Source organism: Ammoniphilus soli (genome assembly GCF_040813775.1).
On sequence record NZ_JBEGDL010000015.1, the window covers coordinates 1 to 57671 of the forward strand.

At 44.1% G+C, this 57671-nt stretch carries 54 protein-coding genes, 1 pseudogene and 5 riboswitches (1 of these 60 running past the window's edge); of the genes and pseudogenes, 47 read left to right on the top strand and 8 right to left on the bottom strand.

Annotation, left to right across the window (positions count from 1 at the left end):
* The first annotated feature begins 153 nt into the window (after nucleotides 1-153).
* Nucleotides 154-1353 carry an MFS transporter gene (locus tag ABLT31_RS23825; protein ID WP_367756452.1) on the top strand — a complete coding sequence of 400 codons (1200 nt, stop codon included), beginning with the start codon at nucleotides 154-156 and terminating at the stop codon, nucleotides 1351-1353.
* A gap of 39 nt (nucleotides 1354-1392) precedes the next feature.
* Here ABLT31_RS23825 and ABLT31_RS23830 read toward each other — a convergent pair whose 3' ends face one another.
* Together ABLT31_RS23830 and ABLT31_RS23835 are read right to left on the bottom strand one after the other, a co-directional pair.
* Nucleotides 1393-2394, bottom strand: coding sequence for a LacI family DNA-binding transcriptional regulator (locus tag ABLT31_RS23830; RefSeq protein ID WP_367756454.1), 1002 nt, complete (start codon nucleotides 2392-2394; stop codon nucleotides 1393-1395).
* A 204-nt stretch (nucleotides 2395-2598) separates the two neighbouring features.
* Nucleotides 2599-3744, bottom strand: coding sequence for a GerAB/ArcD/ProY family transporter (locus tag ABLT31_RS23835; protein ID WP_367756456.1), 1146 nt, complete (start codon nucleotides 3742-3744; stop codon nucleotides 2599-2601).
* Nucleotides 3745-3927: 183 nt separating this feature from the next.
* On the opposite strand from ABLT31_RS23835, the gene ABLT31_RS23840 reads away from it, so the two are divergent.
* From ABLT31_RS23840 to ABLT31_RS23865, 6 genes are all read left to right on the top strand, one after another.
* Complete coding sequence (locus ABLT31_RS23840) at nucleotides 3928-4170, top strand: hypothetical protein (protein WP_367756458.1); 243 nt, start codon at nucleotides 3928-3930, stop codon at nucleotides 4168-4170.
* 91 nt (nucleotides 4171-4261) lie between these two features.
* On the top strand, nucleotides 4262-5878 hold the full coding sequence (locus ABLT31_RS23845; RefSeq protein ID WP_367756460.1) for a spore germination protein: 1617 nt from the start codon (nucleotides 4262-4264) through the stop codon (nucleotides 5876-5878).
* 26 nt (nucleotides 5879-5904) lie between these two features.
* Nucleotides 5905-7140, top strand: a complete 1236-nt coding sequence (locus ABLT31_RS23850; protein ID WP_367756462.1) for a Ger(x)C family spore germination protein — start codon at nucleotides 5905-5907, stop codon at nucleotides 7138-7140.
* Nucleotides 7137-7325, top strand: coding sequence for a hypothetical protein (locus ABLT31_RS23855; RefSeq protein ID WP_367756464.1), 189 nt, complete (start codon nucleotides 7137-7139; stop codon nucleotides 7323-7325). Before ABLT31_RS23850 ends, ABLT31_RS23855 begins: the two co-directional genes overlap by 4 nt.
* Nucleotides 7326-7347: 22 nt before the next feature.
* Nucleotides 7348-8784 (top strand): glycoside hydrolase family 1 protein, encoded by a 1437-nt coding sequence (locus ABLT31_RS23860; protein WP_367756466.1) that lies wholly within the window; start codon nucleotides 7348-7350, stop codon nucleotides 8782-8784.
* 172 nt (nucleotides 8785-8956) lie between these two features.
* Entirely contained in the window at nucleotides 8957-9337 is a 381-nt protein-coding gene (locus ABLT31_RS23865; protein WP_367756468.1) for a VOC family protein, read from the top strand.
* A gap of 59 nt (nucleotides 9338-9396) precedes the next feature.
* On the opposite strand, the gene ABLT31_RS23870 is transcribed toward ABLT31_RS23865, so the two are convergent.
* On the bottom strand, nucleotides 9397-10353 hold the full coding sequence (locus ABLT31_RS23870; RefSeq protein WP_367756470.1) for a 3-hydroxyacyl-CoA dehydrogenase family protein: 957 nt from the start codon (nucleotides 10351-10353) through the stop codon (nucleotides 9397-9399).
* Between the two features lie 115 nt (nucleotides 10354-10468).
* On the opposite strand from ABLT31_RS23870, the gene ABLT31_RS23875 reads away from it, so the two are divergent.
* From ABLT31_RS23875 to ABLT31_RS23925, 11 genes and pseudogenes are all read left to right on the top strand, one after another.
* Nucleotides 10469-11137, top strand: coding sequence for a Crp/Fnr family transcriptional regulator (locus ABLT31_RS23875; RefSeq protein WP_367756472.1), 669 nt, complete (start codon nucleotides 10469-10471; stop codon nucleotides 11135-11137).
* Nucleotides 11138-11199: 62 nt separating this feature from the next.
* Nucleotides 11200-12612, top strand: a pseudogene (locus tag ABLT31_RS23880) (cytochrome P450); the annotation flags it as partial.
* A gap of 258 nt (nucleotides 12613-12870) precedes the next feature.
* Nucleotides 12871-13434 (top strand): helix-turn-helix domain-containing protein, encoded by a 564-nt coding sequence (locus ABLT31_RS23885; RefSeq protein ID WP_367756474.1) that lies wholly within the window; start codon nucleotides 12871-12873, stop codon nucleotides 13432-13434.
* A 174-nt stretch (nucleotides 13435-13608) separates the two neighbouring features.
* The gene (locus tag ABLT31_RS23890; protein ID WP_367756476.1) at nucleotides 13609-14964 is read left to right on the top strand and encodes a hydroxymethylglutaryl-CoA reductase, degradative; all 1356 of its coding nucleotides are present in this window, start codon (nucleotides 13609-13611) and stop codon (nucleotides 14962-14964) included.
* Complete coding sequence (locus ABLT31_RS23895) at nucleotides 14954-15424, top strand: hypothetical protein (protein ID WP_367756478.1); 471 nt, start codon at nucleotides 14954-14956, stop codon at nucleotides 15422-15424. The genes ABLT31_RS23890 and ABLT31_RS23895 overlap by 11 nt, the downstream gene beginning before the upstream one ends.
* A gap of 3 nt (nucleotides 15425-15427) precedes the next feature.
* A complete protein-coding gene (locus ABLT31_RS23900; RefSeq protein WP_367756480.1) occupies nucleotides 15428-16783 on the top strand; it encodes a tripartite tricarboxylate transporter permease in 1356 nt (451 codons plus the stop codon).
* 48 nt (nucleotides 16784-16831) lie between these two features.
* Complete coding sequence (locus tag ABLT31_RS23905) at nucleotides 16832-17734, top strand: hydroxymethylglutaryl-CoA lyase (protein ID WP_462976530.1); 903 nt, start codon at nucleotides 16832-16834, stop codon at nucleotides 17732-17734.
* A gap of 178 nt (nucleotides 17735-17912) precedes the next feature.
* Entirely contained in the window at nucleotides 17913-18623 is a 711-nt protein-coding gene (gene treR / locus ABLT31_RS23910) for a trehalose operon repressor (protein ID WP_367756482.1), read from the top strand.
* A gap of 128 nt (nucleotides 18624-18751) precedes the next feature.
* Nucleotides 18752-20197, top strand: coding sequence for a PTS system trehalose-specific EIIBC component (gene treP / locus ABLT31_RS23915; RefSeq protein ID WP_367756484.1), 1446 nt, complete (start codon nucleotides 18752-18754; stop codon nucleotides 20195-20197).
* 3 nt (nucleotides 20198-20200) lie between these two features.
* Nucleotides 20201-21880 carry an alpha,alpha-phosphotrehalase gene (gene treC / locus ABLT31_RS23920; RefSeq protein WP_367756486.1) on the top strand — a complete coding sequence of 560 codons (1680 nt, stop codon included), beginning with the start codon at nucleotides 20201-20203 and terminating at the stop codon, nucleotides 21878-21880.
* 22 nt (nucleotides 21881-21902) lie between these two features.
* On the top strand, nucleotides 21903-22403 hold the full coding sequence (locus ABLT31_RS23925; protein ID WP_367756488.1) for a PTS sugar transporter subunit IIA: 501 nt from the start codon (nucleotides 21903-21905) through the stop codon (nucleotides 22401-22403).
* Between the two features lie 307 nt (nucleotides 22404-22710).
* Here ABLT31_RS23925 and ABLT31_RS23930 read toward each other — a convergent pair whose 3' ends face one another.
* The gene (locus tag ABLT31_RS23930) at nucleotides 22711-24819 is read right to left on the bottom strand and encodes a helix-turn-helix domain-containing protein (protein WP_367756490.1); all 2109 of its coding nucleotides are present in this window, start codon (nucleotides 24817-24819) and stop codon (nucleotides 22711-22713) included.
* Between the two features lie 122 nt (nucleotides 24820-24941).
* On the opposite strand from ABLT31_RS23930, the gene ABLT31_RS23935 reads away from it, so the two are divergent.
* From ABLT31_RS23935 to ABLT31_RS24075, 29 genes are all read left to right on the top strand, one after another.
* Nucleotides 24942-25649 (top strand): DUF5058 family protein, encoded by a 708-nt coding sequence (locus ABLT31_RS23935; RefSeq protein WP_367756492.1) that lies wholly within the window; start codon nucleotides 24942-24944, stop codon nucleotides 25647-25649.
* Nucleotides 25650-25671: 22 nt separating this feature from the next.
* On the top strand, nucleotides 25672-26388 hold the full coding sequence (locus ABLT31_RS23940) for a small-conductance mechanosensitive channel (protein ID WP_367756494.1): 717 nt from the start codon (nucleotides 25672-25674) through the stop codon (nucleotides 26386-26388).
* A 22-nt stretch (nucleotides 26389-26410) separates the two neighbouring features.
* Nucleotides 26411-27823 (top strand): M20 family metallopeptidase, encoded by a 1413-nt coding sequence (locus tag ABLT31_RS23945; protein WP_367756496.1) that lies wholly within the window; start codon nucleotides 26411-26413, stop codon nucleotides 27821-27823.
* 124 nt (nucleotides 27824-27947) lie between these two features.
* Nucleotides 27948-29246, top strand: a complete 1299-nt coding sequence (locus tag ABLT31_RS23950) for a helix-turn-helix domain-containing protein (RefSeq protein ID WP_367756498.1) — start codon at nucleotides 27948-27950, stop codon at nucleotides 29244-29246.
* 147 nt (nucleotides 29247-29393) lie between these two features.
* The gene (locus ABLT31_RS23955; protein ID WP_367756500.1) at nucleotides 29394-30575 is read left to right on the top strand and encodes a M20 family metallopeptidase; all 1182 of its coding nucleotides are present in this window, start codon (nucleotides 29394-29396) and stop codon (nucleotides 30573-30575) included.
* Between the two features lie 21 nt (nucleotides 30576-30596).
* Complete coding sequence (locus ABLT31_RS23960; protein WP_367756502.1) at nucleotides 30597-30791, top strand: DUF3311 domain-containing protein; 195 nt, start codon at nucleotides 30597-30599, stop codon at nucleotides 30789-30791.
* A gap of 2 nt (nucleotides 30792-30793) precedes the next feature.
* The gene (locus ABLT31_RS23965; protein ID WP_367756504.1) at nucleotides 30794-32272 is read left to right on the top strand and encodes a sodium:solute symporter family protein; all 1479 of its coding nucleotides are present in this window, start codon (nucleotides 30794-30796) and stop codon (nucleotides 32270-32272) included.
* 152 nt (nucleotides 32273-32424) lie between these two features.
* A riboswitch (glycine riboswitch) is annotated at nucleotides 32425-32535 on the top strand.
* A 164-nt stretch (nucleotides 32536-32699) separates the two neighbouring features.
* Nucleotides 32700-33020, top strand: coding sequence for an iron-sulfur cluster biosynthesis family protein (locus ABLT31_RS23970; protein WP_367756506.1), 321 nt, complete (start codon nucleotides 32700-32702; stop codon nucleotides 33018-33020).
* A 27-nt stretch (nucleotides 33021-33047) separates the two neighbouring features.
* Nucleotides 33048-34463 (top strand): dihydrolipoyl dehydrogenase, encoded by a 1416-nt coding sequence (gene lpdA / locus ABLT31_RS23975; protein ID WP_367756508.1) that lies wholly within the window; start codon nucleotides 33048-33050, stop codon nucleotides 34461-34463.
* A 96-nt stretch (nucleotides 34464-34559) separates the two neighbouring features.
* The gene (pdxS, locus tag ABLT31_RS23980; RefSeq protein ID WP_367756510.1) at nucleotides 34560-35444 is read left to right on the top strand and encodes a pyridoxal 5'-phosphate synthase lyase subunit PdxS; all 885 of its coding nucleotides are present in this window, start codon (nucleotides 34560-34562) and stop codon (nucleotides 35442-35444) included.
* Nucleotides 35445-35539: 95 nt separating this feature from the next.
* Nucleotides 35540-35785 (top strand): hypothetical protein, encoded by a 246-nt coding sequence (locus tag ABLT31_RS23985; protein WP_367756512.1) that lies wholly within the window; start codon nucleotides 35540-35542, stop codon nucleotides 35783-35785.
* A 76-nt stretch (nucleotides 35786-35861) separates the two neighbouring features.
* Nucleotides 35862-35965: riboswitch (glycine riboswitch) on the top strand.
* A 2-nt stretch (nucleotides 35966-35967) separates the two neighbouring features.
* Nucleotides 35968-36047, top strand: a riboswitch (glycine riboswitch).
* A 96-nt stretch (nucleotides 36048-36143) separates the two neighbouring features.
* Nucleotides 36144-36248, top strand: a riboswitch (glycine riboswitch).
* 2 nt (nucleotides 36249-36250) lie between these two features.
* Nucleotides 36251-36356, top strand: a riboswitch (glycine riboswitch).
* 100 nt (nucleotides 36357-36456) lie between these two features.
* Entirely contained in the window at nucleotides 36457-37707 is a 1251-nt protein-coding gene (gene glyA, locus ABLT31_RS23990) for a serine hydroxymethyltransferase (RefSeq protein WP_367756513.1), read from the top strand.
* Nucleotides 37708-37746: 39 nt separating this feature from the next.
* Nucleotides 37747-38244, top strand: a complete 498-nt coding sequence (locus ABLT31_RS23995; RefSeq protein WP_367756514.1) for a serine dehydratase beta chain — start codon at nucleotides 37747-37749, stop codon at nucleotides 38242-38244.
* 19 nt (nucleotides 38245-38263) lie between these two features.
* Entirely contained in the window at nucleotides 38264-39148 is an 885-nt protein-coding gene (gene sdaAA, locus ABLT31_RS24000) for an L-serine ammonia-lyase, iron-sulfur-dependent, subunit alpha (RefSeq protein ID WP_367756515.1), read from the top strand.
* Nucleotides 39149-39161: 13 nt separating this feature from the next.
* Nucleotides 39162-40268, top strand: a complete 1107-nt coding sequence (gene gcvT / locus ABLT31_RS24005; protein WP_367756516.1) for a glycine cleavage system aminomethyltransferase GcvT — start codon at nucleotides 39162-39164, stop codon at nucleotides 40266-40268.
* Nucleotides 40269-40304: 36 nt separating this feature from the next.
* A complete protein-coding gene (gcvH, locus tag ABLT31_RS24010; RefSeq protein WP_367756517.1) occupies nucleotides 40305-40694 on the top strand; it encodes a glycine cleavage system protein GcvH in 390 nt (129 codons plus the stop codon).
* Nucleotides 40695-40697: 3 nt separating this feature from the next.
* Complete coding sequence (gcvPA, locus tag ABLT31_RS24015; protein WP_367756518.1) at nucleotides 40698-42050, top strand: aminomethyl-transferring glycine dehydrogenase subunit GcvPA; 1353 nt, start codon at nucleotides 40698-40700, stop codon at nucleotides 42048-42050.
* Entirely contained in the window at nucleotides 42043-43563 is a 1521-nt protein-coding gene (gene gcvPB / locus ABLT31_RS24020) for an aminomethyl-transferring glycine dehydrogenase subunit GcvPB (RefSeq protein ID WP_367756519.1), read from the top strand. Before gcvPA ends, gcvPB begins: the two co-directional genes overlap by 8 nt.
* Nucleotides 43544-44422: a lipoyl synthase gene (gene lipA / locus ABLT31_RS24025; protein ID WP_367756520.1), complete on the top strand. Its 879-nt coding sequence runs from the start codon at nucleotides 43544-43546 to the stop codon at nucleotides 44420-44422. Before gcvPB ends, lipA begins: the two co-directional genes overlap by 20 nt.
* 248 nt (nucleotides 44423-44670) lie before the next feature.
* Nucleotides 44671-45540 (top strand): formyltetrahydrofolate deformylase, encoded by an 870-nt coding sequence (gene purU, locus ABLT31_RS24030; protein ID WP_367756522.1) that lies wholly within the window; start codon nucleotides 44671-44673, stop codon nucleotides 45538-45540.
* Nucleotides 45541-45791: 251 nt separating this feature from the next.
* A complete protein-coding gene (locus ABLT31_RS24035; protein WP_367756524.1) occupies nucleotides 45792-47270 on the top strand; it encodes an alanine/glycine:cation symporter family protein in 1479 nt (492 codons plus the stop codon).
* Nucleotides 47271-47381: 111 nt separating this feature from the next.
* Nucleotides 47382-47441 carry a hypothetical protein gene (locus ABLT31_RS24040; protein WP_367756669.1) on the top strand — a complete coding sequence of 20 codons (60 nt, stop codon included), beginning with the start codon at nucleotides 47382-47384 and terminating at the stop codon, nucleotides 47439-47441.
* A gap of 489 nt (nucleotides 47442-47930) precedes the next feature.
* The gene (rpiB, locus tag ABLT31_RS24045) at nucleotides 47931-48377 is read left to right on the top strand and encodes a ribose 5-phosphate isomerase B (RefSeq protein WP_367756526.1); all 447 of its coding nucleotides are present in this window, start codon (nucleotides 47931-47933) and stop codon (nucleotides 48375-48377) included.
* Nucleotides 48378-48409: 32 nt separating this feature from the next.
* Nucleotides 48410-49087 carry a ribulose-phosphate 3-epimerase gene (rpe, locus tag ABLT31_RS24050; protein ID WP_367756528.1) on the top strand — a complete coding sequence of 226 codons (678 nt, stop codon included), beginning with the start codon at nucleotides 48410-48412 and terminating at the stop codon, nucleotides 49085-49087.
* Between the two features lie 62 nt (nucleotides 49088-49149).
* Nucleotides 49150-50193, top strand: coding sequence for a TRAP transporter substrate-binding protein (locus ABLT31_RS24055; protein ID WP_367756530.1), 1044 nt, complete (start codon nucleotides 49150-49152; stop codon nucleotides 50191-50193).
* A 102-nt stretch (nucleotides 50194-50295) separates the two neighbouring features.
* Nucleotides 50296-50856: a TRAP transporter small permease gene (locus ABLT31_RS24060; RefSeq protein ID WP_367756532.1), complete on the top strand. Its 561-nt coding sequence runs from the start codon at nucleotides 50296-50298 to the stop codon at nucleotides 50854-50856.
* Complete coding sequence (locus ABLT31_RS24065) at nucleotides 50856-52133, top strand: TRAP transporter large permease subunit (RefSeq protein ID WP_367756534.1); 1278 nt, start codon at nucleotides 50856-50858, stop codon at nucleotides 52131-52133. The genes ABLT31_RS24060 and ABLT31_RS24065 overlap by 1 nt, the downstream gene beginning before the upstream one ends.
* Nucleotides 52134-52370: 237 nt before the next feature.
* On the top strand, nucleotides 52371-53330 hold the full coding sequence (pfkA, locus tag ABLT31_RS24070) for a 6-phosphofructokinase (RefSeq protein ID WP_367756536.1): 960 nt from the start codon (nucleotides 52371-52373) through the stop codon (nucleotides 53328-53330).
* Between the two features lie 108 nt (nucleotides 53331-53438).
* Nucleotides 53439-54296: a class II fructose-bisphosphate aldolase gene (locus ABLT31_RS24075; protein WP_367756538.1), complete on the top strand. Its 858-nt coding sequence runs from the start codon at nucleotides 53439-53441 to the stop codon at nucleotides 54294-54296.
* A gap of 136 nt (nucleotides 54297-54432) precedes the next feature.
* On the opposite strand, the gene ABLT31_RS24080 is transcribed toward ABLT31_RS24075, so the two are convergent.
* The 4 genes in view from ABLT31_RS24080 to ABLT31_RS24095 are tightly spaced (at most 24 nt apart) and all read right to left on the bottom strand, a layout consistent with a single transcriptional unit that may run on beyond the window.
* Nucleotides 54433-55539 (bottom strand): GerAB/ArcD/ProY family transporter, encoded by a 1107-nt coding sequence (locus ABLT31_RS24080; RefSeq protein WP_367756540.1) that lies wholly within the window; start codon nucleotides 55537-55539, stop codon nucleotides 54433-54435.
* Nucleotides 55540-55563: 24 nt separating this feature from the next.
* Nucleotides 55564-55797, bottom strand: coding sequence for a hypothetical protein (locus ABLT31_RS24085; protein WP_367756542.1), 234 nt, complete (start codon nucleotides 55795-55797; stop codon nucleotides 55564-55566).
* 5 nt (nucleotides 55798-55802) lie between these two features.
* The gene (locus ABLT31_RS24090; protein ID WP_367756671.1) at nucleotides 55803-57041 is read right to left on the bottom strand and encodes a Ger(x)C family spore germination protein; all 1239 of its coding nucleotides are present in this window, start codon (nucleotides 57039-57041) and stop codon (nucleotides 55803-55805) included.
* On the bottom strand, nucleotides 57042-57671 hold the 3' end of the coding sequence (locus ABLT31_RS24095) for a spore germination protein (RefSeq protein WP_367756544.1). Its footprint extends 963 nt past the window's final position; 630 of the gene's 1593 nt are visible here — the last part of the coding sequence; the start codon falls outside the window, past its right edge — the gene reads right to left on this strand; the stop codon is at nucleotides 57042-57044.

A 57671-nucleotide genomic window follows, 5' to 3' on the forward strand; every position in this document is an offset into this window, starting at 1 on the left:
AGGAAGAAAGAGCTGATGAATCCTGCCGTTACAACCTCGATCGAATTAAAAGCGAGTTACTTCGATAGCGGATGGAATAAAGAGTTTATCAGGAAGGGTACCAGGTTGCGGCTTGGTACTCTTTTCTCATACGTAAAATGGAGCTGATTTCAATTGGGTACTTCCGCTAGAAATAGATCTATCTTTTTAGTCGTTTCCTTCATCCTTTGGTTTTCGCATTTTCTCTACGTTCCCATTTTATCCCCCTATGCTGAATCCAAGGGAGGGAGCTATACCTTTATCGGTGTGGTCTTGGGCAGCTATGGTCTTATGCAATTTTTATTTCGCCTTCCTCTCGGCATCTTCTCGGATCTTGTAAAATGTAGAAGACCGTTCATCATCTTCGGAATGCTAACGAGTGTGTCCAGCTGCTTGACCTTTGCCTTGACAGACAGTCTGGGCTGGGTGCTTGTCTCTCGCGCTCTTGCGGGTATTGCTGCAGCTACCTGGGTTGCTTTTACTGTATTATATGCCAGTTACTTTTCAGAACGGGACGTTCATCGCGCCATGGGAGATATTTCATTTATCGTCGTGTTGGCGCAATTGCTAGGCATGAGTTTAAGCGGATATCTTGTGGATGAATGGGGATGGAAAACCCCATTTTGGATGGGCGGGATGATCGCCCTAATGGGTATGGTACTTGCCTTCTTTATTTTTGAGCCTAAAGAGGGAATTATGAGGTCCCCAATACAATGGAAAGATCTCGCACCTGTTTTAAAGGATCCGTTGTTATTGAAGGTTTCATTATTATCGATTTTGGCTCATAGTATCATCTTTACAACGATGTTTGGATTCATCCCTACCTATGCCTTAGGTATTGGGCTTCAGGCCAGTGATCTGACCTTGATCGTGTTTTCATTCATGATTCCCCATGCCATTGCTACGCTTTTTATGGGCTGGGTGCTTGTTCCGATATTCGGCAAATGGAACTCTCTGGTGATAGCGTTTATACTCAGTGCATTATTTACATTAGCTACTCCGTTTGCCGATACAAGAGTCTGGCTATGTATCTTTCAAGGCTTCAATGGATTTTCCCTAGGACTGCTTTTTCCGCTGCTACTAGGGATTGCCATTGAATCGATTCCCCATGAAAAAAGAGCGACAGCGATGGGGGTTTATCAGGCGCTATATGCGGTCGGAATGTTTGTTGGACCTTTTCTTGCCGGACTGTTGAATTCAGTGCTGGGAATAGCGGCAGGATTTTATTTTGTAGGGTTGATGGGATTGCTGGCTGCCGTTTTGATTGTTTTGTGGAATAAACAAGAGCTGCCAACCATGTGGGGAATAGGGCTAAAAAAAGTCGGTAAGAATTAGTACCGACTTTTTTAAGTGGGGGACTTCTCGGCAATTAAGTTAAATACGCGTTGCAGATTGCCTAACCACCAACTGGGGCCGGAACGTTACTCGTTGCTTGATCTCTTCTTTTTTATTGATTTCATCCACAAGCAAGTCTACGGCTTTCATCCCTATTTGATCGATGGGCTGGGACACGGTCGTCAAGGCAGGATCCGTGTAGGCAGCAAACATGATATTGTCAAAACCGACTACGGATAAATCTGCAGGAACACGTAAACCCAGCTCTTTCACCGCCTGAATAACCCCAATCGCTAAAAGATCATTGCAGGCAAAAATGGCACTTGGACGGATGGATGAGTTTAGCAGAAGCTCTGTTGCCTTGGCCTTCCCATCCTCTACCGTAAAATCGCAGGTTTTCAATAACTGGTCACAAAAAAGTATGCCTGCTTCCTCTAACGCAAACTTATATCCCCTAAGTCTTTCGCTGGTGTTTACGACTTTAAAATTTTCGGTTATAATCGCAATTTTTTCATGTCCTAGCTCTACCAGATGTTTCGTTGCTAAATACCCTCCGACAAAATCATCAACTAGAACGGAGGTCACGGAAAGGGAGGGGATGTCTCTGCCGACCAGAGCGATGGGAATGTCTAATTTATTTAACTGATCCATTATGCTGTCGCTTTCCCCTGTTCCGATCATGATTCCATCTACTTTCTTTTGCTGGAGAAGAGAAATGTATTTTTGGATTCGATCATTCTCATGATACGTACTGCACAGGATAACGCTGTACCCTAATTCAATCGCTTTACTTTCAATGGCTTTTGCGAGTTGACCGTAATAAGGATTAGAGATATCAGGCAAAACCAACCCTAGTGTATACGTTTGTTTTCCCATCAAAGCAGAAGCTAAAAAATTAGGTTGATAGTTCAGCCGTTCCATGACTTCCAAAACATGCTTTTTGGTTTTCTCACCTACATGGCCCTTGTTGTTTATTAAATTGGATACCGTGGCTATGGAAACCCCTGCTTCCCTCGCTACATCATAAATGGTGACCTTCATTTTTTCCTCCGTACCCGTTAAGGCTGGAAATATACAAGCTATTATTTAAGCGCTTAACAATTTAGTAATTATAGTTTAACTTATAAAACTCATTTTTTAAACTTCTATGTGTACCTAAAAAAGGGGGATGAGAAGGGAAGGGGGACTGGCACAGTCAAATCTTTTAATCGGCACCCTTTCAAAAGCAATCGGAGTAGCGGGCGGTTACGAAGCACGTCTCTTTTCATGAAAATAGGCAATTATCAGCAATAAAGCGGGTATTACAAATTGCAAGGGAAGATGTCCATAGGTCATGAGAAATTCCAATCCTATGACATTGTGTTCCACAACATTTCTAGCCATGATCAGTCCAAGGGTGACAATAATGGTACCAAGCGGAACCAGAACAGAACGATAGCTTTGCAGTTGAAATAAGTGGGCTGTTCCAACCGCAGCGGCATATAGATATACACCTACTTTAAAAAATCCCCCCGCTACCATGAGCAGGATAACCACGGCATCGATCCGTTCAAGAAAATCCGCTACAGAAGCCATCCGAACGGTTGCCAGGAGGGGGTAATTGAGCCTGCTGTATAAAGGAGACCCAAGAACAGATATCATTCCTGCAATATTAAGGGATAATAAAATTCCACCTGAAAGAACAACAGCTCTCCCTACCGTTTTAAGCTTCCTGTTATCCTTGATCCCCGTCCAAACCATAGTAAACGCAATCAATTCCCCAAATGGAAGGGAGGTGAGAATAGGAAATGCATCCTGCCATATGCTTGATAATTCTCCTCCAAGTACAGGCGAAAGCTGTGTCGGATCGACAACTCCTGAAGCGCAAACGATGATCCAGGTGGCTAGGAATACGACCATAACAACCGGAAACACCATCTCTGCCATCCTTCCGAAAACTTCAATCCCCCCGCGGAGAGTATAAATAATGACGGCTACAAAGCTGGATATGATAACCAGAGCAGGAGTTCCTACTAAAATGGTGGAAATAATCAGTTCCGTGAAGTCCCGGCTAATCCTCGCCGCTTGGGATGTAAAATAAAGGATATATGTGATACTCAATGGAAATCCAATCAGCCTGCCAAAAATATTTTGAATGATTTCAATGAATGAATGGCCTGGATAATACCCGGATAATTTGGTGAAGACGGAAACCAAAACCAAGCCAAACCCCATGCCGACTAAGACGGCAAACCAAGCGTTCTGTTTGGCTTCTGCCCCTAAAGAGAAGATGATCGCGCTTCCAACTTCGAAAGCCAACATAACAAGAAAGAGCTGTCTTAACCCTATTTTTTCCAAATTCCTTCCCCTCTCATCTATGCTTAAAAGGGAGCAAGCGGAAACCTTAATCATTCCTCGCTCTCCAAGCATCCAACTTGTGTTTATACCTACCATTATTATCGAGGCTTTTCTTTTCTAAACGAAAGCAAATGAAGGATGTAATGGAGCTCAATGAATCTATTTCTGAGCATGAATAACATTGAATTGGAAAATGATAACAATATATAGATTCATTTCAACGCTGGAGGAGAGAGGATGAAGACTTTTCGTGGTGTAGGGTTTGCCATTGTGCTCATCTCTTTCATCGGATGGTGTTTTTACTATTATTTATCAGATTTTTCTTCAAAACTCGCGGTGAATATCCATTCTTATACCTTCACCCCCTTAGAATTGGTAATAGCAGTAATGGGAGCGGTCTACATGATCGTAACGCTCATTGTATTGGCAGGTTCCCTTATCAATACGCTATTTTTTCCTTCCTTCAGAAAAAGGAGATAAGCCTTTTATTGATGTTAACGAAACTTTTTGGGCTTGGCCATGAGAAGGCAGCGAGAAGAAACGCAAAGGCTTATGGAAAGGGGCACGCGGCATGAAAAAAGGAATACTAGGCCGGTTGAAAAGTTTAGTGACCTCTAGACGAGAGCGCAAAAATGGATTGGATCACCCCCCCAATACCAAGATAGAACGTTTGGAAAGTGAAAGGCTGAGCACGAATCTTTTGCGGAATGCAGAACAATTGAAAACGATCTTTGATCGCTCTTCCGATATTGTGTATAGGGATTTTCAATTAGGTGACCGGCAGAAAGGGATGATTGTTTTTTTGGATGGTCTCGTCAATATGAAATTGATTGACGACGATGTCATCAAGCCTTTGCTCGAATATGGGAAAAATCCCGTGTCCCCAACCCTGCTTCGCTTTGAGGAATTGGAGCATTTTCTGCGGAACCGCGTGATTTCCGCTGCCCAGGTAAGCAGCGGGGGGGATTTTCAAGAGGTGACGGATCGGGTGTTATCCGGGGACACGGCTTTGATCCTGGACGGCATAGGCCAAGCCTTATTCATTAGTGCAAAAGAATGGGAGTCCCGCTCGGTGGAAGAACCGGCAACGGAAGCTGTGATCCGCGGTCCCAGGGAGGGATTTACGGAAAGCTTGCGGACCAATACAAGTCTCATCCGCAGGAGGCTGAAGACACCTACTCTCAAAATGGAATCCATGAAGGTCGGGCGGTTATCGAAAACCGACCTCGCTATTACGTACTTGGATGGGATTGCGGATGAATCCGTGGTAGCGGAAGTCCGCGAAAGAATCGGCCGGATTGACATCGATGCCATACTCGAAAGCGGATATATCGAAGAGCTTATTGAAGACAATCCCTATTCCGTTTTTCCCCAAGTTCAGTATACGGAACGGCCGGATAAAGTGGTCGGCAATTTATTGGAAGGGAAAGTAGGGATTATCATCGATAACACCCCTTTTGCCCTGATTGTTCCGGTTACCTTTTATGAAATGCTGCAGGCGAGTGAAGATTATTATGGACGTTTTATGATGACGACGGCAATCCGTTGGATCCGCTTTTTATTTGTGGTGATTGCATTGCTGTTCCCATCTCTCTACATTGCCTTATTGACGTTTCATCAGGAAATGGTTCCGACTACCCTGTTATTCAGCATCGCAGCCTCGCGGGAAACGGTTCCCTTTCCCGCGATTGTCGAAGCCTTACTGATGGAAATTTCCTTTGAAGGATTGCGGGAAGCGGGGGTGCGCCTGCCAAGGCCGGTCGGACAGGCGGTAAGTATTGTCGGAGCTTTGGTGATCGGTCAGGCCGCCGTGGAGGCCGGCATTGTTTCCGCCCCGATGGTGATTGTTGTGTCGATCACCGGAATCGCTTCTTTTATCATGCCGAGCTTCAATCAGGCGATCACCATTCGAATGCTTCGTTTTCCCATGATGATTCTCGCTGCGATACTGGGATTATACGGAATATTATTAGGTCTCTTGTTTATTTTAAGCCATATGTGCCGCCTTCGGTCGTTCGGCAGGCCTTATCTGTCCCCTATGGCCCCTATGCATTTCGGTGACCTGAAGGATGTGCTGGTTCGGATGCCATGGTGGAATATGGTCAATCGCCCGGAAGAGGCGGCCAAAAGAAATCCGCAGCGAATGTCTCCATCATTGCGCCCCCGGTTGCCCAATCGCAGGGAGTAGGATTTTTCAGGGAAGGGTATTGGAAGATGAAAATGCGACATGTTTTTGTTCTGATCCTGCTGGTGATGCCGTTTCTTTCCGGCTGTTGGAGCCGGACGGAGATCAATGACTTGGCGGTTGTGACCGCAGTAGGAATCGATAAGGTGGAGAATGATAAAATTCGGGTAGCGCTGCAATTGGCGATTCCTCGATTGCTGGGTCCGGCTGGCCAAGGGGGCGGAGGAGGAGGCGGAGGCCAAGGCATCGGAAGCCAGGCGGTATGGATCGTTTCGGAAAAGGGAGAGACGATTATGGATGCTTATCGGAACCTCCAACAGAAACTGCCGAGAAAAATTTTCTTTTCGCACAGCAATATCATTGTCATTGGGGAACCGTTGGCTCGCAGCGGAATTTCGCCGGTATTGGATTTCTTCACCCGGTATCGTGAGGTCCGAATGCGCAATTACATTATATTGACAAGAGGGGAAGCTTTGAAGATTGTAAAATTTAGCCCCAAATTTGAAAAAATCCCCGCCGAAATCATAAGAGAAGAAGTCGAACTGCAAATTGGGCCTATGTCAAATGTCAGGGATTTTGTTGATATGCTTATGGCAGAGGGGGTGGAGCCGATGGCTTCGGAAATCGCATTGATGCCCTCGAACGTAACCGTCGGGGAAGAATCCGCCAAACGGGAATCTCCGGGTAAAGAGGAAACCAACCTTACTATCAACGGGGCAGGGATATTCAAGAAGGATCAACTCATCGGATGGATGAACGTCCACGAATCAAGAGGTGTACTTTGGCTCCGCAATGAGATCAATGCGGGTGTGATCACGGTACCGATGCCAGAGGATAAAGGAAATGGAAAGGTAAGTGTACAATTCTTTCGGACAAATACAAAAATCAAGCCGATCCTAAAGGATGACCAGTTGAAAATCCAAGTTAAAGTAAGGGCTGATGCCGATCTGTATGAGAACAGTTCGAAACTGGATTTATCGAATCCGAAAGCCATTCAAATTGTGGAGCAAACATTGGAAGAGGATATTCAAAATCGAATCCAGTCTGCACTAGATAAAGCCCAAAGAAAATTTAAATCGGACATTTTTGGATTTGGAAGGGAAGTGGAGCGAGCCTATCCGAAAGAGTGGGAAAACAAGTTTAAAGAACGGTGGGATCAGGAATTTCCAAGGCTGAAAGTGACGATCACCACTGATGTAACCGTCCTCCGTACAGGCTTGACGAACAAATCGCCGCTCTGGGAAGAAAAGGAGTTCAAAAAATGATAATGAAGGTCATTCTGATTCTAATCCTGTTCCTCCTGCTTGCTTCCTGGGATATTCCTCGGCTGATACGAAACAAAAAAAAACGTAAGGATCTCCTTGTTTACAGCTTTTTAATGATCATAGGGTTAACCTTGAGTATCCTGTTTGCCTTTCAAATTTATCTTCCCATGTGGGTGCAGGAATAAGTCAAAAATAGGAGTGAAGAGTGTGATACATAAAGAGTTAAAGTCGTTTCCGGCAAATTTCCTATGGGGATCCGCATCAGCAGCCTATCAGATAGAAGGGGCTTGGGATGAGGATGGCAAGGGACCTTCCGTCTGGGATGTGTTTACTAAAATACCCGGTAAAACATTTAAGGGATCAAATGGCGATGTAGCGGTAGATCATTACCACCGTTATAAAGAAGATATTGCTTTAATGGCGGAAATGGGTTTAAAGGCCTATCGATTTTCCGTTAGTTGGCCCAGAATCTACCCAAAAGGAAAGGGCGAAGTGAATGAGGCGGGGTTACAGTTTTATGATCATCTTATCAATGAGTTATTAGCCCATCATATTGAGCCCGTGTTAACGCTATACCATTGGGATGTTCCCTACTCTTTAATGGAGGAATACGGGGCATGGGAATCCAGGCAAATTATTGAGGACTTCAATAACTATTGCATCACGCTATATCAGCGGTTCGGGGACCGCGTGAAATACTGGGTATCCTTAAATGAACAAAACTATAACACCAATCATGGTTTTATCACAGCGATGCACCCGCCGGGGGTAAAAGACCGAAAAAGATTTTATGAAGCGAATCATATTGCTTTCTTAGCCAATGCAAAAGCGATTGAATCGTTTAGGAAGTATGTACCGAATGGGAAAATTGGACCCAGCTTTGCTTACTCCCCAGCGTATCCTCTAACCTGTGATCCAAAGGATATATTGGCTTTTGAAAATGCCGAGGAATTTACGAACAACTGGTGGCTTGATGTTTACTGTTGGGGAAAATATCCGGAAATTCCATACCAGTATCTATTGGAACAAGGACTCGCACCTACCCTACAGGAAGGTGACCTTGAATTGCTTCAAAGAGGAAGGCCAGATTTTGTAGGTGTCAATTATTATCAAACCATCACCTACGAATTTAATCCAGTTGATGGGGTGGAAGAGGGGAGATTCAATCGGACTGGAAAAAAAGGCAGCGGGGAAGAAACAGGAATACCGGGATTATATAAGACCAAGCGTAATCCAAACCTAGAAACTTCAAATTGGGATTGGGCTATTGATCCCATAGGTTTACGGGTAGGACTGCGACGCATTACCAGCAGATATCAACTCCCCGTTTTCATCACGGAAAATGGTCTTGGCGAGTTTGATGTTCTAGAGTCTAATGATGCGGTTAACGACGATTATAGGATTGAATATCTCCAATCCCATCTTGAGCAATGTAAACAAGCTATAAATGACGGTGTTGATTTGATGGGTTACTGCAGTTGGTCATTTACGGATTTACTTAGTTGGTTAAATGGTTACCAAAAACGGTATGGATTTGTCTATATCAATCGTGACGAAACTGACGAGCGAGATTTAAGACGCATCAAGAAGAAAAGTTTTTATTGGTATCAAGACGTAATTAAAACAAACGGGGATACAATTTAACTCTAGGAAGCAGTGTGCCACCGCTGCTTCTTTTTTTAACTAAAAGGCAGGATTGCTCATCCAAGACGGTGGCTAGTAAAATTCCATGACGATAATTATTTACAAAATTATGCAACAAAATAGATTGAAGAGTGGTATAATTTTGACTATATTCTAAAAAGGAGTGATTATAATGATTAATAAATTGGGTCAAGTCATGGTGTATGTAAAGAACCAAGATGAGGCAGTGGGATTTTGGACTGAAAAAGTAGGGTTTAGTGTGCTTGCTGAAGAAGATAACGGTGAAGGAATGAGATGGATTGAAATTGCTCCGACAAAGGAAGCTGAAACAAGTATTATACTCCACAATAAAGAATTTATTGCTAAAGTGGAGCCTGAATTAAATCTCGGTACACCGTCTTTACTGTTTTTCACAGATAATCTTGATACATTACATAACAACTTATCAAATAAAAATGTCACAGTCGGAGAAATTGTAACTATGCCTTCTGGTCGAGTATTCAATTTTGCGGATACTGAAGAAAACTACTTCGCAGTTATGGAAAAAAAGTGAGTGAATAATATACCAACAGTTAAAAAAGCTATGATCGATCATAGCTTTTTTAACATTTCTTATTGGGCTGGTGACAGGGTTTTCTTTTCTCTGTTCTGCAATTTTAGCAGTTCGAGAAAATCGTCATCGCGTTTACGTATTTTTTCTGCTGCTTGATTATCTTCATAAGTGTAGAATCCTTTTCCCGTTCGAATGCCGAGCTGATTATCCTCCACCATTTTTGCCAAAAAGGCAGGAGGCTCTTTTGCATCTGAAAGTTCAGGCAATAAGTTCTCCACCATATATTTCGTTGTTTGCAGGCCTGCTAAATCTTGACTTTCCATCGGTCCGCAGAAAGCCCATTTAAAGCCCATGCTTCCTTTCATAACGGTATCGATATCTTCTGCAGTAGCCACTCCCATTTCCATTAAATGAAACGCTTCACGAAGCATAGCTACTTGAATTCGGTTCACGATAAAGCCTGGAACTTCTTTTTGCAGTACGACGGGTGATCTCCCGATTTCTTTCATTAAGTCATGAGTTACTTGGATGACGTTTTCATCCGTGTGATCGACTTTAACGATTTCCACTAGCGGGACAAGCTGTGGCGGGTTAAAAAAGTGAGTAATGATAAATCTTTCCGGATTCTTTGCTCTTTGAGTTAATTCTTTTAACGGAAAGGTAGAGGTATTAGACGAAATAATCGTTTTGTCAGAGACAACGCTTTCAATGATCTCATACGTTTCCAATTTTAGCTCAAGAACTTCCGGAATCGATTCAAGAACGAAATCAGCATTTTCTAGTGCTTCATATAAATTTGTTGTATATGTGATACGAGCTAATGCCTGCTCCATATCTCTTTCAGTCAGCATTTCTTTTTCAACCATAATCTTCAGGCTGTTTGTAATGAGTTCTCTTGCTTTATCCAGTGATTCCTCGGTTCTAGCTTGAATGCGCACATTTTTTCCTGCTTGGGCAAATAATTGAGCGACACCATGCCCCATAATCCCTGCTCCAAGTACGGTCATATTCCTCATTTCAATACCCCACCATCCTCTTCGAATAGGTTCAATAGAACTTTTCTTAATAGTAGCATTTTACATCCCAAAAGATTGTAATCTACGTTACAATCTAAATAAGGAGATGGGGAATTTGAATCAAATAATTAGACTAAAAGCTGTACCAAAAGAATCCAATTTATATAGTGCCATGGAAAAAATCGGAAACCAACAACACTACCGAAAAAACGAAATCATCTATATACAAGATGATGAGGCTGATACTTTTTATTTGCTTAAATCAGGGAGGGTGCGTCTGTTTTTTACCGCCGTAAATGGGAATGAACTAACCGTCAAAATACTAGGAGCCGGTCAAATATTCGGGGATGCGTCTTATTTCAGCCACACCCCAAGAGCCACATCCGCAAGCGCGATGACCGATGTAGAACTGCTTTCGGTTGATATGCAAAGTTTGCTGCCTTACCTAACACAGCATCCCAGCTTAATTGCCGAACTTTTGAACTTAATGTCCCAAACCATTCGTCTTCTTTCCATTCAAGTTTACAGTATGGCTTTCTTGTCAGCTGATAAAAAAGTAGCGCATCTATTAGTCCAGCTCGGAACTTATTTTAAAGATAAAGAATCAGATGCAAGGTATTCGATTGATTACACCCATCAAGAATTAGCTGAACTGATTGGGATTGCCAGAGTCACAACAACAAAAGAATTAAAAAGATTTGAAGAGCACGGGTGGATTTCACTAGCCTATCGGCATATTCAAGTTTTAGACGAAACGGCTTTAAAAGAATATTTGCTATCATGAGAGCTCATCTGGTCTCCGCTTTTTGCATACCCTTACTCTGAAAATCACAAACTACGCAAAGAATGAACTGGATTAAATGGCTAAAGGGAGAGAGCGTGTTGGACTCAGTTAACCTTATTCCTAAACCTAAAACATATGGACCACTCGGCAATCTTCCTCTCATCAATTCAACGGAGCCGATCCTGTCATTAATGAAGCTTGCGGACGAGCAGGGGCCCATTTTTCGCTTAGAAAGACCGGGAGGAAGTGTGGTCGTAGTATCCGGCCATGAATATGTAAAGGAAGTTTGTGATGAATCCCGATTTGACAAAAGTATTGGCGGTGCTTTAAAAAACGTTCGAGCCTTTGCGGGAGATGGATTATTCACGGCTGAAACGCACGAGCCCAATTGGCGCAAAGCCCATAATATCCTGCTGCCGAGCTTTTCTCAGCGTGCGATGAAAGGATATCATCCTATGATGGTGGATATCGCTGTGCAGCTCATGCAAAAATGGGCAGGGGTTGGACCTGAAGGAATCGTGGAGGTACCTGAAGATATGACTAGGCTTACTTTGGATACCATCGGTTTATGTGGATTCAATTACCGATTTAACAGTTTTGATCGGGATCAGCCTCATCCCTTTATTATCAGTATGGTTCGCGCACTAAATGAAGCGATGATACAGCTTCAGCGGTTGCCGATTCAAGACAAATTGATGATCCTCACCAAACGGCAGTATAAGCAAGATATTGAGACCATGTTTTCGCTTGTGGACAAGATCATTTCGAAGCGGAAAGAAAGTACAGATTCCGATGCGGAAGATCTCCTCTCCCATATGCTGGGCAATAAGGATCCAGAAACAGGGGAGGTTCTTGACGATGAAAATATTCGATTTCAAATCATTACCTTTTTAATTGCGGGGCATGAGACAACCAGCGGGCTGCTTTCTTTTGCCATCTATTTTTTATTGAAAAACAGGGACAAGCTCAAAAAAGCTTATGATGAGGTTGACCGGGTTTTACTGGATCCGACGCCAACCTATAATCAAGTGGTTGAACTCAAGTATATTCGCATGGTACTTAATGAAGCTTTGCGATTGTGGCCCACGGCGCCGGCTTTCTCGCTTTATGCAAAAGAGGATACGCTCCTTGGAGAAAAGTATTCTATTAAAAAGGGACAACGAGTTATGGTCTTGCTCCCTCAGCTGCACAGAGATACCCAGGTGTGGGGGGAGGATGTAGAAGAATTCCGGCCCGAACGGTTTGAAGACCGGAGAAAGGTTCCGCATCATGCCTATAAACCGTTTGGGCACGGAAAGCGTTCATGCATTGGGCAACAATTCGCTCTCCATGAAGCAACACTTGTATTAGGGATGGTACTCAAATACTTCGACTTGATTGATCACACTGACTACCAGTTAATAATTAAGCAGACATTAACTTTAAAACCAGATGGTTTAATGATCAAGGTGAGACCTCGAAATGATGTGTCTAGCCTTATCGATTGGGCCAATCCCAACTTAAAACCGCATTAACCTTTATATGGCAAAAGTTAACAATGAAAGTTATTCGCGCCGGATGTTCCTTTTCAGCCTACAGGAATCCGGCTTTTTGTCAATGGAAAGTATGATCTTTCCATGTGCTTTTTCAGCATTGCCAATCTCGGATTGTTATATGTGTTTGTGGAGTAATATTCAACATTGTTGAATTGATTCACTAACCAATAGTATAATTAAACAATAAAAAGGAAGAAGGTGTTTGCTATCGATATAAAGAAAATTGGAAAGCGAATAAAAGAGGCCAGACTAAACAAAGGGTTGACACAACAGGAATTAGCCGATAAATGTGGGTTTACGAAAAGTCTTCTTTCAAAGATTGAGAACGGTCAAACGGGTTCTGCTGTCGCCACCTTATCTAAAATCGCGAACAATCTAGGAACGCCCCTGTCATGGTTTTTAGAAGAGGATAACCAGCAGGACTTGGTTTTATCGCTTGGTAAAAGTCGAACTACCAAAGTGGGAAGCAAGGAAATGGGATATCTATACGAAAGGCTTGCCAATCGTGCACAATTCAGCAAAATCGAGCCTGTCGTGGTTACGGTTCCCCCGGATTCTGAAATCACAGCCCCGTTTACGCATTCTGAAGATGAGTTTATCTATATATTGTCCGGTGCCATCTACCTAAGCTATGAAGGTGATTCATACCTTTTGCAAGAAGGGGACAGCGCTTACTTTAATGGTTCCAAACCCCATGCTTTTTTGCCATGTACCGATCAAGAAGCTAAAGTATTAACCGTATTCGTTCAAACCTCAGATTGATTAAAAAACCGTATCTAGCAAAATAGGTACGGTTTATATCCCTCCATTTGGAATTTCCCCTACACTATTTGAAATGAGAAACAAGTTTGAATTTTTCTGTTTACATCCCCCATGGAAATATAGTATAATTCTATTCAACAAGGTTGAATTAAAGGAAACAAAAGCGAGGGGTGGTTGATTACTGAAAGCGTTTCAAGATATTTAAAACTTGGTAAAGCGAAAAAATTTATCACAAAAAGGAGTAACATCATGACATCCAGTCGAATTTCAGGATTTTACCGTCTGTCTTTAGAGGAACGTCTTAACTTGGTCGCCAAAGAAAGGAATTTGAGTGAAGAGGAAAAACAGTTGATCGTGGGCTCAACGCCTTTCCCTACTAAAATTTCAAACGCAATGATCGAGAATAATATTGGTTTTATGCCCATCCCTTTGGGAGTCTCTACCAATTTTAAAGTGAATGGGAAAGATCGACTAATCCCTATGGCAACGGAAGAAGCTTCCGTAGTTGCTGCCGCTAGCAATATGGCAAGAACGGCTTATAACTTGGGAGGTTTTTTCACTTCGCAAAGCGGCTCTATTATGCGCGGTCAGATTCAGGTTGTAGATATTGCGGATCCTTATGCCGCGATGGCTCGCGTTTATGAGAATAAATCGGCCATTCTTGAATTATGCAATGCAAAGGATCCTACCCTTGTTTCATTAGGCGGCGGTGCCATAGACATTGAAGTGAATGTTCTAAAAACAACCAACCAGTCCATGCTGATCATCCATCTTTTGGTAGACACAAGAGATGCCATGGGAGCCAATGCCGTGAATACAATGGCGGAAGCGGTTGCGCCGTTAGTGGAGAAGATCACTTCCGGACGTGTCGTTTTAAGAATTATTTCTAACTTGGCAGACCGCAGACTGGTTCGTGCCCGAGCTGTTTTTTCCGCCGATGACTTGGGAGGGCTGGAAGTGGTTAAAGATATTATCAATGCTTATGAATTTGCTGATTTTGATCCTTACCGTGCAGCCACGCATAACAAAGGAATCATGAATGGAATCTCAGCAGTGGTATTGGCAACAGGAAATGATACGCGAGCTGTGGAGGCAGGGGCTCACGCATATGCTTCGGTTACAGGCCGATATCGTTCATTAACGAAATGGGAAATAAATAATCAAGGAAATCTTGTAGGATCGATTGAACTTCCCATGGCCGTAGGGATTATTGGCGGGGCAACCAAATCCCATCCCACTGCCCGTGCGGCTTTAAAAATCATGGATATTCAGACGGCGGAAGAACTAGCGGGGTGTATAGCTGCCGTTGGTCTGTCGCAAAATTTAGGTGCATTGCGTGCCTTGGCTGCAGAAGGCATTCAAAAAGGCCATATGGCATTGCATGCACGGAATCTGGCCATGATGGCGGGTGCAAATGAAAGCGATATCGACAAAATTGTGGAACAAGCCATTCGTGAAAAGGATGTTCGCTATGACCGCATTTTAGAGATCACGAAACAAGTAGAAATGGGGGTTGCTAATGCCAACTAAAGCCGCTGTTTCGGAGAATCGCCTGGATTCTCCGAAACAAACCTATCCAGAGAGAGTTGATGAAGTAAAAGACGAAGAATATCTTGAAATATTAGGCGATACAGTCTTGCCGGCTAATATTCTCTACTCCGTATTAATTAGTCTTTTCTTTAGCTTAGGCGGATTCTTTATCGGGAAAAGAGTATTCCCTTTGATTTCATCAGAAAAAATGATTAATTCTTATTCTTTGCTGTTGGGGATCGCAGGAAGCGTGCTAGCTCTTGTTATATGCTCCCGCTTATTTAAACCGAATCGGATTTTAAATGAATCCGAAGGGACGTCCGAAGGAATTCTTGAGGCCTATCGGGATTTGCAATTAGATGCTCAGGAAGAGATGGAAAATATCATCAATGATCCTGTAACCCGAAAGGAAATGGAAGAGCTGGGGATACTGAAAAATTTCGTAAAGGAGGTTAAATGATCCATGAGCGTTCTCGTCATTTCCATTTTGCTGGCGATTGCTGGCGCTGTTATTTTTACCTTGATAGGTTTGGTTTCGGGAACAGATGAAACCGCCATCATGGTGCCGATCCTATTGATTGTGATTTTGTTAGGCGCGCCGCCTGCCGCTGTTTTTGCCTTCTTTATGGCTGCCGTTTTATCCAAGCATTTAACGCATGCGATACCCACCGCTTTAATGGGGGTACCGGGGGATACGATGGCTGTGCCATTAATCGATCATGCCTCTGCGTTGCGAAGATTAGGCGTACCTCACATCGCTTTGAGAAAAATGGTTGCGGGGGGAATTATCGGAGCCTTTATCGCTCTTCCCACTGCCGTTTTATTCGGCCAATTCCTTGGGCAATTTGCTGACTTTTTTAAAGCTTCATCAGGCATCATTTTTACCTTTGCTGCCGTATTGATCGCCTATTTTTCAAAAGGAAAATGGGTCAGTGTCCTCATGATTATTCCTTTTGCCTTCTTTATCAAGAGCTTAGATACATTCAGCTTTAGTGTTCTTGATAAGCATCTGAGCATTAGCTTCTTTTTAGGGATCGCGATTGGTCCGATGTTTACGGATTTACTCATTTCGTTATCCTCCAGCGCACGAAAAAGCGTCTTGAGATCCAAACCAAAGGAATACCATTTAGCACCTGAAGTCAAATCCTGGTCCGGATATTTTCCCAATCCTTTCCGCGTTCTAACCGGCAGACAAGCCTTGTTCGCTTCTGGGTCATCCTTTGTATCTTCCTTGACCTTTGCCTTCAGTCCGGTGGGGATGACTTCCTTAATGGGGGAGATCGTTGGATCCAGAACCAAAGGAGTCTACAAAAAATCAACGACAAGCCTTACGGTTATGAACGGCGTGACGGAATCAACCTATATTGCGGAGGCTATTATCCCATTATTGGCATTTGGGATTCCCTTAAGTCCAGTTGCTTTAGGGCCGGCTTCGCCATTATTTAATGCTCCCCCTGTATTTAGCAGCGAACCAGTGAACAACCTTCATAATATGTTAACGCCTTGGGACTTCTTCTTCTATGGAGCAATAGGATTATTGATCGCTACTTTAATTGCTTACCCATTCTCCATGAACTATGCGCGTAAAGCAACGGTTTTTGTCATGAAGAATATAAGCCAAGAAGCGATTGTGGGGATGTTCATTGGATTGGTTTGTCTGCTCGCTTTTTATGAGGCGCAGCTCGTGGGAATTATGCTGACCTTTATTATGGCAGCAGTAGGCGGATTGTTAAATCGAGTTCTGGGTATGGGTTCCGGAGTCCAGTTTATGGTTTTCTACGGTTCTGCCTTTATGATGGCAAAGCTGTTGGGGCTTTAGTCCAGCCCCTTTTTCAAGAGATAGGAGTTTGAGGGAGGGATTTTGGAAGTGAATGTTTTGCTTAAGGGAAACGCCAAAATTAATGAAGTGGGACCACGCGACGGTCTGCAAAACGAATCCTTTTTCGTTCCTACGGAAGATAAGATTGCCTGGATTAATCAGCTTTCTCATACCGGGATGAAATATATTGAAATTACGTCCTTCGTCAATCCGAAATGGATACCTGCACTCGCCGATGCAGGAGAGGTGGCAAAACGCATTGAACGTGTACCTGGGGTGGTGTATGCCGCGCTTGTTCCCAATCCGAAAGGATTAGAACGAGCCCTTGAAGCCCATGTCGACGAAGTATCCATTTTTATGTCCGCAAGTGATACCCATAATCAGAAGAATATTAACAAGTCTATTAACCAGACCTTTTCGGTTTTAAGAGAAGTGGCCGAAGAATCGCTGGCGGCGGGAAAAACGGTTCGCGGATACCTATCAACCGTTTTTGGCTGTCCCTATAAAGGATCTGTCCGAGTGGAAGAAGTCATTAGCGTTTCGGAGGCTTTGTTTGATATGGGCATCAGAGAATTATCTCTTGGTGATACGATCGGGGTGGCCAATCCGAGGCAGGTTCAGGAAGTACTGGAAGTCCTGCTTAAACGGTTCCCTGCCGACCGTTTGGCGATGCATTTTCATGATACCCGCGGTACGGCCATGGCTAATGTTCTGGCGTCCCTAGACATGGGAATCACGACATTCGATAGCTCGATTGGGGGACTAGGGGGTTGCCCTTATGCTCCTGGGGCATCCGGAAATCTAGCTACGGATGATTTGCTTTATATGCTCCATGGCATGGGGATACAGACGGGGATTGATTATGATCAATTACTTGGTACGGCCCGATTTATTCAAGAAAAGATGGGGAGGAAATTACCTAGTCATAGTTTACTGGCTCTAGGCGGTTAATTAAGTGAACTCCTGAAAGGATGCTGCCTCTCGGCTTCCGAGTTAAAGATGAAAGGCGAATAAATTCAAAAGGGTGATCCATGGAGATTCGCCCTTTTTTTATTTCTTTTTATTTCTTATTATATAATGAAGCAAAGCTAATGAAATTAACGATAATGCCCCCTGCATGGAGGAATGAATGAGAACAAGATATACGGACATTTATGAGGACTTAAAAAATCGGATCATAATGGGTACATACCAAGTAGGCGACAAGCTTCCGTCGGAAAACGAACTTTGTAAAATTTATAATAGCAGCAGAGGCACGATTCGCAAGGCTCTAGATTTATTGGCTGAAGAAGGGTTGGTCAATAGTATGCATGGCAAAGGCGTGTTTGTTCTTAATAACGACCTGATCACCTTTTCGGTTGGCCGGCTGGTGAGTTTTAAAGAGGCGAGCGAGAGCAGTGGCCAAAAATTTTCTACTACGGTCGCACACTTTACGGTAGTCGAAATTGATGAGGCCTTATCCCAAAAAACAAACTTACCTGTGGGAAAACATGCGTACCATATGTACCGCATTCGCCACCTGAATGGTGAACGGGTAATACTCGATGTCAACTACTTTTTAACAGACGTTGTGGTTGGCTTGACTGAAGAAATTGCCGAGAATTCCGTTTATGAATACATTGAAGAGCAATTAAATGCCAAAGTAGGATTCGCTAATCGCGTGATCCATGTTGAGCTGGCTACAGCCAAGGATAAGGAGCATTTGGATTTGAAATATTATGATGTGGTCGCTGTGGTGAAAAATTTGGTTCATCTGCATGACGGTACACCGTTTGAATATACGGAATCCCGACATAGGCCGGACCGATTTGAGTTTTCCGATTTCTCCCGCAGAAGATAATAGTGGAGAGGATCTCTTTTGTTGAGGTCCTCTTTTTTCAACTTGTATAAACAAGTGTTGACGAACTTGTTTATACAAGTTAGAATGAAAGGGTAAATAACGAAACCGCTTTCTTGGGAGGGAAGAAAATGGACGTAACGAAGCCTATGGTACGCGATCTTGTAGAAGCTCTTGGCGGCAAAGATAATATTGCTGCTGCAACCCACTGCGTTACTAGGTTGAGACTTGCTTTACATGATGAAGGGAAAGCGGATAAATCCGCGTTGGAACAAATGGAGGTCGTAAAAGGGATTTTCTCCGCTAACGGCCAATTTCAAGTCGTCATCGGTCCGGGTCTCGTGAATAAAGTGTACGCTTTATTTTTAGAAGAGACCGGCTTGCAGCAGGCAACGAAGGAAGATATCAAAACATCGGCGGAACAAAAGTTAAATCCGCTGCAGCGTGCCGTAAAAATATTGGGCGATATTTTTATACCCATTTTACCGGCTATAGTGACCGCCGGTTTGCTGATGGGTATCAATAATATTATGACCGGCAAGGGAATCTTTTTTGATGATAAAGCCCTGATTGATGTTTATACACAATGGAAAGACTTTGCAGATATTATCAATTTGATCGCTAATACATCTTTTGTGTTCTTGCCTGGCTTAATCGGATGGTCAGCCGTCAAGCGGTTCGGCGGAAGCGAGCTGCTCGGTATTGTCCTTGGCTTAATGCTAATCCATCCGGCGCTGCTCAATGCCTGGAGTTATGGTGAGGCTGTCGCGAAGGGAACCGTGCCTTACTGGAATTTGTTTGGTATGGAAATAGCAAAGATCGGATATCAGGGGCAAGTATTGCCGGTGTTATTATCCTCGTATGTTTTAGCTCGAGTGGAATTGTTCTTGAATAAGCGAGTTCCGGATGCCTTCAAGCTGCTCATCGTAGCACCCATCACATTACTAATAACGGGATTTTTATCTTTTATGCTAATCGGACCGCTGACCTTTTCCACCGGTAATGCGATTACCACAGGGTTAGTTTCCGTGTTTGAGCATTTTGCTCTCATTGGCGGGTTAGTCTACGGGGCATTGTATGCCTTGCTTGTTGTGACGGGAATGCACCATACGTTCCTAGCGGTAGATATCCAGCTAATTGCAAATACGGGCTTCACTTTCTTATGGCCGATTCTGGCTTTGTCCAACATCGCTCAAGGTTCATCCGCTTTAGCTATGATGTTTGTATCGAAAGATGAAAAGCTGAAAGGCATGTCCATTACATCCGCCATTTCCGCTTATCTGGGAATCACCGAACCTGCCATGTTTGGGATCAATATTCGCTATCGATATCCGTTTATTTCCGCGATGATCGGCTCCGCCATTGGAGCGGCGTGGATTACGATCAACCAAGTCCAGGCTTCTTCGATCGGGGTTGGGGGTCTGCCCGGATTCCTATCGATCCTGCCGCAAAAGTGGGGAGTATTCTTTATAGGGATGACAATTGCGATTCTGGTTCCTTTCGTTCTGACACTCCTTTGGGGGAAAGGACGAGGGAAGATTGGACGATCAAAGAGTGAAGAGAAAAAGGTGGCATAAAAAATGAAACAACCATGGTGGAAGAAATCAGTCGTTTATCAAATTTATCCCAAAAGCTTCAAGGATTCGACGGGAAATGGAACAGGGGATCTCCAAGGAATCATCGACAAATTGGATTACTTGAAGACGCTGGGGGTAGATGTCATCTGGCTCACTCCCATCTATGTCTCTCCGCAAAGGGACAATGGCTACGATATCAGTGATTATTACCGTATCTTCCCTGAATATGGGACGATGGAAACGTTCGAAAAGCTGCTGGAAGAAGCGCATGGCAAGGGCATGAAAATCATTATGGATATCGTGGTGAACCATACGTCCACGGATCATGAATGGTTTCGGGAAGCATCTCAGTCCAAAGATTCTCCTTACCGGAACTTCTACATCTGGAAGGACCCGGTGGATGGCGCCGAACCCAACAACTGGCGGTCGAAGTTCGGCGGCAATGCTTGGCAGTATGACGAGCAAACTGGGCAATACTATCTCCATTTGTTTGATGTGACGCAAGCGGACTTGAATTGGGAGAACACTGAACTGCGTGACCGAATCTATGAGATGATGAATTTTTGGCTTGCCAAAGGCGTGGACGGATTCCGGTTAGACGTCATTAATCTGATCTCAAAGGATCAGCGCTTTCCGAACGATTCACTCGATACGCCAACGGATGACGGCCGGAAATTTTATACCGACGGGCCGCGCGTTCATGAGTTCCTGAAGGAAATGAATGAGAAGGTGTTTTCCCGCAATCCGGATTTTCTTACTGTTGGAGAAATGTCTTCAACCACGATTGAAAACTGTGTGAAGTATTCTAATCGGGAAGAACAAGAGCTGAGCATGACATTCAGCTTTCATCATCTGAAAGTGGACTATCCGAACGGGGAAAAATGGGCGGCAGCCGATTTTGATTTTATGCGGTTAAAGAAAATCATGAGTGATTGGCAATACGGGATGCAAGCGGGGGGAGGCTGGAACGCGCTGTTCTGGTGCAATCACGATCAACCCCGAGCAGTGTCGCGTTTCGGCAACGACCGTGAATACCATCGCGAATCGGCAAAAATGCTGGCTACTGCGCTCCATATGCTCCAGGGTACGCCCTACATTTATCAGGGTGAAGAAATCGGCATGACGAATCCCCATTTTGACAGCATTACCGATTATCGTGACGTTGAATCCATTAATGCTTATGAAATCCTAAAGGCTACGGGAAAGTCCGAGCACGAGATCATGGCCGTTCTCAAGCAAAAGTCGCGCGATAATTCCCGGACGCCAATGCAATGGAATAGCAAAAGGAATGCGGGCTTTACGGACGGAACTCCGTGGATCCGCGTTGCTCCCAACTACGATGAAATCAATGCAGAGCAAGCTTTACAGGATATTGATTCGGTTTTCTATCATTACCAAAAGCTTATCCAATTGCGAAAAGAATACGACATTATTGCTTATGGAGATTTTGAATTCATTTTAGAAGACGATCCCATGATTTTTGCTTATCTTCGCCGATTTAAGAATGAAACGCTTCTAGTTATCAATAATTTCTACGGTAGGAAGACATCATTTGCATTGCCAGGGAATGTCCATCTGCATGGGGAATCCCGTATCTTGATTTCCAATTATACCGGCACGGAAAATAATATCCATCAATTAACCTTGCGCCCTTATGAATCCGTAGCTTTTTATGTTAAATAGAAAATGAATGGGGAGGAAGAGCATGTTTAAAAAATTATTCGGTGTAAGAGATAGAAAAAAAGAAGAGGTCCTTTTTTCTCCCCTTAGCGGAAAAGTCCTAAACCTTCAAGAAGTGCCGGATCCGACTTTTGCCCAGAAGATGTTGGGGGAAGGAATTGCAATTGAACCGTTTGAAGGGAAGGTTACTTCTCCAGTGAATGGCGAGATTATTCAGATATTCCCGACAAAACATGCGGTTGGTATTCTTTCGGAAAGCGGATTGGAAGTCTTAATTCATATTGGGATTGATACCGTATCGATGGATGGTGAAGGATTTACCGCCCGCGTTAAGGCGGGAGATCGTGTGAAAGTAGGGCAGCCTTTAATTGACTTTTCCATAGAATTAGTGAAAGAAAAAGCGGCTAGCACTATTACCCCGATGATAATTACGAATTCCGAGCGAATTGAACAAATTGATTTTGAATCCCCAAGTGCACCGGTAAAAAGCGAAACGGTCTTGATGAAAGTAAAAGTAAAATCGTAATAAAACAATATAATGAAAAAAATACCTAAATAGAGCAGAGTCGGAAGTACTACTCAATTTAGGTATTAACTGGATAACTATTAACAGTGCCTTTTCTTCAAGATTGAGAGGCGAGCTTCTAGACTTTCATTCCATCTTCTTGATGCAAATCATAAGGCAAACAAAGCGGGTTAAAGCATTTATCGTAAATAGTTCAATTAACTTCATTTTGGTTATGGGTGAGGTATTCGCATAAAAAAGAAGTGGAGACAGCTCCACTTCTTTTGTTAAGTACGCAACTCTATTTTACGATTGTCGGAAAGCTGCACTATGGAGAAGAATATTCAAAGGTTTCCCGCAAATGGAAGGCTAAGAGAATTTTCAGCCAATCATCAGGATCATCAAAATTAAGTTTCAGCAATTCTTCTATTTTTTTGATTCGCTGGTAGAGTGTGTTGGTGTGGATATGAAGTTTCTCGGCCGTTTGAACGTTAGACCTGTTCGAATGAATGTAGGTGAACAAGGTTCTTTCCAAGTCATTGCTTATCGCCTTTTCGCTTCTCAATGGTGCAAGAATTTCTTGAGTAAAGTGTTGGATTTCATTGGGTTGCTGGTTCAAAAACAATCGATTGATGCCAATCTCTTCATATCTCATCATGCCTAACCGATTACGACTTTCCAAATAAAAAAGGACTTTGCTTGCTTCATCGCAGCTCTTGGCTATATGCAGAATCCCCTCATGCGGATTACTTACCCCTACCCGCAAGGGCGAATTGTCCCGGTTCGTCCACTCCTTGATAATGAATCCTATATTCTTCAACGTCTCTGCTAATTGGCTATGATCCTTCAATGAGAACACCAAGGTTACTTTATTGTGATATCCAATGATGAGACTGTCTTTCAGAGGTACTCCTTTTTTGATTTGATAGGCTAGTCTGTAGCTGTCCGCTCCAAGGGTTTGCAAATCTTGATAGGAAGTAATTTCAAATACAGCCACCATGAATAAGGAAGACGCGTGAAGCCCGAGTTCTTTGCCTTTGATTAATAAGTGTTCATGGTCAGTGGTTTGGATTAGTTCATTAAACATTTCATGTGTTTTCTTATAGTAGACCTCGGCTTGCGTTCGTTTTTTTACTAACTCTAAAGCAAGTATGGAACTCCCTTGTTCGATGGTGATCCGATCCAGTCGGGAAAGTGGCGTAATCAACGGAGTGATGATACAGCCTAAAAAGACGGTACCCGTAAAGATAGGGTAAATATAAAAACATTGGGTCGTATTTTCGATTATGTCGATATATACCGGTTTCCTCCTGTTGAATGAGATTCTGGAGATTTCATCTAAGCTGAATGGCGGATACCGGTTTTGATGCTTAGGATAGTATTCCATTTCTAGCGCATCAAAGAATAATACCGTTCGGTCCATCATTCTGGCCATTTCAGCAAGGATAACTTCGCCGCCTTGATTATATAAGGAGAGTTCAGTTAGGGTATCATGTATTTCATTGCGTTTTAAAAGGAAATGATTTTTTTCCTTTAATTGATTCGTTAAATGGGTAACTTCCTCCAGCCTTTTATTCACTTCGCTATGAAGCTGAGCATTTTGTATCGCAATGGCCGCTTGATCGGCAAAAGCCTGCAGCAAATGTAAATCATGTTTCGTCAGTTTTCCTTCATATTGATGAACCGTCAGGACGCCAATCCGCTTTTCGCCTAGAGAAACGGGAACCGAGGCTAAAGCATTCACTCTGTTGGAGTTTTCGTTACTGTGAAGGTACAGAAAATTGTCTTGAGAAATATTGCTCATGTCCTGATAAATTTCCGTTCGGGAATTATAAAGTCTGGAGCAGCCATCTTGAAAAACCTTTCCTGTAATAGACTCTCCAACCTTTATTTTAAAAGAATAGATATCTTCGCTGAATCCAACAGCGGTCTTAGGGATCAAATAGTCCGTTTCAACGTCATACAGCTGCAGAAAGCCGGCATGTGCAGTAGGAATGACCGCAAGGGCGTTGGTTATCATTTTTGTGAGTAACTCATTCACGTCCAGGGAGGAAGTGATCGAGCGAATACTTTCTACCATACTCACCAATTCCTTCCCTTTTCTCTCGATCTCTTCCTGGGCAACAATAAGGGAAAAAAGGAGATGAAAATGCTCAAAATCTTCCTGCTGAAGATCGATCTTATTATTAAAAATACAGAGGACGACTTGATAATTTTCAGGATAAAAGAGAGAAAGAATGCTTTTATCCTCATTCTCGACGAAGCTAAATTTTTCTTCCGCTTTTCGGGTAGGAAGAGGGGAAAGGGCTTGGAGCTCGATCCCTTTCGTATAAACTAATCCAGGCTCTGTATTTTGCGGTTGACAAACCCAAATCTGAAAAGGATTGTTGGATAATTTCTTGTCCATATACTCAAAGAGCTCTTGGTTCCGATCCATGATCCATCCTCCTTCGTTGTTGTTTTCAACATTGGAAACGCTTAAACGCTGTTTAATTGCACATTGAGTTAATTGTATAATATTTTATAATATTTATTAAATAATCAAAAGGGGGAAAAAATATGGAACAAGTCATGCAATTGGCAAATAGCTTTCCGCTCTGGATGTTCGCATTACTTGTCGTTGGTGTCGTTATATTTCAGGCCGTCACATTTATCAGACTTTGTGTAAAGACCAGTTCATCCGTCGGAATGACCTCCGCGGAGGTTCGATCCGCCATTAGAGCGGGGGCGATTAGCTCTTTAGGCCCTACTCTGGCCATTGTATTTGTAGCTATTTCCCTCATGACATTAATCGGAGACCCGATGACCTTAATGCGAATTGCCATTATTGGCTCTGCTGCTATAGAAACGGTAGGTGCTAGTCTCGGTGCCAAGGCAGCCGGAGTAGATTTGGGATCTCCTGACTTTACGGCACAGGCTTTTACTACAGCTGTTTGGGTGATGTGTCTTGGCGGAATGGGTTGGCTGTTATTCACAGCCCTATTCACCAAATCTCTTGGGAGAATACAGGAAAAAGCTGCTTCTAATAGCAGAAATGTAACCGTTTTAAAATTGATCTCTATCACAGCCATGATAGGAGCCTTTAGCTATCTGGGAGGCAGCGAAATGGTGAAAGGGATCGAACAGTCCATTGTGTTAGTGGTTGCATTTATCGTCATGCCGATCATTATGTCGGTTGCCAATAAGCTTAAATTAAACTGGTTAAAAGAATGGTCGCTTGGATTCGTTGTCGTTGTAGGGTTATCCATAGGTTACTTCATATCTTAATGGGAAGGGTAGGGAAGATATCATGTCAATGGAGACTGCAGGGAAAAATTTAAATATTAGTGAACGTGTTGCGGGGAAAGAAATAGATTTTGAGACTTTTCATGAGAAATCCCATTTTTGGGGTCGTTTGACGATCTGGTCCGTTATCCTTCTGACGTTAATGGTGCCTCTTTACCTTTCCTTTGTACTTGGCTACCATCCTGGTTGGACAACCATTCTTTCCGGGTTTGCTGCTTATGCCTCTATTATTGCTATTGTCTGGGTCGTTGAACCGGTCAGTTATTATCCCATCCTAGGTGTTTCCGGGACCTATCTGGGCTTTTTAACAGGTAATATAGGAAACATGTGCCTTCCTTGTGCTTCCGTCGCCCAAAGCGTTGTGGGTGCAGAACCTGGAACGAAAAAAGGTGAAATTACCGCGACACTGGCCATCGCTGCTGCCTCCATTACGAATGCGGTAATCCTGCTATTCGTTATCCTGGGAGGCTCTTACCTGCTGTCCGTCTTGCCGGAATCGGTGGCTAGTGCATTCAAATTTGTCCTTCCTGCCATATTTGGGGCCGTCATCGCGCAATTTGCCATACAAAAACCGGTTTGGGGAATCATTGGAATCGCCTTTGGACTATTCGTTAATCTTGGCCCGGTACCGCGTGCTTTTCAAACCTTTGTGTGTATCCTTGGAACGGTCGTAGTTTGTATGCTTTTGGAAAAAATCAAGGGTCAAAAGAAAAGCGGATAAACCTTAATATATGGAGGAGATCATGAGTAAACAAAATCTATTACAATTAATTGATAGTCAACAGTTAGAGTTTACTGATATGGCTAAAAAGATTTGGGAGAATCCCCAATTAGCCTATGAAGAAAAATATGCTTGCGATTTACAGATTGCCAGACTAAAGGACGAGGGTTTTCGCATTCAAGCGCCAATTGCGGGAATCTCTACTGCCTTTGTCGCTGAATATGGCTCAGGTAGACCCATTATTGGTATATTAGGTGAATATGATGCACTGCCTGGGCTTTCTCAAACCGTTGGTGTGGTTCACGAACCTATTATTCCCCAAGGTCATGGTCATGGATGCGGGCATAATTTGCTTGGAACAGCGGGGGTCGAAGCGGTTATTGCCTTAAAGAAGGTGATGGATGAAGAAAAACGGGGTGGAACGATTCGCTATTACGGTTGCCCAGCCGAAGAAGTACTGTCAGGCAAAAGCTATATGGCCAGAGCAGGTGTCTTTGATGATTTGGACTGTGCTTTAACCTGGCACCCGGGTACATCCAATATTCCAGTGAATATGAGTATGCAAGCCTTAGTATCGATTAAATTTCATTTTAAAGGAATTCCGGCACATGCTGGACAATCCCCCCATGCAGGGAGAAGTGCGTTGGATGCCGTTGAGCTGATGAATGTGGGGGCAAACTATCTTCGGGAGCATGTACTGGATGGTTCCCGTATTCATTATGTGATTACCAACGGAGGACTTGCTCCCAATGTAGTACCGGAGGATGCGAGCGTTTGGTATTACCTTAGAGCAGCGACAAAAAAGCAGACAGAAGATATGCTGCGAAGAGTACAAAAAATAGCCCAGGGAGCTGCCCTTATGACGGAAACGAGCGTAACCTCAGAAATATTAGCAAACATATATCAGACCCTGCCCAATGAAGCGTTAAATGATCTGATGTATGAAAATATGGAAATCGCCAGTCCGTTGCCATTCAGTGAAGAGGAACAGGAATTCGCACGAAATCTAGTGAGTACCATCCATCCGGACAATCCGGCACTCCTTTCGGAAATAGGGGACCTGCTTCCGGTCATCCCTTTTAATGACAAGTCATTATATGGTAAATCCATGGGAGGTTCATCCGATGTCGGTGATGTCAGCTGGATGATACCACTAGGGCAAATCATGACAACTTGTGCGCCAAAGGGTGTAGAATTTCATACTTGGCAGGCCACTTCCTCATTCGGTTCCTCGATCGGCTTCAAAGGCATGCATTTGGCAGCCAAAACAATGGCTTTAACCGCCTATGATCTTCTCATGAATAAAGATCATATTTTAGATAAAGCAAAAGAAGAATTTCGGCGAAGCACCGAAGGAAAGCCCTACGTTCCGGGGATTCCGGAAGAAGTTCAGCCGCCTGCAGGAATGGAAAATAATCAACCGCTAAAAATATAATTGAAGACCACCCTCTCCCAAGCTTTGGCAGAGGGTTTTTATTATGGATGAAAAGACTGGAGTTCTGCCAATCAAAGAGTATAAAATAATCTATAAATAAGGATGAAGAGAGTAGGAATGAGGGATGTATAGAGTAGGGGTGGTTGGACCTCAACGATCTGTAGATCGAATTTTGGATGTAGCTAAGGAATTTAACCAAGGGATGGAATTTATTCCTTATCCCTTTAAAGATCATGCAGAGATAAAATCATTAGTCTTGGAATGCAATCATCAAGTGGATACATGGCTTTTTTCAGGTCCTATTCCGTATTTATTGGCGAAAGATGCATTGGACTCAGATGAGGATTTGGTTTATATACCAGCAATGGAATCGGGACTCTACAAAGCCTTATTGGATTTGGCATATGAACTGAGGGAAACATTGAACAGCGTGAGCATCGATTATCCCATGGAGATGTATCCCATAGATGAAGTACTGCATCAATTGGAAAGGCCGCCTCGTGACATTCACGTAAAACCCTTTGATAGTCATAGTTCAACGGAGGAATTGGTGTCTTACCACCTCGATTTGTGGAAACGAGGAAAGATCCAAGGCGCTTTAACTTGTCTTCCCTCCATTAGTGAGGCGTTAAAAGAAGCCGGAGTCCCTGCCGCTTGGATTACGACTAGTCGGTCGACGACGCGCCAGACTCTAGATATCCTGGCTGAAAAAATGAGGACTTCTTATTTTAAGGACACGCAGATTGGAGTCGAAATGATTGAAATCGAACATTTTGACCAGATTTTTCAGAAGGCCAAGACTCCTTATTATCTGCAGCATTTGGAGCTGCGGTTGAAAGATACCCTTCTGCACCTCTGTGAAAAATTGGACGGGTCTTTTTCGGATAGGGGAAACGGCCGCTATGTCATCTTCAGTTCACGGGGAGCTATCGAACGAGAAATTCCGGTGCTCCAGAACACCATTCGCCAGATGTCCATGGAAGCCGATACCACGGTAGCGGTGGGGATCGGATTTGGTGAGACCGTTCTTGCTGCGGAAGTGAACGCACATTATGCCATACAACAGTCCAAGGAAAAGCCGGAACGGGGAATTATTATTGTGCAGGAAAACGGAATGGTGATCGAATCAGCAGGTCAGGAGGAAAAACTGGTCTATTCCGCTCGAACGGATGATCAATCTTTGTTTGAAAAGCTAAAGAAGGGGAATATTAGCGCCAAGACTTTTAATAAGCTAGACGCTTTAATCCGTAGGATGGGCTGGAGCGGTTTTACTATAAAAGATTTGGCTACCCATCTTCACATGACAGAACGCCATGCCAACCGCATCATGACCGATTTGTGCAGAGTGGATTTAGCCGAGTGTATCGGCGAGGAGTCCCACGCCACTCGTGGAAGACCAAGTAAAATTTATCGATTGAAATAAGCATCCAATTTTGGGTGCTTATTTTTTATACATTTTTGAATTTGGAAAAAAGGATTGAAATAAGCGTTTTCATGATATAGAATAATTTAAGACAATATCTTTAATTATTCATTAAATAAAGACAAACAAAAATGTGGAGGGAGAATCATGAAGTCAGGATTATTGAATGAAAAGCTCGAAATGGTTAAGGATGACGTTATTGCATGGCGAAGGTACCTTCATCAGTACCCGGAATTATCCTTTCAGGAAGAAAAGACCTCTCAGTTTGTATATGAAACGCTGCAATCCTTCGGAAATCTGGAACTTTCTCGTCCAACGAGAACTAGTGTGGTTGCCCGCCTGCTTGGCCGGGAACCGGGAAAAGTTTTGGCTATGCGTGCTGACATGGATGCTCTTCCCATTCAAGAGGAAAATGAATTTCCTTTTGCCTCTCAAAATCCTGGGATTATGCATGCGTGCGGTCATGACGGACATACGGCCATGCTACTTGGGGCGGCTAAGATCCTAAGTCACTGGAAGGACCAAATAAAGGGAGAAATTCGATTTATTTTTCAGCATGCGGAGGAACTGCCTCCTGGAGGAGCCCAAGAAATGGTCAAAGAAGGGGTCATGGAGGGCGTAGACAGGGTTTTTGGTATTCATTTGATGTCTACGGTGCCTTTTGGGAAAATCGGGATTGGATACGGTACGATGACCTCTGCTAACGATACATTCAGTATTAGGATTCAAGGAAAAGGAGGCCACTCTTCGATGCCGAATGATACCATCGATCCGATTGCCATTGGTGCGCAAGTTGTAAGCAATTTGCAGCATATTGCATCCAGAAATTGCGATCCGATGGAAAAGTTCGTATTATCCGTGACATCATTTCACGGCGGAGATGCTCTCAATGTCATTCCGGATACAGTGACTTTGGGTGGCTCAGTTCGCAGCTTCAATCCGAAACTTCGCGATCATGTACCAGAGCTAATGGAAAAAATAATAAAAGGGATCACCGAAGCCCATGGAGCTTCCTATCAGTTTGATTATCAGCGTGGCTATAGCCCTGTAATCAATGATGATAAAGTGACAAATTTGATTGAGGAAACCATTCTTGACGTATGGGGAGAAGATACGTTACTAAAGATCCCTCCGATGATGGGGAGCGAAGATTTCTCCGCCTTTGCGAATGAGGTACCGGGTTGCTTTATTTTTGTGGGAGCCGGAAACCGGGAAAAAGGAATAATTTATCCGCATCATCATCCGAAGTTTACGGTGGATGAAGACTCTCTCGAAATAGGTGTAAAGCTGTTTGTAAATTCGGCATTTAAGCTTTTAGATGCACAATAAACTGTACGAGGAGGGCTACACGTGAAACTCATTCACTTATTGTCTCTAATCCCCTTTATCGGGATTCTTGGGGGAATCCCCTTTGCCAATAAGGTTACTCCCTATGTCCTAGGTATGCCATTTATCCTTTTCTGGATTGTCCTATGGCTGATTTTGTCATCGGGACTCATGGCATTGGTTTATAAGTTGGATCCAGCAACCAAGGAGAGTGATTGATCATGAATTTTGCTCTTATCATCATTATTGGTTTCTTGGTTCTTTCCCTTTATTTAGGGATTAAAGCGAAACAGGGAAAGGCTATGAATTTGGAGCAGTGGACGGTAGGGGGAAGGGGGTTTGGCTCCTTCTTTGTTTTCCTTCTTCTGGCTGGAGAGATTTATACAACTTTTACTTTTTTAGGAGCAAGCGGATGGGCTTACGGAAAAGGTGGGCCGACTTTCTATATTCTCGGTTACGGGGCGCTCGTATACATCGTTTCGTATTATTTGCTTCCCCCAATCTGGAGATATGCTAAAGAACATAACCTGATGTCACAATCCGATCTTTTCGTAAAGAAATACAACAGTCCCTTTTTGGGTGTAGTAGTATCCTTGGTTGGCGTGGTTGCTTTGATTCCTTATCTTGTCCTTCAATTTAAGGGATTAGGGATTATTGTATCTGAAGCCTCGTATGGTTCGATATCTCCAACCCTTGCGGTTTGGATTGGTGTGATTAGTGTAACCGTCTACGTCATGATTTCGGGGATTCATGGTTCGGCCTGGACGGCTATTGTAAAAGATTTCATGATTCTTGCTGTTGTTTTATTCATCGGTATTTATTTTCCCTTCCATTATTATGGGGGTATTCAACCGATGTTTGAAGCCATTGATGCTGCTAAGCCGGGTTTTCTGACTCTTCCCGATAAAGGACAAGGAGTATCCTGGTTTATATCCACCGTCCTCTTGGTCGCTCTTGGTGCTTGGATGTGGCCGCATTGCTATGGTGCCATTTATTCTTCCAAAAATGAGAATTCGTTCCGAAAAAATGCGATCATGATGCCCTTGTACCAGTTGGTTCTGTTATTTGTTTTCTTTGTCGGTTTTGCTGCTATATTTCAAGTTCCCGATTTGAAGGGGCCGGATGCCGATCTTGCTTTACTGCGACTTTCCATTCAAACCTTTGACCCATGGTTTGTAGGAATCATCGGGGCAGCAGGCTTACTGACGGCTTTAGTGCCTGGTTCCATGATTTTGATGACCGCTTCTACTTTATTAACCAAAAATGTTTACCAAGTCTTTGTGCCGACCGCAACGGATCAGGAAATTGCAAAACTGGCCAGAGGATTAGTTCCTGTGATATCTCTCATTGTTTTGGTTTTCACCCTGCAAGGGGGAAGTGCCATTGTAACACTGCTTTTGATGGGATATAGCTTAGTCACTCAATTGTTCCCATCCTTGGTTTGCAGCCTTTTAAAGAATAACCCCGTTTCCAAACAGGCTGCTTTTGCGGGCATTATGACAGGTGTAGCAACGGTGGCTTACACAACGATAACCAGTACAACACTTGGTACGTTATTCCCTTCTTTGCCGCAGACGATTCAAGATCTAAACATCGGTATTATAGCCTTGTTCATTAATGTTATCGTCATGTTTGCGGTAAGTCTGGCTACAAGTAAGGTTAACCCCGAATCAGCGGAAATCGAAGCGAAAGTGAGTTAACAACATTTCAAAGTAGAAAAGCATGGGGAACTAGGATTTTCTATGTTCTCTATGCTTCTTATCTCTGGTGAACTTTCTATAACGAAAAATGGTTGACGAAAATGTATTATGAGGGTAAGATGATTTCTATAATACGAATTGCATATTTGCGGATGATGATTGTGGGAGAGACTGAATGGTTTGTTGTTCAGCACCGAAGGAGCAAGTCCCCAAAAAAAACCTTGGGATTGAATCTCTCAGGTAAAGAGTACCACAATTGGACGCGCCTCTGGAGAGAGCGATGAGCCACCAAAGGGGATGCTTCTTGTCAATGATGAGAAGTTAAACTCTCAGGTAAAAGGACAGAGGAAAGGTAGAATATTTATATTCTACTTTTCCTCTGTCCTTTTTGTGTTTGGGGGAAAGTAGGGAAGAGGGGGGGAAGTTTATGAAATTAAGTCTAACAGAAGCGGCACGATTCGAGTTGCAAAAGCTGAAGTTTCCGGACGGTATGGCTTTACGTCTTGATGCGGAGTTATCGGGATGCTGTTCGTGGAATTTCACGGTAAAGCTGATCATAGATGAACAGAGGAGAAATGATTCGTCCATTATGGAGGGAAATATCCCTTTTTTTATTGATCATTTTACAAAAAAATATTTGGGTGAAGATCTGTTACTAGATTTTGAGGCTTCTAAGGGGTTTACCATCAAAAGTTCGGAAGACGTTTTTACCTGTGATTCAAATGGAATATACCAGCTAACGACCTAGGGTCGGTTCATAATGGAGGTTAATGATATGACTACAGGAAAATCGGTAATAGGAGTCGATGTACTTGTCATTGGTTCAGGTCCAGGTGGTTATGTGGCAGCTATTCGGGCTTCTCAACTCGGAAAAAGCGTAACTATCGTAGAAAAAGATACAGTTGGCGGTGTCTGCTTAAATCGGGGGTGTATTCCTTCGAAGGCACTGATCTCAGCAGCGCACCGTTATGAAATGGTAAGCGATTCGGCTGAACTTGGAATCAAAGCAGACGGGGTTCAAATCGACTTCACCAAGGTCCAGGAATGGAAAAAAAGTGTAGTAAACAAACTGACGAATGGTGTTAGTTCTTTATTGAAAGGAAATCGCATTCAAAAAATAGTCGGGGAGGCATCTTTTGTCGCTGAAAATGAAGTGAAAGTAACCCATGGCGATGAGGCAAAGGTTTATCGGTTCAATCATTGCATAATAGCCACAGGTTCTCGGCCTGTTGAATTGAAAGCTTTTCCTTATGGAGGAAGGATCCTATCTTCCACCGAAGCGCTTGACCTTCAAGAGATTCCTAGGCGTCTGGTTGTGATAGGAGGAGGTTATATTGGGATTGAATTAGGTCAAACCTACGCAAAATTCGGGACCGAAGTGACGATTCTGGAAGGAGCCGACTCGATCTTGCCGGGATTTGAAAAAGAAATGTCCCGTTTTTTGGGGCGAAGCTTGAAAAAACTTGGAGTCCAAGTGTTCACCCAGGCCATCGCTCAAAGTGCGGAACAGACGGATTCCGAAGTGACGGTTACCTTTACCGCAAAAGGAGAAGAGAGGAAAGTAACTGCGGATTACTTGTTAGTTACAGTGGGTCGTCGGCCAAATATTGATCAATTAGGGCTTGAAGCCATTCAATTGAAAACAACGCAACGCGGGTTGATTGAAGTCGATCAGCAGTGCAGGACGAGCATTCCTCATATTTATGCGATTGGCGATATTGTAGAAGGACCGGCGTTAGCGCACAAAGCTTCGTATGAAGGAAAAGTAGCCGCCGAGGCCATTGCAGGAAAAGATAGCGTTGTCGATTATAAAGCGATTCCTGCCGTTGTGTTCTCCGATCCTGAAATAGCCAGTGTAGGATGCAATGAGACTCAAGCGAAGGATCAGGGGTTATCCATAACAATAGGGAAATTTCCTTATGCGGCCAATGGCCGCGCCTTATCCCAGCATGCAGGCGATGGGTTTGTTAAAATCGTTGGCGACAAGGAAACGGGTTTGGTGCTGGGGGCGCAAATCGTGGGACCAGAAGCTTCTAATCTCATTGCGGAGGTGGCCCTGGCCATAGAGGCGGGAAATTCTTTAGAAGATATCGCTCATACGATTCATGCTCATCCAAGCTTAGGGGAAATCGTGATGGAAGCTGCCGAAGGAGCGCTTGGCGAGGCGATTCATCAGATAAGCAAAAGTTAGGCGCCATCCATTCAGGAGACTATATGATGAAAGTAGATTTTTAAAATTAATAGAGGTGTGGGAGTGGATTTCACCAGTATATTTAGGAGGTCATGAATGATGAAAACGGGAACGTTGGATGTAAAACGGGGAATGGCGGAAATGCAAAAGGGCGGAGTAATTATGGATGTTGTTAATGCTGAGCAAGCGAAAATCGCTGAGAATGCTGGTGCTGTGGCTGTTATGGCATTAGAGCGAGTACCATCTGATATCCGTGCCATGGGTGGTGTAGCTCGCATGGCTGATCCCAGTATTATAGAAGAAGTCATGAAGGCGGTTTCGATTCCGGTCATGGCTAAAGCAAGGATTGGACATATCGTTGAAGCCAAAGTTCTTGAAGCCCTAGGAGTAGATTATATAGACGAAAGTGAAGTATTAACTCCGGCAGATGAAGTGTTTCATATTAATAAAAAAGAGTTTACGGTTCCTTTTGTGTGCGGGGCCCGGGATTTAGGAGAAGCTTTGCGAAGAATTGGTGAAGGGGCATCGATGATTAGGACCAAAGGGGAGCCCGGTACTGGTAATATTGTAGAGGCTGTACGTCACCAACGGATGATACAAAGTCAGATTCGAAAAGTACAGGCTATGTCCTATGACGAGTTAATGGCAGAAGCAAAAAATCTAGGGGCACCTTATGAGTTGTTAGAGTTTGTGCATCAACATGGGAAACTGCCTGTTGTGAACTTTGCGGCAGGTGGAGTGGCTACTCCTGCAGATGCTGCGTTGATGATGCATTTGGGATCGGATGGTGTCTTTGTGGGATCTGGGATCTTTAAATCAGACAATCCGGAGAGGTTTGCCAAAGCCATTGTCGAGGCGACCACTCATTATCAGGATTATGAATTGATTGGGCAATTATCTAAGAACCTAGGAACGGCTATGAAAGGAATCGAGATATCAAGTCTTCTGGCAAATGAGCGGATGGCTGTGCGCGGGTGGTAACGCAGCTTTGGGGGGATGGGATGTGAAGGCGAAAAACTCTCCTTCACATCCATGATAAAACCTAATCTATACATTCAATTGGAGAAAAAATGGCCATGAGAGAATTAAAAATGCTTGATCAAGAGAATGTACGATCGGTACGATTTTGTTCCAATAAAAAACAGCATCGCGTTTTTGGTTACAATAGCTGGAAATGGTACTGCAGTGAATGCGGTATCCAATGGGCACTCAATGTTTATTCCGGTAGCATTCAATCTTATCAATACTTGGCGGACGGAACAAAGGAATTTCTTGAAGAGGTCTCTTTGGAATCATTTTTGGAAAAGAAAAGAGAAGGTTAAATGCCACAAAAAACTTGACAACATCGTGACTGTGAATTATTATATAATTAATGAATGTCCAAATTTAATAAAGCGATTGAATATTGCGGGAGAGACTGGACGGTTTGTTCAGCACCGAAGGAGCAAGTCCTAAAAAACCTTAGGATATAAACTCTCAGGTAAAAGGACCGCAATAGGACGCACCTCTGGAGAGAGCTATTGGGCCACCAAAGGGGAAGGTTCTTGTACACAGGAACTAAACTCTCAGGTAAAAGGACAGAGGAAGGGTAGAATGTAAGTTACATCTATCTTTCCTCTGTCCTTTTTTGTGCTGGGAAAGATAAGTAATGGGTTAGATTTCAACTTTATAATATGGCGGATGATGATTGTGGGAGAGACTGAACCGGCAAGGTCAGCACCGAAGGAGCAAGTCCTAAAAAGCCTTAGGAACTAAACTCTCAGGTAAAAGTACTGCAATGGGACGCGCCTCTGGAGAGAGCGATGAGCCACCAAAGGGGAAGGTTCTTGATAGAAGTCTTAATGATACAGGACGGCTACGCAAGAGCTAATCTCTCAGGTCAAAGGACAGAGGAAGGGTAAAAGTATATTTATTGATTTTACCTTTCCTCTGTCTTTTTTCGGGAAGGTACAGAACTGGTGTTCTTGTCAAAAGGATGAAGGAGGCTGTTTGGATGAGTTTGCAGATTCATGACCATGAAATTTATGAAGCGATTGAAAATGAAAGAAAAAGACAGAATACCACATTGGAATTGATTGCCTCGGAAAATTTCGTCAGTCAGGAAGTCATGGATGCCATGGGATCGGTTCTTACGAACAAGTATGCGGAAGGGTATCCTGGCAAGCGATATTATGGAGGCTGCGAATTTGTTGATGTGGTTGAAAGGCTGGCGATCGAACGGTTAACCCAATTATTTGGAGCGAAGTATGCCAATGTACAGCCTCATTCCGGCGCACAGGCGAATACGGCTGTCTATTATTCACTGCTTAATCCTGGAGATAAAATTATGGGCATGAACTTGTCCCACGGTGGTCATTTAACCCATGGAAGTCCTGTCAGCATTTCCGGAAAGTGGTTTGATGTGGTGGCTTACGGGGTTAGAGAGGACACTCATCTCATTGATTACGATGAACTGGAAGCGATCGCTCTACGCGAACAGCCTAAATTAATCATAGCCGGGGCTAGCGCATATCCGCGTGTGATTGATTTCGACAGGTTTAAAAAGATTGCTGACAAGGTAGGCGCTCGTTTGATGGTGGATATGGCTCATATTGCTGGTCTAGTGGCTGCAGGTCTGCATCCGTCTCCACTTCCGTATTCAGACGTGGTGACGAGTACCACCCATAAAACCTTGCGTGGGCCACGCGGCGGCATTGTGCTGACGAATGATGAAGAAATCATCAAGGGGATCAACAAATCGATTTTCCCAGGGCTGCAAGGTGGACCGCTTATGCATGTCATCGCTGCCAAGGCGGTTTCGTTTAAAGAAGCATTGCAACCGAGTTTCAAGGATTATGCGGCCCAAGTGGTGAGAAATGCCTCTGTTCTAGCGGAAACCCTTAAGGCGGAAGAAGCTGTTCTGGTTTCCGGCGGAACCGATAATCACTTGCTGATGATCGATGTTCGTCCATGGGGGCTAACGGGAAAAGAAGCGGAACATTTATTGGAAGAAGCGGGCATTACCGTCAATAAGAATACGATTCCCTATGATCCGGCAAGCCCCTTTGTCACAAGCGGCATTCGAATCGGAACGGCGGCCATCACCTCTCGCGGCATGAAAGAAGAAGACATGGTCACTATCGCTCAAATTATAGCAGCCGTTCTAAAAACCAAAGGGGATGCCGAGGCAGTCAGGAAACATAGAGGGACTATTCAACAATTATGTGAAGCTTATCCCCTATACGAACGCGTGCGAATCTCGTAAAAGTCTTTAATTTAGATAAGAGAGGGAGGCATTAGATCTATGTTATACAACAGCTGTTTTGATATTATTGGGCCCATTATGGTCGGACCGTCGAGTTCCCATACAGCAGGCGTTGTATCGATCGGAAAGTTTGTCTATGACTTCCTGGAAGGTTCCCCTGAAAAGGCAACCATCGTTTTCTATGATTCATTCGCTGAGACGCATAAAGGTCATGGAACGGATAAAGCGATCATAGGTGGATTGATTGGAATGGATACGGACGATGTTCGGATTCGGCATGCCGTGGAAATGGCGGGGCAACAGGGCTTGGAGATTCAATATGTGTTAGAAAATGAGTGCCCTTATTATGATCATCCGAATACGGTCCTCATTCAGGCAGAAAAAAATGGGGTAACTGAAACGATCGGCGGGGTTTCCTTAGGCGGCGGGATATCAAAAATCTTTCATATTAATGGCTTTAGCGTCGATATTCCGCTCAATGCCCCCTATGATTTGGGACGGTTGAGGGAATATAAACGGGATCTTATTTATTCTTAGTTTGCGAGGAAGATACGACATGGATATCCAATCAATGAAAGAATTGCTCAACCATTGCGAACGAGAGAAAAAAAGTATAGCGGAAATCATGCTGGACATCGAAACCTCGAAGTCTAACCGGCCTCGTGAGGCGATCATACAGATGATGAAAGAACGCTTAAGCAAAATGAAAGAGGCAGTAGATCAAGGGGTATCCGATCGGTCGACGGCACCAAGCGGCATTTCCGGTGGAGATGCTTACTTGATGGGGCAATATCAAAAAAAGGAAGATGTTCTCAGCGGTCCTTATATTGCAGATGCCATGCGATTCGCGTTTGCCACCTCGGAAAGCAATGCACGCATGGGTGTCATTGTGGCGACCCCGACAGCAGGATCGGCGGGAATTTTGCCCGGTTGCTTATTTTCCCTCTATGAAAATGGCGACTTCACATATGAACAGTTGGTAATGGGGCTGTTTACCGCTAGTGCGATCGGCTATGTCATTGCGAATCGCGCTTTTATCGCCGGTGCAGCGGGCGGATGTCAGGCGGAGGTTGGTTCGGCCACCGCGATGGCCGCTGCCGCGATTGTGGAACTTAAGGGTGGAACCCCTGGTCAGGCCATTCATGCGGCATCCATTGCCCTGAAGTCGATGCTGGGATTGGTTTGCGATCCGGTTGCCGGATTGGTGGAAGTCCCCTGCATTAAACGGAATGTGATCGGCACGTCGATTGCCTTCTCATCAGCCGATATCGGCTTGGCAGGGGTGGAAAGCCGCATTCCTTGCGATGAGGTCATCGCTGCCATGTACGATATCGGAAAGAACATGCCTCGTGCCCTCAGGGAAACGTCCCTTGGAGGGCTGGCGATCACCCCTACGGGAGAAAAGATCAGGAAACGGATTATGGAACAAAAAACAAATTAGGAGGGGTGGCAGTATGGAAGGGTTAAAGCGAACGCCACTATACCCGCTCTATGGAAAATATGGCGGGAAAACCGTTGATTTCGGCGGCTGGGAGCTTCCTGTTCAGTTTAGCAGCATCATCGAGGAACATCACGCGGTTCGAACCCGTGCGGGTCTATTCGATGTTTCTCATATGGGTGAAGTCGTGATGAAGGGGCCGGATGCCAAAAAAGCGGTCCAGCGGTTGGTTACGAATGATATCAACCCGCTTCGGGAGAATCAGGCTTTGTATGCGGCCATGTGTTACCCGAGTGGGGGAACTGTCGATGATTTGCTCGTTTATAAGATCAAAGAAGATGAGTATCTCTTAGTGATTAATGCATCCAACATCGAAAAAGATGTTTCCTGGATCATCGAACAATCCACAGGAGATCTCACGATCGATAATGTATCCCCTAAGATCGCCCAGCTGGCCTTGCAAGGTCCAAAAGCGGAAGAAATCCTGCAAAATTTGACTTCCTTTAACTTGTCGGATCTCAAATTCTTTTATTTCCAAGAAAAGGTGGACATTGCAGGCATTCCAACGCTCGTATCCCGTACCGGCTATACGGGCGAAGACGGATTCGAGCTTTATGTGGATGCCTCCGATGCATGCAGCTTGTGGGAAAAAATCTTGGAGGCAGGGAAAGGGGATATCCTTCCTTGCGGTCTAGGAGCACGAGATACGTTGCGGTTTGAAGCAAGGCTTCCCCTTTACGGCCAAGAGCTGGATAAGGATATAAGCCCGCTCGAAGCGGGTATCGGCTTTGCGGTGAAGTTGGAAGCCGAGGAAGGTTTTATTGGAAAGGAAGCCCTCATCCGACAAAAAGAAGAAGGGATTCCTCGCAAATTGGTTGGCATTGAAATGGTAGGGCGCGGGATTCCGCGTACGGGCTATCCGGTTTATGCTAGCGGAGCAGCCTTGGAGGATACGCCTATCGGCTATATCACATCAGGAACCCAATCTCCTACGTTAAAGAAGAATCTGGGCTTGGCCTTGATCCGTTCCGACTTTGCGAAGCTGGGCACGCAGCTGGAGGTTGAAATCCGAGGAAAACGGGTGGACGCGGTTACGATCAAATCCCCTTTCTATAAGAGATAAATCTAGTAAATTACAAAACATTTTGGAGGAATAACCATGAGTCAAGTCATTTCTAACCTACTGTACAGCAAGGAGCATGAATGGGTGGAGGTGTTAGGCGATAACCGAGTGAGGATCGGCATCACGGACTTCGCCCAGCATCAGTTAGGGGATATTGTCTTCGTTGAAATTCCGCAAGCGGATGAAGAGGTAACCGTAAATCAAAGTATGGGGACGATCGAATCGGTAAAAGCCGTATCGGAAATCTTTTCGCCGGTGAGCGGCAGAGTAGTTGAAGTGAACAGCGAGCTGGAGGATGCACCGGAAACCATTAACGGAGAGCCGTACGGCGGGGGCTGGATGGTGGTGGTTGAGCTGGGTCAACCGGATGAGTTGAAAGAACTCATGACAGCAGAGCAATATACTTCATTTACCGAGGAGGAATAAGACGTGAAGCATCGCTACCTTCCCATGACCATAGAAGACAAGAAAGAGATGTTATCCTTTCTTGGGATTGAAGATGTCAGTGAGTTGTTTTCGGATATTCCGGAGGAGGTTCGCTTTCAGGGCTCGCTGAATATTCCTAAGGCTCTATCCGAACCGGAAACCGTCAAGCATTTTACCAGACTGGCCAACAAGAATGTGAATAGCTCAGAGTATGCCTATTTCCTTGGAGCTGGAATCTATGATCATTATATTCCAAGCACTGTCAATCACGTCATTTCACGATCTGAATTTTATACAGCTTACACTCCTTATCAGCCGGAGATCAGTCAAGGGGAGCTGCAAGCCATCTTTGAATTTCAAACGATGATTTGCGAGTTAACCGGCATGGATGTAGCTAATTCTTCGATGTATGACGGTCCTACAGCGCTTGCGGAAGCAGCCAATTTAGCCGTCGGCGGAGCAAAAGGAAAAAAGATCGTGATCTCCAAAGCGGTACATCCGGAGGCAAGAGCCATTTTAAAAGTCAATGCTAAAGGACAAAGCTACGACGTCGTGGAGATTGATGTAAAGAATGGAGTAACAGATCTAGAAGCCTTGGAACAAGCGGTGGATGAACATACCGCTGGAGTCATTGTCCAGTACCCTAACTTTTTCGGGTCCATTGAAGATTTAGCGGCTGTGGAGAAAATCGCCCACAAATACAAAGGAATGTTTATCGTGAGTTCCAATCCGCTGGCTTTAGGCGTTTTGCAGCCACCTGGATCATTCAAAGCGGACATCGTAGTGGGGGATGCCCAGCCATTCGGGATTCCAATGCAACTGGGTGGCCCTTCTTGCGGATACTTCGCTGTCAGCGAGAAATTGATGCGCAAAATTCCGGGGCGGATTGTCGGACAAACGGTAGACCAAGAAGGAAAGCGCGGGTTCGTGCTAACCTTGCAGGCACGTGAACAGCATATCCGCCGTGAAAAGGCGACATCCAATATTTGCTCCAACCAGGCGCTGAATGCTTTGGCCGCTTCCGTTGCGATGTCAGCGATCGGCAAGCAAGGGATTCGAGAGATGTCCAGGATGAATATCGAAAAAACGTATTATGCGAAAACCCAAATTGCAGGCTTAGCCGGATATGAGATTGCGTTTGATGCTCCTGTTTTTAATGAGTTTGTCGTCAAGGTTCCCGGCAGCGTAACGGAAATCAATCAAGCCCTATTAGAACGCAAGATCGTAGGAGGGTATGACCTGGGACGGGATTATCCGGAGCTTGCAGGCCATATGCTTCTGGCGGTAACGGAAGCGCGCACCAAGGAAGAAATTGATTCCTTAGTACAAGGATTGGAGGAGATCGGACGTGCTTAACAACAAGGAGAAATCTCTTATTTTTGAAATGAGCAAGGCAGGTCGGGCAGCCTATAGCCTGCCCGACAGCGATGTTCCTTCTGTGGAGCCATCATCCGTGATTCCGGCTCACCTGATCCGCGAAACCCCGGCTGAATTGCCGGAAGTATCGGAACTCGACCTGGTGCGGCACTATACGGAATTGTCCAATCGGAACCATGGCATCGATTCCGGGTTTTATCCGCTCGGATCCTGCACGATGAAATATAACCCCAAAATCAATGAAGATGTCGCCCGTTACGCGGGTTTTGCCAAGATTCATCCGTATCAGGCGGAGGAAACGATCCAGGGAGCTCTCCAGGTCCTTTACGATTTACAGACCGAGTTGGCGGAAATCACGGGCATGGATGCCGTAAGCCTCCAGCCTGCGGCGGGTGCGCAAGGCGAATGGACGGCGCTGATGATGATTCGCGCTTACCATGAAAGCCGCGGGGAAAAGCGGAACAAGGTGATCATTCCGGATACGGCGCATGGAACCAACCCGGCCAGTGCATCGGTCGCGGGATTAGAAACCATCACCATTTCTTCGGATGAGAATGGAAATGTGAATTTGGAAGAGTTGCGAAAAGCGGTAGGTCCGGATACAGCTGCTTTGATGCTGACCAACCCGAGTACGCTGGGTTTATTCGAAGAAAATATTCTGGAAATCGCCGATATCGTTCATCAGGCCGGCGGCATGCTCTATTACGATGGAGCGAATACGAATGCGATTCTAGGGATTGCCCGTCCGGGAGATATGGGATTCGATGTGGTTCACTTGAATCTGCATAAGACCTTTACAGGTCCTCACGGCGGAGGCGGACCCGGTTCCGGCCCGATTGGCTGCAAAAAAGAGCTGATTCCTTTCATGCCCCGTCCGGAAGTAGTCAAGGACGGAGACAGCTATCGGCTCAACTATGATATGCCTGATTCGATTGGCCGGGTGAAGGCATTCTACGGCAACTTCGGCATTAACTTGCGCGCCTTTGTCTATATTCGCTCGAATGGTCCGGATGGATTGCTTCGCGTGTCACAGGAAGCCGTACTGAATGCCAATTACATGATGAGAAAATTGGCTCCTTATTACGATTTGCCTTATGACCGCATTTGCAAGCATGAATTTGTCTTGTCGGGAAGAAGACAGAAGAAGCTGGGGGTAAGAACCCTGGATATCGGGAAGCGATTGCTTGACTTTGGATATCACCCGCCAACCATTTACTTCCCGCTGATTGTTGAAGAATGCATGATGATCGAACCGACGGAGACCGAATCGAAAGAAACGCTGGATCAGTTTATCGAGGCCATGATCCAAATCGCGAAGGAAGCCGAGGAGAATCCGGAAATCATACTTGAAGCGCCTCACCACACGGTCATTACCCGACTGGATGAAGTAGCGGCGGCTCGCAAGCCGATCTTGAGATACAAGAGACCGGCAGGTGGAGAGGATCAGCCGCAAGCGGAAAGGAGCACGGCTCATGAGCTTATCCAAGCGTGAGGCGAAGCCGGAATGGCTAAAGATTAAACTTCATACCAATGAAGAGTTTAAGGAAATCAAGGCCATCATGCGGGGCAAGGAGCTTCATACCGTATGCGAAGAAGCCAAGTGTCCCAACATTTACGAATGCTGGAGCAATCGAACTGCCACTTTTATGATTTTGGGAAGTATCTGCACCCGGGCCTGCCGCTTCTGTGCCGTAACGACGGGACTCCCGACAGAATTGGATTTGGAAGAACCCCTGAAGGTGGCCACAGCTACAAAACAAATGGGGCTTCAGCATGTAGTCGTTACTTCTGTTGCCCGGGATGATCTGGCAGACGGAGGAGCCTCCATCTTTGCTGAAACGATCAAGGCCATCCGACAGATGAATCCGCTGACGGGGATCGAGGTTTTGATTCCCGACTTCGGAGGGGATTCCAGTGCACTCGAAGTGGTTCTGCGGGCCAAACCGGATATCCTGAACCACAATATCGAAACGGTGGAGCGATTGTCTGATCAAGTTCGGGCGAAAGCGAAGTATTCCCGCTCTCTGGCATTACTGAGGAATGCGAAGGAACTGGGTACCAACCAGAAGACGAAGTCTAGCATTATGCTCGGCTTAGGGGAATCCAAACCGGAAATTTTAGAGACCATGTATGATTTGCGGCATGTCGATTGTGATATCCTGACCATCGGGCAGTATTTGCAGCCAACAAAAAGACATCTGCCTGTTAGAAAATATTATACACCGGAAGAATTTGCGGAGTTTCGCAAAATAGGGATGAATATGGGGTTTGCCCATGTGGAATCCGGTCCCCTGGTTCGAAGCTCCTATCACGCGCATGAACAAGTGCAGAAGGCTGCAGGTGGAAGGTAGTTGGAAAATCTCCACTTACAATAAAACTTTATCAGATTTCATATGAAATAGTTGGAAAATGTGCCGCTAATCACGATAATGGCTCCGTTTTGGATCTTTTTCTCGATGGTAAGTGGACTTTTTCCAACTAACCCCTTATTATTTTTCTTCATTTTTAAAATAGGTGGAGTTTTTCCCATTAAGTCGTCAGTATAGACTAGCTATTGGGACAACCTCATAAAAAAACATTAGAGAGGGGGAGGACAGATTTGGATCAAAAAATGTATGTTAATCGAGCGACATTGCTCATCTCCTGTCCGGAAAAACCAGGTATCATCTCGGTGGTGTCTAACTTTCTATTAGAACACCAAGCGAATATTGTACAGTTTGATCAGCACACGACAGATCCGCGAAGCGGCTTGTTTTTTATGAGGATAGCGTTTGATCTGGAGGATTTTGACCGCTCCTTTCAGCAGATTCAGCAGGATTTGCCCATGTTGGCTCGGGACCATGCCATGGACTGGACCTTAAACAGTGAGAAAAAAATAAAACGAATGGCGATTTTTGTTTCTAAAACCGATCATTGTCTGATGGAGCTTCTTTGGCGCTGGAAATCGAAAGAAATTCCGGTGGAAATCCCCATCGTGATCAGCAACCATCTTGATTTGAAAGAAGCCGTTGAAGCTTATGGGATTCCTTATTATCACATTCCCTTGTCCAGTGAAACAAAAGAGGAAGCAGAACAGAAGATCTTAGAGATTTTACGGGATAAAGTAGATTTTATAGTCCTGGCAAGGTATATGCAAATTTTGTCACCTCATTTTATTTCAAAATATCCCAATCAAATCATTAACATTCACCATTCTTTCCTGCCGGCATTTGTGGGGGCCAATCCGTATGTGAGGGCTTTTCAGCGCGGAGTGAAGCTGATTGGGGCAACGGCACATTATGTTACAAATGATCTGGATGAAGGGCCCATCATACAGCAAGATGTACTTCGGGTGAATCACCGTTTTTCAGCCGAGGATTTAAAGATTGCAGGACGCCAAGTGGAAAGAACGGTACTCGCACAAGCGGTTTCATGGCATGTGGAAGATAAGGTGCTGGTTCATGGCAACAAAACCATCGTATTCACATGATAGTGACTGTTAGTGCGGGTAGAATGATGGCTTCAATGTGGTTCAAAAGTAAACATTATTGACAATCGATTTATTTTATATAGATATAATATTTTCAATTGAAAAAGAAAACGCTTTCTGTTAAAATATTAGATATATGCAGTATAGTGATTATGATAAATTTCACTATATATTTTTTATCAATGACTGAAAGCGCTTTACTAACAAACAACTAAATATTTATTTATAAGATAATTCGAGGAGGTTGTTCTGTGGTAGCTTTTGTTGATTGGCTGAATGGACTCATTTGGAGCAAGGCGTTGATTTTTCTATGCTTAGGAGTAGGGCTATTTTACTCCATAGCTACCCGTTTCCTGCAGATAAGGTACTTTTTCCACATGATTAAATTGATGTTTGAAGGCAAGAGTTCCGAAGCGGGAGTATCCTCATTCCAAGCATTATCGATGGCCCTTGCCGGCCGTGTAGGGACAGGAAACATTGCCGGGGTAGCCACGGCCATTACGTTCGGGGGGCCTGGAGCGGTTTTCTGGATGTGGATGATGGCCTTTTTGGGTGCGAGCTCTGCGTTTGTAGAAGCGACTCTTGGACAGGTATACAAGACCAAACAGGACGGTCAATTCCGCGGGGGCCCAGCCTATTACATTGAAAAAGGCTTAAAAATGAAGTGGTATGCGGTATTGTTCTCGATTGTTACGGTGCTCGCAACAGGTGTATTTTTACCGGGCGTACAGGCGAACAGTATTGCTGCAGGTATGGAAAATGGATTAGGGATCAGCCCGACGGTTACCGGAATCGGATTAGTACTTATCCTTGCGATGATTATTTTCGGCGGTGTCAAGCGGATTGCGAGCGTTGCTGAAGTCGTCGTGCCGTTTATGGCTTTAGGTTACATTTTGGTTGCTTTATTCATTGTGTTTACCAATATGGATCAATTGCCTAGGGTGATATCCCTTATCTTTTCGAGTGCATTTGGTGCAGATGCTGCCTTTGGCGGTATTCTTGGCTCTGCTATTGTATGGGGGGTTAAGCGCGGGATTTATTCCAACGAAGCGGGACAAGGTACAGCCCCTCACGCGGCTGCCGCTGCGGAAGTTTCCCATCCTGCGAAACAAGGGTTGGTTCAGGCTTTCTCTGTCTATGTCGATACATGGTTTGTTTGTACGGCCACCGCATTTATGATTCTTTTGACGGGAATGTATAATGTGACACCGGAGGGGGCAGCCCCGATTGTGAATAATTTGGGTGATCTCTCACCAGGCCCGATTTACACGCAAAAGGCTGTTGAAACTGTATTCCCGGGATTTGGCGGACCCTTTATCGCTGTTTCCCTATTGTTCTTCGCTTTTACCACGATCATGGCCTATTACTATATGGCAGAAACCAATCTTGCCTATTTGAACCGTAAAGTGAAGCGGGTTTGGACCGAATACGCCTTAAAGATTGCTATCCTGTCCGTTACCTTCTACGGGTGCGTGAAAACAGCGGAACTTGCTTGGGGATTGGGAGATATTGGCGTAGGAAGCATGGCATGGTTGAATATTATTGCTATCCTGCTTCTCACCAAGCCGGCAATGAAAGTATTAAAAGATTATGAAAGACAGAAGAAAGAAGGTATAGATCCTGTATTTGATCCGGTAAAGATAGGTATCGCTGATGCCGATTTCTGGGAGAATGAATACAAGCACCACGGATCCTCCGCATCAGACAAAGATAAGTTCGTTTCTGCCTAAAGACAAAGGAGAGGGTTTACTGCCCTCTCCTTATTTTTTAGCGTCTTATTTCATTAGGGACATTGGCTGACCGTCTGTGTAACCGGAGCAGTCTTATTTTTAGCTTCCGACATGGCCAATTTTATTACTGGCGATACAATCCGTGTGGATAGCGGATGGACCGTCATATAACCTCGATGCACTTTCTTATCGAACAGTTATTGTAGGATTAAATTCAAATTAATTGTATAAAAAAAGAAGACATTGGGGATTCATGCTCAATGTCTTCTTTTTTTATTCTGTCACAGTTTTTGAGGTTTTAATGCTGTTTTTTTAATTCGATAAAAATTATAAATTCTTTATTGACTACGATTCATGTTGTGAGTATACTGATAATACAAGTTTACTTAGTAGACAAGTGGACAAGCAGATCAGTAATACAAGTGGTTTATGGGTGTACAAATACGTAGCAGAGGAGTGACAGAGATGAAAGGAATAGGTGTGGAAAAATATGAATATGGATCCTCGCAATCCTAAATGGGGAGCTGCAACCGGTTTGTTCTATTAAAAGGACATGTTTATCCTGGCATTAGCTTAACCAGGTTTTGTCTTATTTGAAAACGTTTGCAAATGTATCTGTTTATGAAGTATCTGCTGAAGAAGGAAAGGAAGTCGATATTTGTGAGAATTGCATTAGGAGCCGATCATGGCGGCTATCATTTAAAGGAAGAAATTAAGTCTTTACTTGAAACGATGAATATTTCATATGAGGATCTTGGCTGTTGTGATGAGAAGTCTGTAGACTATCCAGACTATGCGTTTCTGGTCACAGAAAAAGTGGCGTCGGGTGATTGTGGACAAGGTATTTTGGTTTGTGGAACGGGGATTGGCATGTCCATTGCAGCCAATAAAGTGAAGGGGATTCGTTGTGCTTTGGTTTCTGACCTGTTTTCGGCCAAGGCTACTCGCGAGCATAATGATTCAAATGTCTTAGCACTGGGTGCAAGAGTGATAGGTACTGGTTTGGCATTAGAGATTGTGAAAGTGTGGCTTACAACGGCATTTTCAGGAGGCAGGCATATGCAGCGATTAGAGAAAATTAATCAGGTAGAGAAAATATATCTATGAATCTTAAAAATAGAAAATAGGAGGTCAATAGATTGGAACGAAAAGTAAAGATTGCTCCGTCTATTCTTTCTGCGAACTTTGCTCATTTGGGGCAGGAAATCTTTGAAGTGGTTCAAGGAGGTGCTGATTATATTCATATTGATGTAATGGATGGGCATTTTGTTCCCAATATTACAATAGGGCCGTTAGTTGTTGAGGCGATTCGTCCTCTAACAGCATTACCCTTGGATGTCCATTTAATGATTGAAAATCCAGACCGGTATATCCCTGAATTTGCTAAGCAAGGCGCCAATATTATTTCTATTCATCAAGAATCCTGCAAGCATCTTCATCGTTCCGTTTATTTGATTAAGGATCTGGGTCTTAAAGCAGCGGTTGCTCTGAATCCTGCAACGCCTATTCAAACCCTTGAAAACGTTTTACAGGACCTTGATATGATTTTACTCATGACCGTAAATCCGGGATTTGGAGGACAGTGTTTCATTTCCAACGTTTTGTCCAAAATTAAAAATTTACGCCGTATGTTAGATGATAAAGGTTTAGATCGTGTAGAAATTGAGGTAGACGGTGGCATTAATGATGAAACGGCTAAACAGGTATTGGAGGCAGGCGCAAATGTACTTGTAGCTGGTAGTGCCATCTATGGTCAAAAGGATAGAAAAAGAGCCATCCAAGCTATTCGTGGACAAGAATGGAGTATCCGCAAATAATCAAGCTCAATTGCCATTATTCTTTCTTAAATCCAAAAAACACTTAGGGGGTCAATATTATTATGAAATCTATGAAAAAAATCAGTTTTGTATTAACTATTTTTTTCGTTGCCGGATCCATGTTGCTATCTGGATGTTCTTCCTCCACGAATTCAGATCCAAATGCTGCTCAGCAAGGTGCTGCCGATAAAAAGATGATCATTAAATTTGGTCACGGCGCTGCTGAGAAAAATGCCAGACACCAAGCTGCATTGAAATTCAAAGAGCTGGTTGAGACAAAATCGAATGGCCAAATGGAAGTTCAAGTCTTCCACAGCGAGCAATTAGGCAGCGAATCAGCTATGCTGCAGAGCGTTCAAGCGAATACTCTGCAAATTACTGCAGGAGCAACGGGTATTTATGCCAGAAATCATGAACCCATCGGCGTAGTCGAGCTTCCTTATGTTTTTGACAGCCTCGAGCAAGCCTGGAAGGTTCTTGATGGTCCTCTAGGGAAAGAGTTGGCTGAGCCATTGATCGCTAAGGACATTCGCATTCTTGCCTATTGGGAAAATGGGTTCAGGCACGTCACCAACAGTGTAAAACCGATTGAAAAGCCTTTGGATCTGAAAGGAATCAAAATCAGGACACCTGAAATTCCTGTATCCCTTAGTCTTTTCAAAACGCTTGGCGCAAACCCGACACCTATGGCCTTCGGGGAATTGTTCACTGCTTTAGAACAGCATGTTGTGGATGGCCAGGAAAATCCGCTGACGAATATTTATAACAGCAAACTTTATGAGGTCCAAAAATATGTATCTTTAACAGGACACCAATACATGCCTCTTCCTTTATCCATAAGTGAGAAATTCTGGAAAACATTAACGCCTGAGCAGCAGCAGATTATTGAAGAAAGCGCAAAAGAAGCTGGGCAATATCACAGAAACCTAGTGAAGGAAGATGACCAGAAGCTACAAGCTGAATTGGAGAAGAACGGCATGAAGGTAAATGAAGTGGATAAACAGCTTTTCAAGGATGCAGTACAGCCTGTATATAAAGAATTTGAAGAAGTTTACGGAAAAGAGCTTATGGATAAATTGTTCAAAGCCATAGAGGAAGCAAAATAGGGGGGAGGGACCACCCCCCTCAACTTGCAGCAACGTGTGGAGAAATGCTGGTTTAGGGATGTAATTGTTCTAAAAAAATAGATTTGTGGGGAGGTATTTGGCATGAAAAGAGCCTCAACATTCTTGAACAACATATTAAACATAGCCATGGTATTCTCTTTGTCCATTATGGCCATTCTCGTATTCGGAAATGTTGTTCTAAGGTATGTTTTTAATTCGGGAATTACCTGGTCAGAGGAAGTAGCGCGCTTCTTATTTATATGGATGATATTTCTTGGAGCCATCGGCGCTTTGAAAGATAATGGACATCTTGCCGTGGATATGTTTGTTAAAAAGCTATCCCCAACATTGAAAAAAATAGTATATGTTATTAGCAATCTGATCGTTTTTTATATATTGTGGCTGGTTTTGGATGGAAGCTGGAAGATGACTCTGAGCAATATGGATAGTACAGCTCCGGCAACGGGATTGCCGCTATCCTACATTTATGGAATTGGAATTGTGATGAGTGTGAGCATGGGATTGATTCTTCTTTCTAACCTATACCGGGCGCTGTTTAAGAAGGGGGCAATCGAAAAGCTTATTCACATGAAGGAATCTGAAGAGGAGATAATAGGTGTCCTTCATGAAGAAAAACAAGCCATTTCAGGGGGTGGAAGGTAATGGCTCTTGTTGTTTTTGTAGGTTCGCTCCTGGGGGTAATGGCGCTTGGAATGCCGATTGCTTTCGCTTTATTGACCAGCGGTGTCGCGTTGATGTATTTCCTTGATATTTTCGATAGCCAGATTGTCGCCCAGAACTTAATAAACGGGGCGAATAATTTCCCGCTCATGGCCATTCCTTTCTTCATTCTTGCGGGAGAATTGATGAATGCTGGCGGGATTTCCTCAAGAATTATCAATTTTGCCTTGTCGCTTGTCGGGCATATCCGCGGCGGACTCGGTTATGTGGCAATTATGGCTAGCGTGCTGTTTGCGGGTTTATCGGGTTCTGCTGTCGCCGATACGGCAGCGCTTGGAGCGATCTTGATCCCGATGATGGTGAAAGCGGGCTATGATAGGAATCGTTCCACCGGTTTGATCGCGGCAGGCGGCATCATTGCGCCGGTTATCCCGCCAAGTATTCCCATGATTATCTTTGGGGTTACTAGTGGAGTATCCATCACGAAGCTATTTATGGCAGGGATCATCCCCGGTATTCTTATCGGTATAGGATTAGTCATCACATGGGCTATTGTTGTTCGCAAGGGCAATGCAGAGGTTTTTCCGAGAAGATCGCCTAAAGAAATGTGGATTGCCACAAGAAAGGCCGTTTGGGCTCTTCTGTTGCCGGTCATCATCGTTGGAGGTTTGCGCGGCGGGGTATTCACTCCGACTGAAGCAGCGGTGGTTGCAGCGTTTTATGCCTTGTTCGTCGGCCTTGTCATCTATCGTGAGTTGAAAATGAAGGAATTGTACCGGGTTTTAATCGTTGCAGCCAAAACCACGAGTGTGGTTATGTTTTTGGCTGCGGCAGCGATGGTTTCTGCTTGGCTCATTACTGTAGCAAATATCCCATCAGTCATAACCGATATGCTTGGACCACTCATTGAAAATAAGCTGCTTCTATTGATAGCCATAAATCTGCTGATTTTGCTTGTAGGTACAGCGATGGACCTTACGCCTACCATTCTCATTTTGACACCGGTTCTCATGCCGGTCATTGAGAAGGCAGGAATAGATCCCGTCTATTTTGGAGTCCTGTTTATTCTCAATTGTTGCATTGGATTGCTGACACCACCGGTAGGTACGGTGCTGAACGTTGCTTGCGGCGTCGGAAAAATAGGCATGGAAGATATCATGAAAGGGATATGGCCGTTCCTGCTTGTTCAAGTACTAATCCTTTTCCTGTTAATCCTCTTCCCGTCCATTGTAACCGTACCTCTTGGATGGTTGACATAAGCAAAAAGGATTGAAGTCATGTATACAGTAATATAGTCAGGGAATTTTCTCTGGCTATTTTTTTGATTTGAAGAAAAATTACCCCCATTTTTAATTCTTTATTGACTATGAGGATAGTTGTATATATACTTGTTATATAAGTTAACTTAGTAGACAAGCAGACAAGTCAACTGGGATTATACAGAAGTTATAATAAAGCGCATTCGAAATAGCTGATGAGCAGAATGGAGGAAAGCAATGAAAAGAATAGCAGTACTTACAAGCGGTGGGGATGCACCGGGAATGAATGCTGCGATTCGAGCCGTTGTTCGCCGGGGAATTTTTAGAGGACTGGAAGTCTTCGGAGTAAAGAATGGTTTTCAGGGATTAATGGAAGGAAATTTTATCCCTATGAACTTAGGTAGTGTCGGGGACATTATTCATCGCGGAGGTACGATCCTTCAAAGTTCCCGAACTGAACGATTTAAGACAGCTGAAGGGCAGCAAAAAGCCTTTTCTGAATTAAGAGATAACGATATCGAAGCGCTGATCGTCATTGGTGGAGACGGATCTTTCCGTGGGGCTAGCAAACTAACGGAACAGGGATTTCCAACCGTAGGAATTCCAGGGACGATAGACAATGATATCTCTGGTACGGATTATAGCATTGGGTTTGATACAGCAGTGAATACGGCAGTGGAGGCCATTGATAAAATACGGGATACCGCGACATCCCATGAACACACCTATTTAATTGAAGTAATGGGACGGGATGCAGGCGATATTGCGCTCTGGTCAGGGGTGTGTGCGGGAGCGGAAGTGATCATTATCCCTGAAGAGAATCATGATATGAATGATATGATTGCCAGGCTGGAACGAAGCAATAAACGAGGAAAAAAGCATAGTATCATTGTCGTCGCAGAGGGTGTATGTCGAGGACAAGATATTGCCGACATCATCAGGGAGAAAACAGGCCTAGAAACACGGGTGACGGTACTCGGACATCTTCAGCGTGGCGGCTCTCCTTCCGCTTATGATCGGATGATGGCCAGCCAGATGGGGGCGAAGGCTGTAGATCTATTATTGGAGGGGGAAATGGGTGTCATGGTAGGGGTGAAAAAAGGCCAACTCATCCACACTCTATTTCAAGAAGCGGCTATAGACAGGCATTCCATAGATAGGTCTATACACCATTTGGCAAAAAGTTTATCGATATAGACCATTCAATTAACCCAACTGGTATGTTAGGGATGCACATGGCCAAAATCATTTCGTGTCCCGATACAAATATAAAATTTAAACTTTCTTAAAAAGGGGAAGATTAAAATGCCATTAGTTTCAATGAAGGATATGTTAGATAAAGCGCTTGCAGGAAAATATGCGGTAGGACAATTCAACATTAATAACTTGGAATGGACTCAAGCTATCTTAGCGGCTGCAGAAGAAGAACAGTCCCCCGTTATATTAGGTGTATCTGAAGGTGCTGCTCGTTACATGGGTGGGTTTAAAACGGTGGTAAACATGGTGAAAGGTTTATTAGAAGATAAAAACATAACTGTACCTGTAGCGATTCACCTGGACCACGGATCTAGTTATGAGAAGTGCAAAGAAGCGATAGACGTTGGATTCACGTCGGTCATGATTGATGCTTCCCATCATCCTTTCCAAGAAAACGTGGAAATTACCAAAAAAGTCGTGGAGTACGCGCATGAACGGGGAATTTCAGTTGAAGCAGAACTTGGAACTGTTGGCGGGCAAGAAGATGATGTGGTAGGAATGGGAGTCATCTATGCCAACCCGGAGGAATGCAGGCAACTGGTTGAACTGACCGGAATTGATTGCCTCGCTCCTGCGCTGGGTTCTGTACATGGTCCCTATCAGGGAGAACCTAAGCTAGGGTTTAAGGAGATGGAAAGCATCCGTGACATGACGAAGGTGCCACTAGTTTTGCATGGCGGTACAGGGATTCCAACAGAACAAATCCAGCGATCCATTTCACTTGGTACCTCTAAGATTAACGTGAATACGGAAAACCAAATGGCTTTTACGAATGTTTTACGGGAACTTATAGCTTCAAATCAAACCGAATATGATCCCCGTAAATTTATTGGACCTGCCAGAGATGCTATTAAAGAAACAGTAAAAGGAAAAATCCGTGAATTCGGGTCTGTAGGGCAAGCTTAATCATCGCGTCACTATCTAACGGTTGTACAATGTGGACAAACATACACTATTGCAATGAAGCCGATTTTCCCTGAGACAGGGAATTCGGCTTATTTAGACTTTTTCACCTCGACTACCGTTATACCCCCATAGAATATCAACTTTTACCCTTTCTTAAAAATTTTAGTCTAAGCTTAGCCATCACTAAAAGAAACAATGGCATGCAAAGACCGAATACGAGAGAAAAGGGTGTCCAAATGTTAGCAATAAAGTTAACAAAATAGCTGATATCGGGAGCGATCACAAGGGTAAGGACTACCAGGACCATGGCCAATGGAAACGTTAGGGGGCGATAATCATGCAATTCTAGCGTTTGCGCAAGTACTAATGCTGAAATATAATAACAGATCTGTAGTTTGAAAAAAGTGGTAATGATCCATAAACCGGCCATGATCGCTTCTACCCGTTGAATAAAGTTCCCGATATCTATTTTTTGGGCTAAAATATAGCTGGGAACATGTTCATTTGCTGTTGCTTCGCCTCCCAATACTAAAACACTCAAGAGAGTAACCAGGATAATGGCCATTCCCCCAATCAAATAACCTACGAAAAAGCTTCTTCCAGCTTCCTTTATCCGATTTACATAGGGGAAAATCATCAAAAACAGAATAAGCTCTAGAAATGGAAAGCCAAGGTTCATGAAAGCACTATGAAGAACCGGATTAGCTCCTTTTCCCATAACGGGCTGTATTTTTTCAAATTCAATTTGAGGAGAAATAAAGCAAACAATCATCATGAATAAAATACACACCCAAGGGAAAAAAATTTCGGAAGTGCGAGCCATATTCTCCAGGCCGTAGCGCACCCCCATAACGGCAGCCCCTAAAAAAAGGAAATGTATCGACTCAATCGGTGTCTCCGGCATGATCGTTGACGTAAAAAAATTACTGATTTGCCGCAATATAATGGCACAAAGGAAAAAAGTATAGTTGAAGAACAGAAGAGAAATGATTTTTCCCATCCATCTCCCCAAAATTTCCTGGCTATATTCAACCAAGGTCCTATCCGGAAAAAGACTTCCCAACGTTTTGTATAGCCATACCAGCAAAAGTCCCAATCCTGCAAGGATCACAGCGGCTATCCAAGCATCTTGCTCTGCTTCCGCAGCAATAAATTTTGGCAACAAAAGAATGGAGCTGCCGGTGGTAAATAGAATGACGAAAATCATAAACTGGCGAGGGGCAATTTTACCGTTCTCCTGCATTGATATCACCTTTATACTTGAATTTCACTTAAATAATTGGGAAATCATCTCGCCATAAGGATGGAAAATGGCTGTAATCCCTTTGAATGGGTTAGGAATGGGCACATCCATCTTATCCAAAATATTTAGCGCAACCCCAAAAAGGAACAGGATAGAAAATACCCATAGATCCTTTCTATGATTTTTCTTCAGAAGGGAAGGGACTTCGATGAGCACGATAATAACCCCTATCGCCAATATCCCAGCAATGGTCCACATCCCGTTTACTCCTCCATTCTTTCCGAAAAGGATTTTTTAGTTAAAAATACGCGTCGAATATCCGCCTTCACTTCAACATTGACCTGTAAATCCGGAAATTTCTGATTCCAACGCTTTCGGACTTGCTCCCAATATTTAGGGTCGTTGCGGTTAATTACACCGCCAAATCCGAAAATATCTACTTTATATTTTTTCTGAGCGGCTTTTAATGCAGCAGAAATGCTCTGTTTTATATTCCTTTCCGTTAATTTCTCTAAATGATCAATCGTTTCCGGCTTCGATAAATCGATAGCGCATTGCGCATCGGCTATATTTCCTTCAAGACTAATTTTGACATCCATTTCAGGCTTGCCGTTTACTTTTTTAAATTGGGTATCCTCTTCGGTGCGAAGCACTTCCACCGTGATATTCTTCTTCCCTTGGGGGCAGGGGAAGACAACTGTCGTACTTTCGATCTCACCCTGGGTATAGTTATATCCTTTGCTTTCCTCTTCATTCAACCAGCCGATCAACCGATCTTTTTTGAATACCGCTAGGCCGTTAAACTGCAAATCGGCACCGGGATCAATTTGTTCCACATTCTCCTGGGTTTCGCCCAATGCCTGCTTTCCGACCACCTTTATGCCTGGCAGTGCAGCTTCTTTTCCTTTGTCGATGATATCTGACATAAACTGATCCATTCTCACAGCAGTTGTTGTTCCCCAAGCACCAGCCGAGTTATCCAGAGAACGATTCATTTTACTGGCTGGAATTCGTTCTATAGGGGTAAAAATTTTAAGGATGTTCTCTGCCCTTGTGCCCCTAGCTATAACCACAAAGAAATCCCTTCTATATTGATGGTCTCTGGAAATGTGATCCAGTATATCGCCCAGCCCATCTCTTGCCAATTCTTCGCTGATGATAAGCATCTGGAGTTGCCCCGTATAGACTTTTCTTGTACTCTCAGTTGTCATTTTTCGGCCAGCCTCCATCACACCGCTTCCCATTTCTTGAAACAAAGTGACAGGAGCGCCACTCGGGGAAGTGCCTCCTTTGGAAGCGATCGCTCCCGGATTGACGATTTGTTGAGAAAGAAGAATATGATTCCCCTTTTTATCCAACCCCATGGCTACCGTAACCGCAAGTTCGTTCAATTCTCTCCGGTTCCAGCATCCGGTAAGCATCATCAATAGAACTATGGAAACTAAGCATAAAATCGGCTTTGGTTTCGTAATGACTCCTCCTTTCTCTCTATGAATTCCTATTTACCTGCGTGGTTTCGGTTTTGGAGTTGGAGGATTATCTTCACGGCTGATATTCTTTTGACTTACAAATCGGGGCCTGGAGAACATTCCCCACCATGGTACGCGAATAATCGAATCTTTTTGATCTGCCATCACAACGGGGCCAAATGGAGCCATATACGGAACCCCGAATGAACGTAATCGGCATAAGTGTTGGATGACGACAATGATTCCTACGATAATGCCCAATAACCCGAAGGAGGCCGCCAAACCCATCATGCCAAAGCGCAGGATTCTGAAGGAAATAGCCATATTATACGCAGGAATGATAAAACTGGAGATAGCGGTAATGGATACGACAATGACCATAGCAGCCGAAATGATGCCGGCTTCCACTGCCGCTTGTCCAATGACCAAGGCCCCTACAATCGATACCGCCTGTCCCACCGCTCTGGGCATTCGAATCCCAGCTTCCCGCAGCAGTTCAAAGGTTACCTCCATTAAGAGAGCTTCAATGAAGGCTGGAAAAGGGACCCCTTCCCGTTGAGCCATCAAACTAAACAACAGCCCGGGAGGCAGCATTTCTTGATGAAAAGTCGTAATGGCAATATAGAAGGATGGACCCAGTAAGGCAATAAAACCAGCGAAATA

Excerpts from the sequence above, each read along its gene's own strand:
- ABLT31_RS23830 (WP_367756454.1), bottom strand. The coding sequence starts at position 2,394 with ATGAAGGTCACCATTTATGATGTAGCGAGGGAAGCAGGGGTTTCCATA.
- ABLT31_RS23835 (WP_367756456.1), bottom strand. The coding sequence starts at position 3,744 with ATGATTAAGGTTTCCGCTTGCTCCCTTTTAAGCATAGATGAGAGGGGA.
- ABLT31_RS23840 (WP_367756458.1), top strand. The coding sequence starts at position 3,928 with ATGAAGACTTTTCGTGGTGTAGGGTTTGCCATTGTGCTCATCTCTTTC.
- ABLT31_RS23845 (WP_367756460.1), top strand. The coding sequence starts at position 4,262 with ATGAAAAAAGGAATACTAGGCCGGTTGAAAAGTTTAGTGACCTCTAGA.
- ABLT31_RS23850 (WP_367756462.1), top strand. The coding sequence starts at position 5,905 with ATGAAAATGCGACATGTTTTTGTTCTGATCCTGCTGGTGATGCCGTTT.
- ABLT31_RS23855 (WP_367756464.1), top strand. The coding sequence starts at position 7,137 with ATGATAATGAAGGTCATTCTGATTCTAATCCTGTTCCTCCTGCTTGCT.
- ABLT31_RS23865 (WP_367756468.1), top strand. The coding sequence starts at position 8,957 with ATGATTAATAAATTGGGTCAAGTCATGGTGTATGTAAAGAACCAAGAT.
- ABLT31_RS23870 (WP_367756470.1), bottom strand. The coding sequence starts at position 10,353 with ATGAGGAATATGACCGTACTTGGAGCAGGGATTATGGGGCATGGTGTC.
- ABLT31_RS23895 (WP_367756478.1), top strand. The coding sequence starts at position 14,954 with ATGCCAACTAAAGCCGCTGTTTCGGAGAATCGCCTGGATTCTCCGAAA.
- ABLT31_RS23900 (WP_367756480.1), top strand. The coding sequence starts at position 15,428 with ATGAGCGTTCTCGTCATTTCCATTTTGCTGGCGATTGCTGGCGCTGTT.
- treR (WP_367756482.1), top strand. The coding sequence starts at position 17,913 with ATGAGAACAAGATATACGGACATTTATGAGGACTTAAAAAATCGGATC.
- treP (WP_367756484.1), top strand. The coding sequence starts at position 18,752 with ATGGACGTAACGAAGCCTATGGTACGCGATCTTGTAGAAGCTCTTGGC.
- treC (WP_367756486.1), top strand. The coding sequence starts at position 20,201 with ATGAAACAACCATGGTGGAAGAAATCAGTCGTTTATCAAATTTATCCC.
- ABLT31_RS23925 (WP_367756488.1), top strand. The coding sequence starts at position 21,903 with ATGTTTAAAAAATTATTCGGTGTAAGAGATAGAAAAAAAGAAGAGGTC.
- ABLT31_RS23930 (WP_367756490.1), bottom strand. The coding sequence starts at position 24,819 with ATGGATCGGAACCAAGAGCTCTTTGAGTATATGGACAAGAAATTATCC.
- ABLT31_RS23935 (WP_367756492.1), top strand. The coding sequence starts at position 24,942 with ATGGAACAAGTCATGCAATTGGCAAATAGCTTTCCGCTCTGGATGTTC.
- ABLT31_RS23940 (WP_367756494.1), top strand. The coding sequence starts at position 25,672 with ATGTCAATGGAGACTGCAGGGAAAAATTTAAATATTAGTGAACGTGTT.
- ABLT31_RS23945 (WP_367756496.1), top strand. The coding sequence starts at position 26,411 with ATGAGTAAACAAAATCTATTACAATTAATTGATAGTCAACAGTTAGAG.
- ABLT31_RS23950 (WP_367756498.1), top strand. The coding sequence starts at position 27,948 with ATGTATAGAGTAGGGGTGGTTGGACCTCAACGATCTGTAGATCGAATT.
- ABLT31_RS23955 (WP_367756500.1), top strand. The coding sequence starts at position 29,394 with ATGAAGTCAGGATTATTGAATGAAAAGCTCGAAATGGTTAAGGATGAC.
- ABLT31_RS23965 (WP_367756504.1), top strand. The coding sequence starts at position 30,794 with ATGAATTTTGCTCTTATCATCATTATTGGTTTCTTGGTTCTTTCCCTT.
- ABLT31_RS23970 (WP_367756506.1), top strand. The coding sequence starts at position 32,700 with ATGAAATTAAGTCTAACAGAAGCGGCACGATTCGAGTTGCAAAAGCTG.
- lpdA (WP_367756508.1), top strand. The coding sequence starts at position 33,048 with ATGACTACAGGAAAATCGGTAATAGGAGTCGATGTACTTGTCATTGGT.
- pdxS (WP_367756510.1), top strand. The coding sequence starts at position 34,560 with ATGATGAAAACGGGAACGTTGGATGTAAAACGGGGAATGGCGGAAATG.
- ABLT31_RS23985 (WP_367756512.1), top strand. The coding sequence starts at position 35,540 with ATGAGAGAATTAAAAATGCTTGATCAAGAGAATGTACGATCGGTACGA.
- glyA (WP_367756513.1), top strand. The coding sequence starts at position 36,457 with ATGAGTTTGCAGATTCATGACCATGAAATTTATGAAGCGATTGAAAAT.
- ABLT31_RS23995 (WP_367756514.1), top strand. The coding sequence starts at position 37,747 with ATGTTATACAACAGCTGTTTTGATATTATTGGGCCCATTATGGTCGGA.
- sdaAA (WP_367756515.1), top strand. The coding sequence starts at position 38,264 with ATGGATATCCAATCAATGAAAGAATTGCTCAACCATTGCGAACGAGAG.
- gcvT (WP_367756516.1), top strand. The coding sequence starts at position 39,162 with ATGGAAGGGTTAAAGCGAACGCCACTATACCCGCTCTATGGAAAATAT.
- gcvH (WP_367756517.1), top strand. The coding sequence starts at position 40,305 with ATGAGTCAAGTCATTTCTAACCTACTGTACAGCAAGGAGCATGAATGG.
- lipA (WP_367756520.1), top strand. The coding sequence starts at position 43,544 with ATGAGCTTATCCAAGCGTGAGGCGAAGCCGGAATGGCTAAAGATTAAA.
- ABLT31_RS24055 (WP_367756530.1), top strand. The coding sequence starts at position 49,150 with ATGAAATCTATGAAAAAAATCAGTTTTGTATTAACTATTTTTTTCGTT.
- ABLT31_RS24060 (WP_367756532.1), top strand. The coding sequence starts at position 50,296 with ATGAAAAGAGCCTCAACATTCTTGAACAACATATTAAACATAGCCATG.
- ABLT31_RS24065 (WP_367756534.1), top strand. The coding sequence starts at position 50,856 with ATGGCTCTTGTTGTTTTTGTAGGTTCGCTCCTGGGGGTAATGGCGCTT.
- pfkA (WP_367756536.1), top strand. The coding sequence starts at position 52,371 with ATGAAAAGAATAGCAGTACTTACAAGCGGTGGGGATGCACCGGGAATG.
- ABLT31_RS24075 (WP_367756538.1), top strand. The coding sequence starts at position 53,439 with ATGCCATTAGTTTCAATGAAGGATATGTTAGATAAAGCGCTTGCAGGA.
- ABLT31_RS24080 (WP_367756540.1), bottom strand. The coding sequence starts at position 55,539 with ATGCAGGAGAACGGTAAAATTGCCCCTCGCCAGTTTATGATTTTCGTC.
- ABLT31_RS24085 (WP_367756542.1), bottom strand. The coding sequence starts at position 55,797 with ATGTGGACCATTGCTGGGATATTGGCGATAGGGGTTATTATCGTGCTC.